Source organism: Crocinitomix catalasitica ATCC 23190 (assembly GCF_000621625.1).
Lineage (GTDB): Bacteria > Bacteroidota > Bacteroidia > Flavobacteriales_D > Crocinitomicaceae > Crocinitomix > Crocinitomix catalasitica.
Genome location: NZ_JHXV01000001.1, coordinates 288,358 through 346,028, shown reverse-complemented (window position 1 = coordinate 346,028; position 57,671 = coordinate 288,358). Strand labels below are relative to the sequence as shown.

At 34.1% G+C, this 57,671-nt stretch carries 68 protein-coding genes (2 of these 68 only partly in view); 24 read left to right on the top strand and 44 right to left on the bottom strand.

Annotated features, from left to right (window positions below; translation table 11 throughout):
- On the top strand, positions 1-191 hold the end of the coding sequence (locus T367_RS0101780) for a hypothetical protein (protein ID WP_035842030.1). 889 nt of this gene lie to the left of the window's left edge; the window shows 191 of its 1,080 coding nt (coding positions 890-1,080); the start codon falls outside the window, past its left edge; the stop codon is at positions 189-191.
- 36 nt (positions 192-227) lie between these two features.
- Here the strand turns inward: T367_RS0101780 and T367_RS0101775 are convergent, their stop codons facing one another.
- The 3 genes from T367_RS0101775 to T367_RS0101765 are packed head-to-tail and all read right to left on the bottom strand — an operon-like array spanning position 228 to position 2,759.
- Positions 228-767, bottom strand: coding sequence for a GNAT family N-acetyltransferase (locus T367_RS0101775; protein ID WP_027418308.1), 540 nt, complete (start codon positions 765-767; stop codon positions 228-230).
- A 27-nt stretch (positions 768-794) separates the two neighbouring features.
- Positions 795-1,256, bottom strand: a complete 462-nt coding sequence (locus tag T367_RS0101770) for an ankyrin repeat domain-containing protein (protein ID WP_027418307.1) — start codon at positions 1,254-1,256, stop codon at positions 795-797.
- A gap of 60 nt (positions 1,257-1,316) precedes the next feature.
- Positions 1,317-2,759, bottom strand: a complete 1,443-nt coding sequence (locus T367_RS0101765; protein WP_027418306.1) for a catalase — start codon at positions 2,757-2,759, stop codon at positions 1,317-1,319.
- Between the two features lie 187 nt (positions 2,760-2,946).
- Between T367_RS0101765 and T367_RS0101760 the strand changes: the two genes are divergently transcribed.
- Complete coding sequence (locus T367_RS0101760) at positions 2,947-4,521, top strand: SulP family inorganic anion transporter (RefSeq protein WP_027418305.1); 1,575 nt, start codon at positions 2,947-2,949, stop codon at positions 4,519-4,521.
- An 11-nt stretch (positions 4,522-4,532) separates the two neighbouring features.
- On the opposite strand, the gene T367_RS0101755 is transcribed toward T367_RS0101760, so the two are convergent.
- The 12 genes from T367_RS0101755 to T367_RS0101700 form a co-directional block, all read right to left on the bottom strand.
- A complete protein-coding gene (locus T367_RS0101755) occupies positions 4,533-5,819 on the bottom strand; it encodes an APC family permease (RefSeq protein WP_027418304.1) in 1,287 nt (428 codons plus the stop codon).
- Between the two features lie 143 nt (positions 5,820-5,962).
- Positions 5,963-6,595 carry a nitroreductase family protein gene (locus tag T367_RS0101750; RefSeq protein WP_027418303.1) on the bottom strand — a complete coding sequence of 211 codons (633 nt, stop codon included), beginning with the start codon at positions 6,593-6,595 and terminating at the stop codon, positions 5,963-5,965.
- Positions 6,596-6,648: 53 nt separating this feature from the next.
- Entirely contained in the window at positions 6,649-7,227 is a 579-nt protein-coding gene (locus tag T367_RS0101745; RefSeq protein ID WP_027418302.1) for a TetR/AcrR family transcriptional regulator, read from the bottom strand.
- Between the two features lie 111 nt (positions 7,228-7,338).
- Complete coding sequence (locus tag T367_RS0101740; RefSeq protein WP_027418301.1) at positions 7,339-8,364, bottom strand: hypothetical protein; 1,026 nt, start codon at positions 8,362-8,364, stop codon at positions 7,339-7,341.
- A 61-nt stretch (positions 8,365-8,425) separates the two neighbouring features.
- On the bottom strand, positions 8,426-9,001 hold the full coding sequence (locus T367_RS0101735; protein ID WP_027418300.1) for a pentapeptide repeat-containing protein: 576 nt from the start codon (positions 8,999-9,001) through the stop codon (positions 8,426-8,428).
- A gap of 82 nt (positions 9,002-9,083) precedes the next feature.
- Positions 9,084-10,928 carry a hypothetical protein gene (locus T367_RS0101730; RefSeq protein WP_027418299.1) on the bottom strand — a complete coding sequence of 615 codons (1,845 nt, stop codon included), beginning with the start codon at positions 10,926-10,928 and terminating at the stop codon, positions 9,084-9,086.
- Between the two features lie 104 nt (positions 10,929-11,032).
- A complete protein-coding gene (locus T367_RS21015; RefSeq protein ID WP_035842148.1) occupies positions 11,033-11,911 on the bottom strand; it encodes a trypsin-like peptidase domain-containing protein in 879 nt (292 codons plus the stop codon).
- 93 nt (positions 11,912-12,004) lie between these two features.
- A complete protein-coding gene (locus T367_RS0101720; RefSeq protein ID WP_027418298.1) occupies positions 12,005-12,574 on the bottom strand; it encodes a DUF2306 domain-containing protein in 570 nt (189 codons plus the stop codon).
- 74 nt (positions 12,575-12,648) lie between these two features.
- The gene (locus T367_RS0101715; protein ID WP_027418297.1) at positions 12,649-13,638 is read right to left on the bottom strand and encodes a YARHG domain-containing protein; all 990 of its coding nucleotides are present in this window, start codon (positions 13,636-13,638) and stop codon (positions 12,649-12,651) included.
- A 44-nt stretch (positions 13,639-13,682) separates the two neighbouring features.
- On the bottom strand, positions 13,683-14,162 hold the full coding sequence (locus tag T367_RS0101710; protein ID WP_157454087.1) for a hypothetical protein: 480 nt from the start codon (positions 14,160-14,162) through the stop codon (positions 13,683-13,685).
- A 261-nt stretch (positions 14,163-14,423) separates the two neighbouring features.
- Positions 14,424-14,918 carry a hypothetical protein gene (locus tag T367_RS0101705; protein WP_027418295.1) on the bottom strand — a complete coding sequence of 165 codons (495 nt, stop codon included), beginning with the start codon at positions 14,916-14,918 and terminating at the stop codon, positions 14,424-14,426.
- A 71-nt stretch (positions 14,919-14,989) separates the two neighbouring features.
- The gene (locus tag T367_RS0101700; protein ID WP_027418294.1) at positions 14,990-15,364 is read right to left on the bottom strand and encodes a hypothetical protein; all 375 of its coding nucleotides are present in this window, start codon (positions 15,362-15,364) and stop codon (positions 14,990-14,992) included.
- A gap of 151 nt (positions 15,365-15,515) precedes the next feature.
- On the opposite strand from T367_RS0101700, the gene T367_RS0101695 reads away from it, so the two are divergent.
- On the top strand, positions 15,516-16,262 hold the full coding sequence (locus T367_RS0101695; protein WP_157454086.1) for a hypothetical protein: 747 nt from the start codon (positions 15,516-15,518) through the stop codon (positions 16,260-16,262).
- Positions 16,263-16,274: 12 nt separating this feature from the next.
- On the opposite strand, the gene T367_RS0101690 is transcribed toward T367_RS0101695, so the two are convergent.
- Positions 16,275-17,030, bottom strand: coding sequence for a sulfite exporter TauE/SafE family protein (locus tag T367_RS0101690; RefSeq protein WP_027418292.1), 756 nt, complete (start codon positions 17,028-17,030; stop codon positions 16,275-16,277).
- Positions 17,031-17,408: 378 nt separating this feature from the next.
- Between T367_RS0101690 and T367_RS0101685 the strand changes: the two genes are divergently transcribed.
- Positions 17,409-17,921, top strand: a complete 513-nt coding sequence (locus tag T367_RS0101685) for a hypothetical protein (protein ID WP_157454085.1) — start codon at positions 17,409-17,411, stop codon at positions 17,919-17,921.
- Here T367_RS0101685 and T367_RS0101680 read toward each other — a convergent pair.
- The 4 genes from T367_RS0101680 to T367_RS21005 form a co-directional block, all read right to left on the bottom strand.
- Positions 17,918-18,265 (bottom strand): DUF1801 domain-containing protein, encoded by a 348-nt coding sequence (locus T367_RS0101680; protein WP_035842023.1) that lies wholly within the window; start codon positions 18,263-18,265, stop codon positions 17,918-17,920. The genes T367_RS0101685 and T367_RS0101680 overlap by 4 nt on opposite strands.
- A 5-nt stretch (positions 18,266-18,270) precedes the next feature.
- The gene (locus T367_RS0101675) at positions 18,271-18,729 is read right to left on the bottom strand and encodes a GyrI-like domain-containing protein (protein WP_027418289.1); all 459 of its coding nucleotides are present in this window, start codon (positions 18,727-18,729) and stop codon (positions 18,271-18,273) included.
- Between the two features lie 61 nt (positions 18,730-18,790).
- Positions 18,791-19,474 carry a helix-turn-helix transcriptional regulator gene (locus T367_RS21010; protein WP_035842020.1) on the bottom strand — a complete coding sequence of 228 codons (684 nt, stop codon included), beginning with the start codon at positions 19,472-19,474 and terminating at the stop codon, positions 18,791-18,793.
- A 103-nt stretch (positions 19,475-19,577) separates the two neighbouring features.
- Positions 19,578-20,906, bottom strand: a complete 1,329-nt coding sequence (locus T367_RS21005) for a hypothetical protein (RefSeq protein ID WP_051568279.1) — start codon at positions 20,904-20,906, stop codon at positions 19,578-19,580.
- A 573-nt stretch (positions 20,907-21,479) separates the two neighbouring features.
- Between T367_RS21005 and T367_RS0101660 the strand changes: the two genes are divergently transcribed.
- Entirely contained in the window at positions 21,480-21,782 is a 303-nt protein-coding gene (locus T367_RS0101660; RefSeq protein ID WP_027418288.1) for a hypothetical protein, read from the top strand.
- Between the two features lie 59 nt (positions 21,783-21,841).
- Here the strand turns inward: T367_RS0101660 and T367_RS23540 are convergent, their stop codons facing one another.
- The 10 genes from T367_RS23540 to T367_RS0101610 form a co-directional block, all read right to left on the bottom strand.
- Positions 21,842-22,582, bottom strand: a complete 741-nt coding sequence (locus T367_RS23540; RefSeq protein ID WP_084274269.1) for an energy transducer TonB — start codon at positions 22,580-22,582, stop codon at positions 21,842-21,844.
- 29 nt (positions 22,583-22,611) lie between these two features.
- Positions 22,612-23,721, bottom strand: coding sequence for a serine hydrolase domain-containing protein (locus tag T367_RS0101650; protein ID WP_027418287.1), 1,110 nt, complete (start codon positions 23,719-23,721; stop codon positions 22,612-22,614).
- Between the two features lie 10 nt (positions 23,722-23,731).
- Positions 23,732-24,055 (bottom strand): phosphoribosylpyrophosphate synthetase, encoded by a 324-nt coding sequence (locus T367_RS0101645; protein WP_245593010.1) that lies wholly within the window; start codon positions 24,053-24,055, stop codon positions 23,732-23,734.
- A gap of 83 nt (positions 24,056-24,138) precedes the next feature.
- Positions 24,139-24,366, bottom strand: a complete 228-nt coding sequence (locus tag T367_RS0101640) for a VF530 family protein (RefSeq protein WP_027418285.1) — start codon at positions 24,364-24,366, stop codon at positions 24,139-24,141.
- 3 nt (positions 24,367-24,369) lie between these two features.
- Positions 24,370-24,795 (bottom strand): OsmC family protein, encoded by a 426-nt coding sequence (locus T367_RS0101635; RefSeq protein WP_027418284.1) that lies wholly within the window; start codon positions 24,793-24,795, stop codon positions 24,370-24,372.
- A gap of 194 nt (positions 24,796-24,989) precedes the next feature.
- Positions 24,990-25,382 (bottom strand): hypothetical protein, encoded by a 393-nt coding sequence (locus T367_RS0101630; RefSeq protein ID WP_027418283.1) that lies wholly within the window; start codon positions 25,380-25,382, stop codon positions 24,990-24,992.
- A 169-nt stretch (positions 25,383-25,551) separates the two neighbouring features.
- Positions 25,552-26,583, bottom strand: a complete 1,032-nt coding sequence (locus tag T367_RS0101625; protein WP_245593009.1) for a glycosyltransferase family 2 protein — start codon at positions 26,581-26,583, stop codon at positions 25,552-25,554.
- Positions 26,571-27,566 carry an NAD-dependent epimerase/dehydratase family protein gene (locus T367_RS0101620; protein ID WP_027418281.1) on the bottom strand — a complete coding sequence of 332 codons (996 nt, stop codon included), beginning with the start codon at positions 27,564-27,566 and terminating at the stop codon, positions 26,571-26,573. The genes T367_RS0101625 and T367_RS0101620 overlap by 13 nt, the downstream gene beginning before the upstream one ends.
- Before the next feature lie 47 nt (positions 27,567-27,613).
- Positions 27,614-28,138, bottom strand: a complete 525-nt coding sequence (locus tag T367_RS0101615; RefSeq protein ID WP_027418280.1) for a lipocalin family protein — start codon at positions 28,136-28,138, stop codon at positions 27,614-27,616.
- A 270-nt stretch (positions 28,139-28,408) separates the two neighbouring features.
- Positions 28,409-29,149 (bottom strand): DUF547 domain-containing protein, encoded by a 741-nt coding sequence (locus T367_RS0101610; protein ID WP_035842017.1) that lies wholly within the window; start codon positions 29,147-29,149, stop codon positions 28,409-28,411.
- Positions 29,150-29,167: 18 nt separating this feature from the next.
- Between T367_RS0101610 and T367_RS0101605 the strand changes: the two genes are divergently transcribed.
- On the top strand, positions 29,168-29,848 hold the full coding sequence (locus tag T367_RS0101605) for a TIGR04283 family arsenosugar biosynthesis glycosyltransferase (protein ID WP_027418278.1): 681 nt from the start codon (positions 29,168-29,170) through the stop codon (positions 29,846-29,848).
- 1 nt (position 29,849) lies between these two features.
- Here the strand turns inward: T367_RS0101605 and T367_RS0101600 are convergent, their stop codons facing one another.
- From T367_RS0101600 to ffh, 4 genes are all read right to left on the bottom strand, one after another.
- The gene (locus tag T367_RS0101600) at positions 29,850-30,956 is read right to left on the bottom strand and encodes a BamA/TamA family outer membrane protein (RefSeq protein ID WP_084274267.1); all 1,107 of its coding nucleotides are present in this window, start codon (positions 30,954-30,956) and stop codon (positions 29,850-29,852) included.
- A 48-nt stretch (positions 30,957-31,004) separates the two neighbouring features.
- On the bottom strand, positions 31,005-31,361 hold the full coding sequence (locus T367_RS0101595; protein WP_027418276.1) for an SdpI family protein: 357 nt from the start codon (positions 31,359-31,361) through the stop codon (positions 31,005-31,007).
- A 72-nt stretch (positions 31,362-31,433) separates the two neighbouring features.
- Positions 31,434-32,342 carry a ribonuclease Z gene (locus T367_RS0101590; RefSeq protein WP_027418275.1) on the bottom strand — a complete coding sequence of 303 codons (909 nt, stop codon included), beginning with the start codon at positions 32,340-32,342 and terminating at the stop codon, positions 31,434-31,436.
- Positions 32,343-32,375: 33 nt separating this feature from the next.
- A complete protein-coding gene (gene ffh / locus T367_RS0101585; RefSeq protein WP_027418274.1) occupies positions 32,376-33,728 on the bottom strand; it encodes a signal recognition particle protein in 1,353 nt (450 codons plus the stop codon).
- 75 nt (positions 33,729-33,803) lie between these two features.
- Between ffh and T367_RS0101580 the strand changes: the two genes are divergently transcribed.
- Complete coding sequence (locus T367_RS0101580) at positions 33,804-34,346, top strand: hypothetical protein (RefSeq protein ID WP_027418273.1); 543 nt, start codon at positions 33,804-33,806, stop codon at positions 34,344-34,346.
- Here T367_RS0101580 and lysA read toward each other — a convergent pair.
- Positions 34,333-35,514 carry a diaminopimelate decarboxylase gene (gene lysA / locus T367_RS20995; protein WP_316930842.1) on the bottom strand — a complete coding sequence of 394 codons (1,182 nt, stop codon included), beginning with the start codon at positions 35,512-35,514 and terminating at the stop codon, positions 34,333-34,335. The two genes, T367_RS0101580 and lysA, sit on opposite strands and share 14 nt — an antisense overlap.
- Before the next feature lie 76 nt (positions 35,515-35,590).
- On the opposite strand from lysA, the gene T367_RS0101570 reads away from it, so the two are divergent.
- The 6 genes from T367_RS0101570 (at position 35,591) to T367_RS0101545 (ending at position 40,233) form a co-directional block, all read left to right on the top strand.
- The gene (locus T367_RS0101570) at positions 35,591-36,262 is read left to right on the top strand and encodes an aspartate kinase (protein WP_035842012.1); all 672 of its coding nucleotides are present in this window, start codon (positions 35,591-35,593) and stop codon (positions 36,260-36,262) included.
- Between the two features lie 85 nt (positions 36,263-36,347).
- Positions 36,348-37,298 (top strand): glycosyltransferase family 2 protein, encoded by a 951-nt coding sequence (locus T367_RS0101565; protein WP_027418271.1) that lies wholly within the window; start codon positions 36,348-36,350, stop codon positions 37,296-37,298.
- 15 nt (positions 37,299-37,313) lie between these two features.
- On the top strand, positions 37,314-38,450 hold the full coding sequence (locus T367_RS0101560) for a glycosyltransferase (protein WP_027418270.1): 1,137 nt from the start codon (positions 37,314-37,316) through the stop codon (positions 38,448-38,450).
- Complete coding sequence (locus T367_RS0101555) at positions 38,440-39,033, top strand: D-glycero-alpha-D-manno-heptose-1,7-bisphosphate 7-phosphatase (RefSeq protein ID WP_262485452.1); 594 nt, start codon at positions 38,440-38,442, stop codon at positions 39,031-39,033. Before T367_RS0101560 ends, T367_RS0101555 begins: the two co-directional genes overlap by 11 nt.
- Positions 39,034-39,040: 7 nt before the next feature.
- On the top strand, positions 39,041-39,775 hold the full coding sequence (locus tag T367_RS0101550; protein WP_027418268.1) for a toxin-antitoxin system YwqK family antitoxin: 735 nt from the start codon (positions 39,041-39,043) through the stop codon (positions 39,773-39,775).
- 77 nt (positions 39,776-39,852) lie between these two features.
- Positions 39,853-40,233 (top strand): DUF1987 domain-containing protein, encoded by a 381-nt coding sequence (locus tag T367_RS0101545; RefSeq protein ID WP_027418267.1) that lies wholly within the window; start codon positions 39,853-39,855, stop codon positions 40,231-40,233.
- Here T367_RS0101545 and rsmG read toward each other — a convergent pair.
- From rsmG to T367_RS20990, 3 genes are read right to left on the bottom strand one after another with little or no spacing between them, the layout of a single operon-like run.
- Positions 40,230-40,862, bottom strand: a complete 633-nt coding sequence (gene rsmG, locus T367_RS0101540; RefSeq protein WP_027418266.1) for a 16S rRNA (guanine(527)-N(7))-methyltransferase RsmG — start codon at positions 40,860-40,862, stop codon at positions 40,230-40,232. The genes T367_RS0101545 and rsmG overlap by 4 nt on opposite strands.
- Positions 40,862-41,470 (bottom strand): RNA polymerase sigma factor, encoded by a 609-nt coding sequence (locus T367_RS0101535; protein ID WP_027418265.1) that lies wholly within the window; start codon positions 41,468-41,470, stop codon positions 40,862-40,864. Before T367_RS0101535 ends, rsmG begins: the two co-directional genes overlap by 1 nt.
- Positions 41,464-42,594 (bottom strand): glycosyltransferase, encoded by a 1,131-nt coding sequence (locus T367_RS20990; protein WP_051568276.1) that lies wholly within the window; start codon positions 42,592-42,594, stop codon positions 41,464-41,466. Before T367_RS20990 ends, T367_RS0101535 begins: the two co-directional genes overlap by 7 nt.
- Before the next feature lie 71 nt (positions 42,595-42,665).
- Between T367_RS20990 and tgt the strand changes: the two genes are divergently transcribed.
- The 4 genes from tgt to T367_RS20985 are packed head-to-tail and all read left to right on the top strand — an operon-like array spanning position 42,666 to position 46,265.
- On the top strand, positions 42,666-43,796 hold the full coding sequence (tgt, locus tag T367_RS0101525) for a tRNA guanosine(34) transglycosylase Tgt (protein ID WP_027418264.1): 1,131 nt from the start codon (positions 42,666-42,668) through the stop codon (positions 43,794-43,796).
- A gap of 3 nt (positions 43,797-43,799) precedes the next feature.
- A complete protein-coding gene (locus tag T367_RS0101520; protein ID WP_072032144.1) occupies positions 43,800-44,876 on the top strand; it encodes an LptF/LptG family permease in 1,077 nt (358 codons plus the stop codon).
- A 1-nt stretch (position 44,877) separates the two neighbouring features.
- On the top strand, positions 44,878-45,297 hold the full coding sequence (locus tag T367_RS0101515; protein ID WP_027418262.1) for a hotdog fold thioesterase: 420 nt from the start codon (positions 44,878-44,880) through the stop codon (positions 45,295-45,297).
- Positions 45,297-46,265 carry a chorismate-binding protein gene (locus T367_RS20985; RefSeq protein ID WP_051568274.1) on the top strand — a complete coding sequence of 323 codons (969 nt, stop codon included), beginning with the start codon at positions 45,297-45,299 and terminating at the stop codon, positions 46,263-46,265. Before T367_RS0101515 ends, T367_RS20985 begins: the two co-directional genes overlap by 1 nt.
- 301 nt (positions 46,266-46,566) lie before the next feature.
- Here the strand turns inward: T367_RS20985 and T367_RS0101505 are convergent, their stop codons facing one another.
- From T367_RS0101505 to T367_RS24805, 3 genes are all read right to left on the bottom strand, one after another.
- On the bottom strand, positions 46,567-47,352 hold the full coding sequence (locus T367_RS0101505) for a hypothetical protein (RefSeq protein WP_027418261.1): 786 nt from the start codon (positions 47,350-47,352) through the stop codon (positions 46,567-46,569).
- 1,589 nt (positions 47,353-48,941) lie between these two features.
- Positions 48,942-49,352 carry a hypothetical protein gene (locus T367_RS0101480; RefSeq protein WP_157454084.1) on the bottom strand — a complete coding sequence of 137 codons (411 nt, stop codon included), beginning with the start codon at positions 49,350-49,352 and terminating at the stop codon, positions 48,942-48,944.
- A gap of 116 nt (positions 49,353-49,468) precedes the next feature.
- On the bottom strand, positions 49,469-49,867 hold the full coding sequence (locus T367_RS24805) for a hypothetical protein (protein ID WP_157454083.1): 399 nt from the start codon (positions 49,865-49,867) through the stop codon (positions 49,469-49,471).
- Positions 49,868-50,300: 433 nt separating this feature from the next.
- Here T367_RS24805 and T367_RS23535 point away from each other — a divergent pair, with 433 nt between their 5' ends.
- On the top strand, positions 50,301-51,170 hold the full coding sequence (locus T367_RS23535) for an OmpA family protein (protein WP_051568273.1): 870 nt from the start codon (positions 50,301-50,303) through the stop codon (positions 51,168-51,170).
- Positions 51,171-51,266: 96 nt separating this feature from the next.
- On the top strand, positions 51,267-51,905 hold the full coding sequence (locus T367_RS0101460) for a Crp/Fnr family transcriptional regulator (protein ID WP_051568272.1): 639 nt from the start codon (positions 51,267-51,269) through the stop codon (positions 51,903-51,905).
- Here T367_RS0101460 and porQ read toward each other — a convergent pair whose 3' ends face one another.
- Both porQ and T367_RS0101450 read right to left on the bottom strand, forming a co-directional pair.
- The gene (gene porQ, locus T367_RS0101455; RefSeq protein ID WP_027418255.1) at positions 51,906-52,943 is read right to left on the bottom strand and encodes a type IX secretion system protein PorQ; all 1,038 of its coding nucleotides are present in this window, start codon (positions 52,941-52,943) and stop codon (positions 51,906-51,908) included. It lies immediately after the preceding gene.
- Positions 52,944-53,041: 98 nt separating this feature from the next.
- Entirely contained in the window at positions 53,042-53,560 is a 519-nt protein-coding gene (locus T367_RS0101450; RefSeq protein WP_027418254.1) for a metallophosphoesterase family protein, read from the bottom strand.
- Positions 53,561-53,602: 42 nt separating this feature from the next.
- Between T367_RS0101450 and truA the strand changes: the two genes are divergently transcribed.
- Positions 53,603-54,346, top strand: a complete 744-nt coding sequence (truA, locus tag T367_RS0101445) for a tRNA pseudouridine(38-40) synthase TruA (protein ID WP_027418253.1) — start codon at positions 53,603-53,605, stop codon at positions 54,344-54,346.
- Between the two features lies 1 nt (position 54,347).
- Here the strand turns inward: truA and T367_RS0101440 are convergent, their stop codons facing one another.
- Positions 54,348-54,650, bottom strand: coding sequence for a hypothetical protein (locus T367_RS0101440; RefSeq protein WP_316930841.1), 303 nt, complete (start codon positions 54,648-54,650; stop codon positions 54,348-54,350).
- Positions 54,651-54,757: 107 nt separating this feature from the next.
- Here T367_RS0101440 and def point away from each other — a divergent pair, with 107 nt between their 5' ends.
- The 4 genes in view from def to T367_RS0101420 are tightly spaced (at most 15 nt apart) and all read left to right on the top strand, a layout consistent with a single transcriptional unit that may run on beyond the window.
- The gene (gene def, locus T367_RS0101435) at positions 54,758-55,357 is read left to right on the top strand and encodes a peptide deformylase (RefSeq protein ID WP_027418251.1); all 600 of its coding nucleotides are present in this window, start codon (positions 54,758-54,760) and stop codon (positions 55,355-55,357) included.
- Positions 55,358-55,368: 11 nt separating this feature from the next.
- Positions 55,369-55,935, top strand: coding sequence for a tetratricopeptide repeat protein (locus tag T367_RS0101430; protein ID WP_027418250.1), 567 nt, complete (start codon positions 55,369-55,371; stop codon positions 55,933-55,935).
- Positions 55,936-55,950: 15 nt separating this feature from the next.
- Positions 55,951-56,943: a polysaccharide deacetylase family protein gene (locus T367_RS20975; protein WP_051568270.1), complete on the top strand. Its 993-nt coding sequence runs from the start codon at positions 55,951-55,953 to the stop codon at positions 56,941-56,943.
- A protein-coding gene (locus T367_RS0101420; protein WP_027418249.1) for a hypothetical protein crosses the window boundary here: on the top strand, positions 56,940-57,671 show its 5' portion. It continues 156 nt past the right edge of the window; the window shows 732 of its 888 coding nt (coding positions 1-732); its start codon is at positions 56,940-56,942; its stop codon lies beyond the right edge, outside the window. Before T367_RS20975 ends, T367_RS0101420 begins: the two co-directional genes overlap by 4 nt.

Below are 57,671 nucleotides of genomic sequence, written 5' to 3'. Positions count from 1 at the left end.
CAGGAAATACGGTCACCGTAACAGCAACTGAATTAAAACAACAATTGCTATACTTAATGCCGGGGTTAAGATTCCAGTCGAGACCAAGTTTTGCCTTTCAATTTTCACTGGCAGGTGTGAGTATTTTTAATAGCCAAAACCAAAATCAATCTTTTCCTATTCCGATGGCGACTTGGTTTTTGAGATTTTAATTCGAATTGACATTCGTTGAAAAAATACTACAATTCTTATCTGATAGCATAGCAAACACAATTTTCAAGACGACTATTCCCTATTAATCGAGGATGTTTGAATGGCGTTTTAAGCTGCATACCTATTTTTTTCATCACAGCGATTGATTTTAAATTAATCGCAGGAGCCGTCGCAATCACTTCTTTTAATTTCAATGTTTCAAAAGCAAATTCAAGACATCTTTTTGCGCCTTCAGTGGCATAACCTTTATTCCAATAATCAACTCCTAAACGCCAGCCAATATCAATGGCAGGTGAAAAATCGGCTTCGTAATTCACTTCGTTTAAACCGATAAACCCAATGAGCTTTGCATCTTCGAGACTGTCTACGGCGAAATAACAGAATCCCTCACGTTCGAACAATTCCTGCATGCGTTGAATGAATGTTTTGGTTTGAATTGGCGTTGCCGTTGCAGGGAAAAATTCCATTACGCGTTGGTCACCACTTATGGCAATCATTTTGACTATGTCCGAATCAATCCAATTCCTAAAACCTAAACGCTCCGACTTAAATACGTACTCCTGACTCAATTCCATTGTATAAAAGTGCTACTAAAAAATTAATTAAGCTGCCAATAATTCGACAAACTCCTTTAAACCTTGCGCTTTCGCTAAATCAATCAAGGTTTTGCCATTGGCGTCTTTAATATTCAAATCAATTCCTGCTTGAATTAAGCGCTGTAAAATTCCTTTTTGATTAAAAGTAACAGCATAACTAGCTGCATTAGCACCGCTATAATTCAAAATATTCACATCTGCTCCAGCTGTTATTAAAAGATCAACGATAACATCAAATCCTTTAAAAGAAACACCCATTAGGGCTGTATTTCCGGATTTGTCTTGCGCATTTAAATCTGCTCCTTGGTCAATTAAAAACTTTGCTATTTCTTCATTACCAAAATAAGTCGCCAATAATAATGGTGTCGAACCTCTTTGATCTTGTTCGTTTAAAATCGATGGATTTTCATCATAAACTTGTTTCACCAATGCTAAGTCCTCTTGTCTTATTGCTTCAAAAATTGTCATGCTATTCTTTTTAAAAAACGGGCAATCTCTTGCCCGTTTTAATGATTGATATTTTTCTATTTACAGATTTAATGCTTTACGAACACCAGCACCATAAGCTGGATCAGCCTTGTCAAAATGTGCCAATTGTTTTTCAATAATCTCTAATGAAACACCTTGCATTGCTGCCGCTATATTATTGAATAAACGCTGTTTTTGTTCGTCATTAAATAGGCGGAATAAATCTCCTGGTTGTTTATAATCTCCCAATTGATCCTGATCTTCGTAACGTGTAATATCTCCATCAATTTTCATTGGCGGTTCTTCAACACTTGGATCCTCAACTGGTCCATTTTTAGTATTCGGTTCGTAATATGCATCTGGATTTCCAAAATCATTGCTGAAAAAGCGCATTGCACCGTCTTTATGATAATGATTCACTTCTGTTTTTGCTGCATTGGCAGGTAAAGCTTCATAATGTGTTCCTAATCTATATCGATGTGCATCTGCGTATGAGAAAATTCTAGCTTGCAATACCTTATCGGGCGAGAAACCGATGCCTGGGACAATATTCGAAGGTGAATAGGCAGCATTCTCAACATACTGAAAATAATTCTCTGGATTCTTATTCAATTCTAAAATACCAACTTCAAGTAAAGGATAATCACCATGTGGCCAAACACGTGTTAAATCGAAAGGATTATAAGGTGTTTTTTCAGCATCAGTTTCCGGCATAATTTGCACCATTAACTTCCACTTTGGGAATTCTCCTTTTTCAATAGCACCATAAAGCTCCTCTTGATATTTCTCTCTCGTCTCCCCTATTACAGTTGCAGCTTCAGCATTTGTATAATGTTGGTGTCCTTGTTGTGTTTTAAAGTGGAATTTCACCCAAAAACGTTCGCCGTCATTGTTCCAAAAAGAATAAGTATGACTGCCATAACCATTCATGAACATGGGCGCAGTTGGAATTCCTCTATCAGACATTAAGATGGTAACTTGATGTAAACTTTCAGGTGTTAACGACCAGAAATCCCACATCGCTTCGTTCGACCTTAAATTGGTTTTAGGATGTCTTTTCTGCGTATGAATAAAGTCAGGGAATTTATATCCATCACGAATAAAAAATACTGGCGTATTATTACCAACCATATCCCAGTTTCCTTCTTCCGTATAAAACTTTAAAGAAAAACCACGTACATCTCTTTCAGTATCCGCTGCACCTGCTTCGCCAGCAACAGTTGAAAATCTAGATAGAATCTCAGTCTGTTTTCCGACTTCACTAAATACTTTTGCACGCGTATATTTACTGATATCGTTCGTCACAGTAAAAGTTCCCATCGCTCCCCATCCGTTGGCATGAACAACACGCTCTGGAATTCGCTCACGATTTTGGTGTGCTAACTTTTCAAGTAATTTATAATCTTGCATTAAAACAGGACCTCTGTTTCCAGCTGTTAATGACTTTTGGTTGTTTGATACGGGAGCACCTGCAGAGGTGGTTAATTTTTTACTTTTTGCCATGCTTATTTTTTATTTACAAATTACGACATTTTGTTGATATAAGTCAAATCAATAATTACTATAACACTATAATTAACATTTATAAACATGCTTGATCTTATACTGAAATTAGCTAAAAATTTTTTATTAAGATTAATGTCCTACTTTTGCACTTTGAAAAGAAATAACCATCAACAAGTAGAAAACAATGAGAAAGTATTTGAACTTTTTTGATTTATCTCAAAAAGTAAATTACAAAAATGAAATTCTTTCAGGATTAACCGTTGCGTTAGCATTGGTTCCTGAAGCAGTTGCATTTGCTTTATTAGCTGGACTTTCACCACTAACGGGATTATATGCGGCCTTTGTAATGGGGCTTGTTACAGCAATTTTAGGTGGTAGACCTGGTATGATATCTGGTGCAACTGGCGCTGTTGCTGTGGTTTTTCTTGGTTTAATAACTGCTTTAAAGGAGTTAAATCCAGCCATTAGTGTTGATGAAATCACACAATACGTATTTATAACGGTGATTCTTGCCGGAATTATTCAAATTATTGCAGGTTTATTGCGGCTTGGTAAATTAATGCGATTGGTTCCTCATCCTGTAATTTTCGGATTCGTTAATGGCTTAGCCATTATCATATTCATGTCTCAAATGAGTCAATTCACAGTAGATAGCACTGATCCTAATGCGCCATGGATGCAAGGAACACAATTATTTACATTTGTTGGATTAGTAGCTGTTGCGATTCTTATTATATGGGGATTACCCAAATTAACGAAAGTAATTCCTGCAGCTTTAACGGCTATTTTGGTGATTTTTGGAATTGTTTATTTATTCGATATTAACACAACAACAGTAGGTGACATTGCATCTGTAAAAGGTGGATTCCCTATACCTTCTATTCCAGATGTACCTTTTACAATGGAAACACTTTTATTGGTATTACCTTATGCATCTATAGTTGCTGGTGTAGGATTAATTGAAAGTCTTTTAACATTAAATATTATTGATGAGATCACAGAAACGCGTGGTCGAGGGAATAAAGAAGCAGTAGCGCAAGGATCAGCGAATATTTTATCTGGATTCATGTTAGGAATGGGTGGTTGTGCGATGATTGGTCAGAGTTTAATTAATATTTCATCTGGAGCAAGAGCAAGATTATCAGGAATTGTAGCTGCATTGATGTTATTGGTTTTTGTTATGTTCGGTTCGAGCTTAATTGAAAAACTTCCAATGGCAGCCTTAACAGGATTGATGATTATGGTTGCAGTGGGAACATTTGAATGGGCGAGTTTAAAAACATTCAATAAAATGCCGAAGTCAGATATTTTTGTGATGGTTGTTGTTACCTTGGTTACTATTTTCTTGCACAATCTTGCATTGGCAGTATTGATAGGTGTTATCATTGCAGCATTGGTTTTTGCTTGGGACAATGCTAAACGAATTAGAGCAAGAAAGTTCACCGATGATCAAGGTGTTAAGCACTATGAAATTTACGGTCCATTATTCTTCGGATCTACTTCGGTTTTTGCAGATAAATTTGATGTATTAGGCGATCCAGAACAAGTTGTAATTGACTTTAAAGAAAGTCGTGTAGTTGATATGTCAGCGATTGAGGCATTGAATAAATTAACCGAGCGTTACCATAAGGTTGGGAAGCGTGTTCAATTAAAACATTTGAGTGCTGATTGTCAAAAATTATTGGGCAACGCTGTGAATATCATAGATGTGAACATTCTAGAAGACCCTACTTATAAAGTTGTTGTTGACGATTTATAGTCGAAAGATTTTTAAAATCCTTTTGACTTTTCTGTTTGCTTATAAATGAATTCAAATAAGAAGCAGAAAAGTATTATTCCTAATGCGATATAAACATCCGATTGGCTTACTGAAAAATGCTGGACCAATAGTGCAATCATTGCGATAAGGCAGAACACAAATCCAATCACTGGAATAATTCGATTGGCATTTAATTCTTTAGACAATTTAAATCCTGTGAAGTTGACCACAGCAAAAATCAAAAGGAATCCAACACTACCTGCGGTTGAAATACTCTCCAGCTTTAATGTATTGACCAAAATTAAAGTCAATACCGCAGTTACCATCAATCCAATAGGTTGATTCCATAATTTACTGGTAAACTCATGTGGTAATTCGTCATCTTCAGATATTTCATAATTCACTTTTGTTCCCCCATATAAAGAAGCATTGATAGCTGAAAAAGTTGAAATAAGTGCTGCCACGGTTATTATCGTGAATCCAACCTTGCCTAACATAGGTTTAGCCGCTTCTGCCAATACATAATCTTGCGCAGTAGCAATTTGAGAGAATGCTAACGAACCTACCGTTATAATCGCTATGATGACATATAAGAAGATCACAAAAATCACTGACCAATAATAAGCCCTAGGTATATTTTTCTCGGGATTCTCAATATCGGGAGCGGCATTGGCTATTAATTCGAATCCTTCATACGCCACAAAAATCACCATACCCGCGGTCAATAATTTAAAAGGTGATTCCCAATTCTCTGGTGACAATTGTGATAAATGCGGATTCCCGAATAGTCCATAAATTCCAAAGCCTACAAAAGCGAGAAGAATGATGAGTTTAATGATTACGGCATACGCTTCAATTTTACCTACAACACTAATGCTATAATAATTAATCGCCGTTGCAAAAACGACAATAATTGAAGCATAGATATGTCCATCTAAGGCAACATCATTAGTTAAAGCTAATAAATTTGGGGCATACGAACCAAAAGCGGAGGCATACAATGACAACATGATGATATAACTTACCCAAAGCAAGTTATTGATTCCACCACTAAAAACACCTTTGCCAAATCCTTGATTTACAAATTTAACTGTACCTCCTCTATCCGGATATTTCAAAGATAATTTCACATAACTATAAGAAGTTATTAAGGCAATTAAACCAGCAATTAAAAATGAGATTGGTGTTCCACCTTCTGCTAATGCGACCGCTAGACCAAGCACAGCAAATATTCCACCTCCGACCATTCCACCTATTCCAATTGATATTGCTTCTTTTAAACCTATCTTTTTCGCCATGTTAATTGAGTATGCCTTTAAAATAATAATAATTGAACTTGAAATTCGAATAATTAGGTAAAAATAAAAAAGGAGCAACTCTTCAGTTGCTCCTTTTTATGGCTATTTAATAAATTATATACCGTTTTAAATCGGCACTACTTTTATTTATAATTTGTTACTAAATCTTCCATTGGTTTACGCACTTTTTTCAAGTTCACTAACCAATCGTTTTCTGTTTGACGGTAACCAATAGGTAACATTACACAACTTCTTAAACCTTTTTCTTTAAGTCCTAGAATTTCATCTACCGAATTAGGATCGAAACCTTCAAGCGGTGTGCTATCAAGGCCTTCGAATGCAGCAGCAGCAATTGCCATTGAGAATCCGATATATGCTTGTCTAGCTGCATGTTGAAAATTCTCTTCAGCTGGACGCCCTGGATAAGCTGCCAATAATTGCTGACGGTAATTTTCCCAACCTTCATTCTTCATTTCTCTCACTTCATTTGTCAGGTCGAACATTTTATTGATTCTGTCTGCAGTATAAGTATCCCAAGCAGCAAAAACTAATAAGTGCGAACAGTCAGTAATCACTGATTGATTCCAAGCAACTGGTCTAATTTTTTCTTTTAATTCTTGATTCGTTACCACCATCACTTCGAATGGTTGTAAACCACTTGATGTAGGTGCTAAAGAAATCGCTTCTAAAACAGCGTTAATTTTTTCTTCTGATACTTTTTCGCCATTCATTGCTTTTGCGGCGTATCTCCAATTTAATTTGTCTAATAATTCCATTTCTCTTAAAAAATTAATAAATGTTCATTCTTTTTTTGATTAAATAAAAAATGTTAAACTTTAATACTGTCCCAAGCAGCTTGAAAGGTTTCTTTGAGTTTAATTGTATCCGACGGACAATGAGATTTGGTTTGCTTATTCATTAAAAAAGCCATCGGATAAATGGTAAAAGCGTACAATACATATGGTGATAACGGTTTAATTATCCCCTCTTCTTGTCCTCTTAACCAGAGATCCAGCAGTGGTTGCAAATGATTCAAGCCTTCTGCTCGACACTCTTCATCCACTAAAGGCGTATTATCACATTGCGATAAAAACTGCGCTTCTTCAACCTCATTAAATTTAAAATCTGCGATATTAAACCAAATTTGCTCAAAGATTTTTTTAACGGGTTGAGCCATATCAATTCCATTAAATGCACTTTTGCTGAATTCTTCTTTTACGTTTAAATACAATTGGTTAATCAAATCTTGCTTGTTCTCAAAATAAAGATAGATTGTTGCGGGCGACACATTTGCCACCTTAGCTACCTTAGCCATTGATGCTCCTTGAAAGCCAGCATCGTTAACCAATAGTAGTGTAGCCTTTAATAAGGCCTGCTTTTTATCTTTACTTTTTTGAAGTTTTAACATTCTTTTTGTCTTTTGACAGTTCAAAGGTAATACATAAAAAAGAATGAACGTTCTTTTTTATTCGCTTTTAACATATTTTTAATATTTTAATGTAAACAGCAGTCACCAAATTTAATCAAAACGCTCGAAACGAACAAGTTGTTGAAAATCGTGATTTTCAGTTGGAATATCGATACGCATTGGAGCAAATAATCTCTTAATCAAATAAAATCGAGAACGTCCAGCATAAACAATACCCAATTGCCAAGTTAAGTCGTAATAGTGATACCCATCCTTATTCTGAAAAATAATTCGGCGAGAAGTACTAGATGGCATAGAGGCAAGAATGGCATCCGGTCCATGATATAAAAATGCCACATTCCGATGGGGTTGTGTCCAATTACTATCTATAAAATTTCTATCTATCGCGTTTGTATAATAGGTCTGATCATCAATTATGGCATTGACTTTAGACCAATTATTGTCATCTATCGCCTCACATAGCTTACAATTTACTGGACAGAATTCCGTATATTCAAATGCAACCGCCGGCGTTGGATTCGTGGTTATTTCAATATCCATATAATTACTCATTAAACCATCTTCGTATACATTAAAACGATTTACATTATAATGCGTTTCATCTATATGGCCAAAAGGATCGATTCGATTAAAAAACAAGGCCCCATTCTTTACACTAAAAGGAGCATACCAAGCCAACACTTTATATTCGCCAATAGGTAAATCTGGAATTTTATGATGGGCAGCATTATTAACAGGGTAGTTAATCGTATCATTCATAAAAATTGGTATCGCTAAAGATTGCTTAGCTAGAATATATTTAAAATCATGGTAACCGATTCTTGTTGTATCCATATTCAATTCGGCAGACTCACGTGCCACTTCCATATAGATATTGTTTTTTACGGTAAAATACGAGAAGTAAATTAGTCGATTTCCCTTGTTTTGACTGCCCGGCAATAAAACACCACGCGATTGGTCACCTTCATTTACAAACCTAATTTTCCATTGCAATGTTTCGTCAATGGAAAAAGCAGATTTATCTGCAGTTAATTCGAGCGACAGAAAACTTGGATTGAGATCGGCTTTTCCGATAAGCGGGAAACAATATAGCAGTACAATGAGTATTTTTTTCAAGATTCCATATATTTAATATTCGACTCTTGATACAATCTTTGTACCGTATGGTTCATTCGAATTATTGTTCAATTTTGAGATTGTACTTTGTCAATAAACCACTTACTTCGTCAAGGTTAAATTTCGAACCTTTAATGCGGTTGTTCTCAACGTCAATCTGATAATTTGTAGCGCCTCTAAAGTCCGATTTTTCGACATTCGTTCGATCGAATCTTGCCATTTTAAAATCAGATGCTCCAAAATCAGCACCTATCAATGTCGCTTCGGTAAAATCGACACCTTCAAGATTACAAAAGTTAATTGTAATACGCGGTAATTTCAATTTATAAAATGAAGAATGATTCAATTGACAATGTGAAAATGAAAATGACATGCCAAAAGGATTGGCATATTCGAAGTGTAATCCAAGCATTTTACAACCTTCAAACTTAACAGATTGGAAAGCCGTATTACTGATATTTGCGCCACTAAAATTACAATCATTGAATTCGCAATCGATGAATTTTATTTCCATCAAGTCTGCATTCAAAAAATCGCAATTATTGAAAATACAAAGTTCGTAATCCCCCTTAGGTAATGGTGAACCACTGTAATTCACATGTTTAAATTCTTTATTTTCGAAGAATGATTCGCCCATCTTTTATTCGTGATTTAGAGCAGTAAAGTTAGTTAAAATAAAGGATAGGTTTTGGAAATTTGAGGATGGTTTTAATGATTTTTTATTTCGACAAAGCTTTTAAAATTCGTTCCTCATTGACGACAACATCACGGAATAGAATGTGTGGAAAAACATCATATTTAGAACTTTTAAAAGCATTATAAATATTCGATAGTGATTCAGCTTTAACCAAAGTAAGATTCATTTCAATATCTAATTCACAATCAGTAACAAAATCATCACTAAATTCAGGAGCTATCAAAAGTATCTTCACAATTCTCAAATCATTCTTCAAAGCTAGATTTTGATACGACTTTAACTGTCTCGATACAGTACTAAATTTATTATATCCTTTTTCTTTAACGGATTTACATTCAACAATGATTACTTCATTATTTCCAATATTTAAAAGAATATCCATCATATCCTTTTGTGTATTAATACTGTTTTTCAATGATTCATCGACATTAAACCCTAACCCATTAAATATTACTTTAGTTAACTCTTCAAACTTCAACCCTAATTCGGCCTCCCTAATTATTATACCATTTTCCTTAAGTCCATTTAGATTACGATAACCAACATTAGCATAATTCTCAAGATATAAATTCTCAACATCTTTATAATGCTCTAAAATATTTAGAATATCATCTCCACGTTGTTTTATACCATTTGCCTTAATAAATACACCTAAGTCATTCTTCGTTAAAAGATCAAGAATATCCCTTGGTTTAATATTGAAGTCTAATAAGAATTCTGCCTTTAAAACAAACTCTTCTTGCAATTCGAAAATAGCTTTAAGTTGTTTATTTAATTTGGGTAAAGTAACATTTAGCTCTACTAACATTTTTTCAAATCCATCTATACTAATGCCAACTTTTTCATCTTGTTCAATCTCTTCAAAGTGTGCTATGAGACTTCCAATCTTCTCTTCCAATGTACTACCTTTTAGGTTATTCAGACTCAAACTTGTTTCACAAAGATCATTCAATGTCTTTTTTTTCTCAGTTAAAGTCGCATCCGGCTTATGAATCTCAAATGCAAGCAAATGACTAAATGAAATACCTTGCTTTAAAATCATTTCAATTTTTGAACTTATATCTAAAGATCTATCTATTGAATGATTCCGAGCTATTTGGTTTATTATAGGATCTCTTAAAACTTTGAGTGTACGTCGGTAATATTTTGGAGCAACTTCCTTTTTACGTATGGTTCTTAGGATTTTAACCATTTCATCAGCAATATAAACGGTATTCTCTTTCTTTGAGAAGAACAACACGCCAAGATTCTTCAATTCATTAATTACATCTAAAACTTCTAACTTTTTTATCGGCAAGATTGTATAATTAATTAATTTCACGTCCTCCTGTGACAACCCTAAAACTTTCGACAAAGTGAGCATAATGGATAATTCATCAGAACTAATCTTCGCTTCCCTGTTCGCTTCAATATCATTGAAATATGCCGTCTTTAAGCAAGAATAATAAATTTTATAATCACGGTTTCTATTAAAACTAAGTTCCGATTTTTCTCCATCAATCTCACTCTTTACATCCTTAATTTTAATCTTTATACTTTTTATTTCATTCTCATATAATCTAGAAAACCAATCCTGTTTCATTATACAATTACCATCACGAATAATGATATCAATAAGAATATCAAACTGTGATGACACTTCTTGAAAAGCTTCAAAAATATGTTTTGTGAATTCGTCTTGGATTAGTAAAAATATATTTGTGATATTCTGATTATCTACCGACTTAATACCCTTGTCTGAAGCGATCAGAATCTTTTCAATTTCCTTTTTATTTTTAGGATTATTGCTAATTATACCGTCTATAATTTTAATAAATGAGTTCTTTTCTAAAGACCCCATTCGGTCCAAGATATTTTCTAGTTTCATATAATAATTTTTAGTAGAATGTTCAGACCATTCAAACAAGTTGTGTTAGGTTTAAACGAATATACTAAAAAAATGAGACTGTCTGATTTTTAAGCGAGTAACACCTACCCTTCAGCGCGATTGTATTTAATTCCTAATTCGTCCAAGAACTTCACAATCATTTTTCCGTGCACACCTAGACCAACATTCATGAATTGATTTTCTTCAACCCATTTACCATTGTTCTCAACACGCCCTTTAAATCCAAGTGGTATGGTCATATTTCTTGATTGGATAGCCATAATGTTCCCATCAGTATCATAAATAGGACCTCCACTCTGCCCCTTTAAACCAGGTGTTGACGTTTCTAGATAAAGGATATCATAAGTATCATCCTTAGACCTACCCGTTTTTAAGTTTCGCGTATACATACCATCTATTGGAAACCTTGGTATTGGGAATAAATTTGCTGGAATTACGAACTGTTTTTTCTCTTCATCAAAAGTCGCATTAACCGGGTGAAAAGGAAATCCTAATTTACATACACTTGCTCCAATATCATCATCGGTTGGGGCTTTAATAGCTGGAAAATCCTTTAGATTCGCCACATATTTAGGATCGATCTTGATAAAAGCAATATCCTGTTCGACATAAACATGTTGTTTCTCAATCATTGTTTTTTGTGTACCTATCCAAAGTGCATATTGCTCAATCCATTTTTTATTGGACACCAATTTTTTCAATTGATTCTTTTTTTGCCCCATAGACAATGTCGAATTCTGATTGATCTTATCTTGCTCAGCTCTGTATCGTTCTATTTCCTTTTTATGTTGTACAGCCAAAATTGAAGGATGCATCATATGTCCAGCAGTCATTAACCAACCTTCATCATTTAGAATCACAAAAGTGCCAATCCCACTGTCCATCGTTCCATCAAAAAAACGAATACCAATAATTAAAGGGTGGGTAAATTTACTTGCAATTTTATAAGCTTTTTTGAACATAATATTTGTTTAACGCCGTTTAAGGTAATTAATTAGAACCTTAAATTTAACGAATTAAACTTAGTAATCGCCGTAGATTTTCTAATGCATAGTTTAGATTGCTCTGCGTAAATTGAAGTAAATGTAAATTTCAACAATTATTAAATTCACCAACCAACCAGCCCAAGCCACGATGCGATAATTATCCATTGGAGGCCATTCAAAAACGGCTACCAACCCCCATTTAAACAACCTCAAACTAATGGCAGACAAAGTCAAGGCATAACTGCGCAACATAAATTTTTGATGACCTATCCAATCCTTTTGTTTTACCTTTTGAAAAGCCTTAAAAGTGAAATAGAACCAAAAAACAGCCAATAGAACAAAGGCTAATTTTGAGAAAAAACCACCATTGGCATAAAAAGCCATTACAAGACCGGAAGGAGCTGCTAAAAATAGGATCAAACCAACATAAGCCTTCCCCATAGCTTTATGCCACGATCGATATTTTAAACGAATAGATTTAGAGAACTGTGTGATCCCTAATAAGAGTACAAAAATGCTGATATAAACGTGAATAAAAAAACTCCATTGATAATGGACCAACGCAATTTCATCTTGTTTAATTCTTAAAAATGCTGCTTTAAAATCTACCGGGATATACTGTAAAGTAATCAGTATCATTAATACGGAAAAATAGATGATTCCCGCATAATAACCGCTTATTAAAAATTGTTTTTTAGACGGCATAATGTCAATTACCCTCTGCCAAAAGAATCGTAATATTCAGCTGCGTTCTCTTCAAAACTCATTAATAATTCGATATTCTTTATTTCAATATCTGTAAAATCAGTTGTGATATCTGTATGAACAGGAATATACCAAGGTTGTGCATCAAAAAAGACCCTTAGCGGTCTATTTTTAAAAGAATAACCATGTCTTGCGTAGATGGTATTTCGAATGATAGTAAGATCTCCTTTTTTCAAATTCTCAACATCCGCTTTTTTCAACAAGGTTGTTGAGGCATTGATTTCATACATTAATTCTGTCGCAGTAGAAAATTGACGATAAATCCATTCTTCTGTTTCTCCATCGACTTGATAAACCTCAATATCTTCCGTGAATTTTTCCCAATTCACATAATCTTTTACATGCACCAATTGCACATTAGGATCATACTGATAAGGCTTTTTTTCCAATGTATAAACTCTATTTTGAATATCTATTTTTTTGTAAGCCTTCCACTTTCCACTCAATTTATCATTACTAATTTCAAATGTAAAATGACCATCATATTTATCATCTCCAGGTTCTCGTACATCAAAAATATAAGAAATTCCATTATTATTTTCTAACAAAACCATGGCACCTTTAAACGGCCTATCATTTCCTGCCACTACACTGTGTCCAAACACTTCATCTCCTACAATCTTATCGATGGAGATATTGATTTTGTTTTCCCTATTCCACGAATATCCTTCGTCCAAATTTATTGATTCAGCGTATTCATGATCTGCCATTTTAAAATAACCTACCCAATATCCAATTAAATGAGCAAGTGTCGGATCAACCTCCTCTGCGATGGGATCTACTTCATTGACTAAATTATCAGTCGTATCCTTTCCCGTGTTGACTATTGTTCCTTCCTCGACATAGACAATTGCATCCTCATTTTTTATGGGGTTGTTACACTGACTAAAAAGAAATAGTGATAAAATAATGAACGCGTTGGTAAGCAATGATTTCATAGAGTTAAAATTAATTTAGCCTAAAATAATCATTTGCCTTTTAATTAGAAAGTATATCTACAACTCAACGCTGTTCCATAACCGAAACCACCATAAGAACCAATAAAATTGAACATCGGTCGTATATCAACACCTACTAATATTGGTGCGTTTAAATGATTGAAGTCGTATTCCATACCTATTTGTCCACCCAAAGAAACGCCAAAGTCATTTTCATAAACATTTTTACCGATGAAATGACTGACTTGCGCACCAGGACCAACAAACCAATTCCAACCTTGAAGGATATTAAAATCCCAATGAAAAATTGCAGTCAAACTTACACTTGACCAATTTTTATGACTTCGTCCTCCTAAATCAAATTCGAATCTATTTCTCTCAGTTACGCCTAATTGAAAAGAAAATTCAGCACCGTATAATGATGGAGAACCGTTTAATCTAACACCAATTGCGTGAGGGTTAACTTGAGAATAACCTGTTCCGATTGTACAAACTGCTAATAATCCTAATAATAAATTTTTCATATCTGTTTTCATTTGTTTGGACATTGAATAACGATAATTGTACCAAAAAAGCATAAACCTTGAAGGTCTTTAAAAATCAACAGTTTGCAGAATAAAAAGTATTTCCTCCATCATTCAATTGTGGATTTAATCCCCATATTGGACGACAAATCCTTCAATCCATTAATTATTTAGTGATAACTAAGGATAGCACTACGGATAAAAAAATGGCGGTGAAGACCGCTAAGATCCTACCGCCATGACATTATTAATTCCAATCAATTATTTAGCGAAACCGATTTTCTCTACAATTATATTTTTCCAATGTTCTAATAATTGTAATTCTCCATTCAATTGCATATCAATATCTGCATTATAAAATTCGATGACTGATTGCGATTTTTTATTACCTGTTTGTGATTGACAAACCAATTCGAGTTTTTCAATTATTTTAAAAGGAGTCGTTGCATTTTCTACATTCCTTTGCGTTTTGACGATTTCGCAATTCACAATATGTGATAAATCCACAATTTGATTGACATCAAATTGATCTGTTCGCTTCACAAAAAACAATTGTTTTTTTATCGCGTCAATTCCGATTGCAATATCAGATAATAACTCGTGTTGATTAATGCTAAAATGGTTACTTACTGCTAATTCATTTAAAGCGTCTAATAATTTTTTATTCGATTTTTTTCTCTTCATTCGCATTCCTGCAAACGGTAAAATAATGACTAGTACAAGTACCAATCCTGTGATTGTTGTTGATAAATTCATTTTGATAAATATTATGTTAAAAATAATTTGCGCCAATGAAATGCATTGGCCGATTCACTATTCTTAACTATTTACCAGTGATAATGGAATGGAAAAATGCCGTCAGCCTTCCCTGTACCGATAAGATCATTCAGCAATGAGGTAAAATATTGCTTAAACGATAAACTTTCAACGTGAGCAAGATCAATCGTTGCTGCGAATTGTGCAAATTTATCAATGGATTCGTTAAAAGGAATAAAGTGTTGAATCGTTGAAACTGATTCTAACGCGGTGTGAACAGCAAAATAATTAGCCGTATTGGTCGTTAATTCCTGTCCGTATTTAGCAGAAAAAGAACCTTCCTCATTTTGATTAACATCGGCAACAACAAAATGCTGCTGACCAATTGAAAAACAATAAGTCAACAGAAGGAATATTAAAACAGTATATTTTGTACTTGCTTTCACACGGCGAATTTAAATCAAAATAAGTTTATGAATTCATATTTTTTTGTTAATTATTGAAAGATGCGAAAAATTATGGGTCTTAATTTTTATTAAAAATTTCGTAGTACCAAGAATGATGACTTACTTTGCAGCGCATTCAAAATTCATCATTATGAAAATCATTCGAAATAGTATCCTGTTTGTACTGTTATTCTCTTTAACGCAATGTGTTTCATTGCAAACAATCAACAGTATAAAAAACACGCCGGTTACTCCTTTAAAGTTCCGTTATTATGATGCTGAAAGTAAGATTAGTTACTTAGTAACAAATACAGATTCGACTATTCATCTCAGATTGCGATCGAATAATGAATTAACGATTACAAAAATTTTACGGACAGGACTTACCGTTTATCTAGACCCATCTGGCAAAAAGAAAAGAGATATTGCGATTAAATATCCATTAGGCGAAAAAGCAGTGATGCCGATGAATAAGCAAGGATCGATGCCAGAGAATCAAGGCGACAGAAAAGACATAGATCGAAGAATTACAATGACTTCTAAGGATGGAATGTATATTAATGATGAATATTCGGAAGCTTTTTCTATCATTCAATCAAATCCACCTGTATTTGTTACCCTTTCAACTGAGCAAGGAACAGAATTAATATATGACTTAACGATTCCTATTTCAAAAATAAGTAAGACCGGTAAAAGTGGTTTAAGTAATTTATCAATTGGTATTATTACGGGAAGTTTTGATGAACCAGATTTAAGTGACGATCAAAATGGACCACCAACAGGTACCGGACAGCCCGTTGGAATGGGCGGTAGGAATCAACAAAGAGAGCCTCAAATTGGGACCTATAGTGAACTTACAAATCCAGGTCGTGTTTGGTTTAAGGTTGTTTTATTATAAATCAGCGTTCAATTATAAGAAATAGTATTTTACAATTGCAAAAACAACGACCACAATAAGTAATCGGTGTGCGACGATATTTGCTTTAGGGTGATTGCTGGCAAATCTCGAACTTATCATGGCTCCAATAATTTGACCTACGGCGATCAATCCACCTGCCCACCAATTTACCCAGCCATTTAAAGCGAAGATGAGCAAAACAACACCGGTATAAGAACCTACGCAAATAATTTTCATCGCATTTGCACTCAGCATATCGAATTTACCGACCAAGACTGAGAATGCTAAAAAGATAATTCCCATTCCCATTTGAATAAAGCCGCCGTAAATTCCGAGCAGGAAGAATCCAATCAATAAAAATATTAATGGTAATTTTCTTTCACCTTCAGGAGGATTTATCCAACGACTTGGCTTAAACAGAATCACAAATAACAGTAGGATCATTAAAAATCCATAAACTTGTTTAAATCCTGCATTATCTACCGTCAAAGCCAAATAAAGACCAACCATCGCTCCTAAAAAAACGGTAATAATAAATGGCAAACTGGTTCGCCAATTTATCTTGCCATGCTTTTGAAAAACGGAGGTTGAAACTATAGATTGGGCAAAAATTCCAACGCGGTTAGAAGCATTTGCAATATTGGGTGGTAAGCCCATAAACTCCATTAAAATAGTAAGAGTTATTGCCGAACCATTGCCGGCTAAAGTATTGATAAATCCAGCTAAAAAGCCTCCAATAATTGCAATCGGATAAATCCAAAAATCCATATTAAAACATTCAACAGCAGATTTGACTAACTACTGTTTGGCAAAAATAAGAAAGATAATTGGGCAATTTCAATACAGAGGTCTACATTAATTTACCCTTTAATTTATATAATTTGATTCGTTAGGTTCTGCGCTTACTTGCGCAACACTTTAAATTTTGCATTAAGACCATAAATTTTCATAATAAAGAACTATGTGATCAAAAAATTCTACTTGCTCAGTAAAAGGCACGTTCAGCTTAGTATACTTTTTTATCGACTGACGCGATGAACAGGATAAGGTAAACGATCCATTTTGTTAAAAAACTTTAAAACTAAAATTCCGCTGTAGTAATCGATCAAGCCCATACGTATCAGTAATAATATAAAAACAATTCATATGAAAAATTTAGTAGTCATCAGTCTATTTTTATTTGGGTGCAATTATCATTCGTTTGCACAAGTTCATAAACACACGCTTGGTGTTCGGACAACAGGACTTGATCCTTTTCGGAATATGTCAATAGCCTATCAGTTGGGATTAGGCAAAGCAGATCGACTTGATTTCAGTTTAAACGCAAACGGGGCATTGAGTAAAAATTACAGTCAACTTGGTGGTACTGGAAGTATTTATTACAACCATGTATGGAATATAAAAGGAGGTTTTAATTGGTATGTAGGTGTCGGTATAAACTATTCTGCACAACATATCAATCCAATAGATGGACCTCAGACATTCAATAATGTCCTATCATTCGGTCCGCAAATTGGTTTAGAATATGACTTTAACGTCCTTAATGTTCCTTTGCTATTGTCTATTGATTTGCGCCCATCGATTATGTATAATTTCAATGGAGGATTTAATTACAATCCAGCCAATAGAGCAGGTATCTCTTTGCGCTACACTTTTTAAGTTTTATAGAATTCCATGGCTAAATCAAATATTTCGTAGATGGTGTCAACGGGAATATCCTCATTAGGATCGATAAACAAAAGGGCAAAGTTTTTTCGATCTCCCACATATAATGCTGGGTGATTGATATGCACACCTTTATTTACTGAAATATAAGGGTGCCCCGTTTCTTTATCGATCCAGAGGTAACAAAATATTTTTTTTTGATGCAGAAAACAGGGTAATTTATACTTCCATCCTGGTGTAAATTCAACTGAATAATTCATGATGATTGTCCTCAATGCGATGAGACAACTTTTATTCGGCTCATCCTTACTCAGGTAAAAATTATCTATTTCCCTCATGTTTATTATTTAATACCGATAAATATATCAACTTCTGCTTGATCTGGGTTCGTTGTACGTTCGTCATAAACTTCATAGTCTGCAACGTAAATTCTATCTAAATCCATCGACCAGATATTTTCCCATCCTTTGTAGACAATATTGTCAGACAATTTACCTTCTACAGTGAACATAGCGGCATTTGCTTCGGCAATTGTTAAGCTTACCATTCCTTCTGGCATTTCTGTTAAATCAGTTACTTCACAACCTAAAATTACAGTATATGGTTTTGTATAATCACTTTCATAATCGGTATAAACAGAGTAAATAGCATTTGAAACTTTATTCGGGATTTGCTCCACAATATTTTGAGCCATCAATTGTTCCCAAAGCATACCTATATCAGTTGCGGCTTGCGCGTTTTCGTTCGTTGTTCTCACAGCGATTCCAATAATTTTTTTCGATTCTAATTTCACCTTTTTCATCCTTTTATTTTTAATGTTGGGTCAAAACTACAACAGAGGTATGTCAAAGGTATGTCAGGGGTTAAAAATATTTCTGATAATATTCTTTTAAACTCAGTTCATGCGGTCGGAATTTCACATTCAAAATAATTAATTCTTGCATTCGATCTAATCTAAAAGCTCTAAAATCATTTCTCAATTGGCAATGTGCAATCATCACCCATTGGTCCTTTGTTTGAATGAGCGCAAAAGGTTCTACAATTCGTTTTGTCACCTTATTTTCAAGCGAATTATAAAGCAGGTCGACACAAGTATAATTAGTAATCGCCGATTGAATTTGAATGAGGTAATTACTTTGATTCGCAGTATTTTCGTATGTTCGAATTTCCATGCGTTCAGATAGAAATTCCACCCGATCTTTGAGCGAATAATTGAGTACCGATTTAATTTTATTAACCGCATCACTATACTTAGCGATGAGCGAATCATCTTTATTATTATCAACCAATAATTGCGCTGTAATGAGTGCGTTTGCCTCTTGTTCGGTGAACATTACTGGTGGTAAATTATACCCTTCTAAAAGCGCATATCCTTTCCCTTCTTCGGTAACAATAGGAATGCCTGACTGCTCTAGTGTTCGAATATCTCTATAAACCGTTCGAATACTTATATCATGTTTTTCGGCGATTTCTCTAGCTGTGACAAGATTTTTAGACTGTAGAAGAGTCAGAATAGCCGTCAATCTTATTAACCTGGGTTTTTCCATAGCGCAATCAATTCAATTTTAAAGGTAGACAAAAAAATAACCGCCAAACAAATTAATGTACAGCGGTTATTTTTATTTTGAATCAATATTAATCTAAAAAACCTTAGATATCAATCATAGCTCCAATAACTATGCCATGACTAATAGCATCTCTTGAACTATGTGTTGTCCCTGGAGGAAACGGTGCAAAAGGATCACTACCACTTATCCAATTCAAAGGCACATACCCTTCAGTTCTGAATCCTTCTAAAAATATTTTACAAGACTTGTTGACCATTGCTGAAAAACCAAGAATGTATTGATTTTGTCTTTGCCATGGCGCTCCATCTGGTCCTGCTGTAAAATTCGAAAACTCACCCGAAAGTGCAAAAACGGCTTTACCATCTAGGTTAAAATTAATCTTTCCTCCCGCATCATAAGACGACACTTTTGATGCGGCATATATATCAAGTGGTGGTGTTGGATTATGTGTCCCTTCCCAAACTTCAAGTGTTTTAACATAGCCACCTCTTAATTCGAATCTTTCTTTGTATTTAAGATTTCCGTAAAAAGTATAAGCAGGATTTCTATTGCTTGTTGCCTGAAAATGTTGTACTGGAAAATCGTGACTATAGGCAGTACCATGCATATAAGAGGCACCAAAATTCAAATGAAAATTTTCACCAAAGTGAACGGTATAATTTAAATCAGCTGTAAAATTATTCACCATCGAAGGAACATTAGTTGAGTCACCTACTGGAGTGAACATGGCACGGAATTGCGAACCACCTTGAGCAGCCATTACAGTTGCATGAATATCCCATTTTTTAAATGAAATTTGCGCACCATAACATAAACCGGCGAATGCATGCCAAGTAGACGTATTTGTAAAAGGATTGATACCGCCCATTTGACCAAAAGGAGCATCCATTTTACCGATTGCACCATAAAGTGGGAAAGCATTTAAATCGCCAATTAAAACGTACCCTTTCCTCAATTGTAACTGATTTCTATTCAAGTCAGTTATTGTTCCTGTTCCAAAACTTTGTTCTGGATTGTAAAGAATCTCAGCATATCCTGCCATCCAATTATTAATCACAGCTGTAAATGCTAATTGAAACGAATGTAAAGCTGCCTCACTAACCTCTTTTCCAATTTGATTACTAGAAGTTGGATGACGCATGAGGTAAGCAAATTTCGAATCAATATTAGATTTTTGATAATCACCGATTGAAATTATTGATGCGCCGATTGTTAAAGATTTATTATCTAAAGCACCTGCTGCACGTTGATCCATGAAGACCTCAACTTTCCTGAGATCGTATACAGGTTCTAACATTTTGTAACTGTATTCAGGATTTATACCTACAGTCCCTTTTGAATCAGACGATTTGTCATTTTGAGAAAATGCGAAATTGCTTACCAGGGCAATACACAGAAGAATTTTTTTCATTTATTTATTTTTCTATTAAAAGCTAAATAAATAATGATTTGTGTTCTATTTTGAAAATGTGGTTCTTAGTCTAAATCAAATTATTCTAAAAGAACAATGATTTAGACTAAGAGGTTTATTTAAAAACATACCACAAATCAAAAGTTAAAATAGCAATTTGTAATTTATTGTAGTTGAGTAGGGGGGTTCAACTGGCACAAATATAGGTTAAAATTAGAAAAAAGCAATGTTAATCGAAATAAATACACCACTCGTCGAATAAATAAACATGTTCGTCATAAAAAAAAATAACAATTCAATATTTTAAAAAACATAACGTATAATTCGACATGAACCAATAAGCGGTTAGCAAGACGCATGATTAACTTTGTCTTAATATTAAGTTCATATTAGCGCATTGCAATCTTAAACCAAAACATAAAGCACTATACAACAACGATATAGAACTCGTTAATAAATTGATAATACAAGCATAACCTAACACTTACTTAATGTTAGCGTTAAAATCGTTTAACTTTGCATTCAGGAACGACTAGCACAAAGCTCTTTAGTACCGATTTAAAAAAATTCAATATGAGTAAGAAAACTGATAAAACACCAGCAAAGAAAAAAGCAACGACTAAGAAAGCGGCAGATAAGAAAAAAGCTGCAGCAAAGATGAGAGCTACAGACAAGAAAAAATTAGACGCAAAGAAAAAAGCAGCGGCTAAAAAGAAGGCTGCAGCAAAAAAGAAAGCGGCTGACAAGAAAAAGGCTGACGCTAAGAAAAAAGCGGCTAAGAAGAAAGCAGCTGACAAGAAGAAAGCAGCTACTAAGAAAAAGTCTACAGACAAGAAGAAGGCTGACTCAAAGAAAAAAAGCGCGAAGAAAAAATAAATAAAAATGCTTCAATAAAGGTTAGTATATACTTTATTGGAGCTTTTTTCCCCTTTAATTTAGATAAAGCTGAGTTCGACTTTAAAGAGTACATCTACAGGTTCCCCTTCAAATTTAGCTGGAAACCATTTTTTTGGCAAGGCATAAATAACACGAATTGCCTCATCATCCAATAAGGTATGCGCCCTTTTAGTGACAGCGACATTTTTAATATTCCCTTGTTTACTTACCGTAAAAGTTACCTCAACTACTCCAACGATTCCTTTTTGCCTGGCCTCCTCTGGATATTCAGAAATATTTTGGATATCGTCCCACATGCCATCTTCACCCGTTTTATAAACAGCCGGCCACGATAAATTCACGCGTTTTCTCTCCCCATTTACAATAATAGTTTCTGTGACTGTATCCGCTAAAGGATCATAATAAGTCAGTTCCCTTTTTGTAAAATCATATACCTCTTCTATTAATCCAGTTGAGCCATAATAACTCCATTCCCCTTTTTTCAAACCTGCATCATAGGCACCAACCGTACTTGTATCCCCTTGCTCATTATAAAAAGTCCATACACCGTCTCTTTTACCCTCATTGTATTGACCTGAGCTCATCAAAACATCATCAGTACTGAACTTTTGATACCCACCTTGCTTCATATATTTATTACTTTTAAGCACATGATATTCTACACGGTAGTCATCGTATTTATCGACTTGTAATTTTGTTTTTTGAGCCAACAAGATACTCGGACAAAGCAACAAGAAAACAAGTACAAAACGATACATAATTACTAGATTTAATTTCATTCAATAAATGTTTTAACGCGTCAAGGCTTTTAATTGTTTCTAAATAATTCGAATAATTTAAAATTTAAATCATCTATGAGGTATGAGTTTTCGCTGAATGCGGAAACATTCGACAAAATCACAATACCATTCTTGCTTTGAAGGTCCATTGCCATTGATGATGTATAACCTCCTGTGCCACCATTGTGCCAATATAATTTATCAACTCCTTTGTTCTTTAAGATATGCCATCCATACCCGACACTTAGGTCCTCACTAATATTAATTGTTTCCTTTCTAGAAAGAATAAAAGCTTTATTTGATCCATAAAAATGCCCCAATAAAAACTTACTTAAGTCGCTAGTAGTAGATAAAATTGCCCCAGCTGGTGCATACGCATCAAAATTCCACCCAGCAAAAGCCGCTCCATTTGCGTCCAAGCCTTGAACTAAAGCCACATTTAATTTTTCCCGATTTACGACTGTATTATTCATTTTTAACGGTTTCAGAATAATATCATTCAATAATTCATCATAGCTCGCGCTTCCTACTTTAGTTAAACTATAACCCAAAAGTGCTGCACCAATATTAGAATAGGCATAATTTGATAAGGAATCCTTTACAACTACATCTAATCTCAAATAAGCATCAAAATCGTCAGTATTATATGTGAGATAAGGATCTAAAGGATTGGCAGGACTGAAACTATTGGGCAATCTAGGCAAACCCGATGTATGATTCGATAAGGACAAAAAACTTATTTCCGTTTCATCTTTAAATTGGAAATTAAAATAAGGATTGATAAGCGCATTTTGATTAAGACTATCAATTGAAATATAATGCGACAAAATAGTCGAAGTAAATACTTTAGTAATCGATCCTATTTCAAAAGCTTTCTCGTGATTATTAACATAAGAAACCTTCTTTTCACCTTTTCTTACCCCTAAATAATAACTGACACTATCGGTCACAATGACTATGGACAATTCAGTTCCAACCGGTAAATCTTTTAATTGTTTTTTAATGAGTTTAAGATGAGATTTTGTGAAAACAATCGGAATATCTACTTGCGTTGCAACTTGGGCTGTAGCAAAACCTACACCTGATAAACGAAAGGTTAACAATACGAATAAGACTTGAAATGTAATTAATCGTTTCATTTTATTTTATCTAAAATTTATGGAAGTCTAATTTTTTAATGATTTCCGTTACACCTTTACTCGCATAAGCGCCATAACTATCCACCAATACACCTTTCAAGTTATATTTTTCAGAAGAAATAGCGTAGACAGCAACTTCATCAGCAGGATCTGAGGCTCCATAGAATCGATAAAATTCATCGATTTCAAAATCTTCATGATTAATTTGAATCTTTGACTGCGCACAGAAAATACAATTATCATCTGCTTTTAGATTAAAATCACTTGTATAACCGCATTTATTCAAATCGTTAATCGCTTCTGAAGATGTCTCGTAATTTTTTATAGATGCCATAATTTAATGTTTTTAAGCATTATAAATTTACCAAAAAAAACCTATGAATCAATGATTTAAAAAAGGAGAAAAGAAAATATAAATTAAGGTTTAAAAGTATCAATATACAATCGTTCTACTTTGTTTCTCGCCCAAGGTGTCCTTCTTAAAAATTTAAGACTTGATTTAATTGAAGGATCAAAATTAAAACAACGAATATTAATACGTTCTCCCAATTCTTCCCAACCATATTCTTCAACTAATTCCTCTACGATATCAGCTAATTTGACACCATGCAAAAAATTATTGGCTTGTGGATTAGTGTCTGGCATATACTAGTGTGCAATTTCTTTCCCGTTTAAATGCAGAGAATAAGTAATCTCTACTGATTCTCTTAAGGTTAGCGCTACAGAACAATATTTTTCAAAACTCAATGAAGCAGCACGAACGAGGTTCTTTTCAGGAATGTCTCCTAAAATATCAATTTTCAATACCATCGATTCGAGTTTAGTACTTGTTGCAAGTGGAACAGTATTACCAATCACCTCAACAGTATAATCCTCTACCTCTAGTTTTTGATTTTTCAAAATCATTATAATATCGATAGCATTACATCCCGCAACCCCCATCAAAAGCATTTCCATTGGACTGGCACCTTTAACAGTTACACTATCCGTATTATCCATTAAAACCGGCACTCCCGATTCTCCTTTCGCCTCGAATAAATATTCATTATTCAGTCTTCTCGCTGTAATCCTCATTCAAAAATAATTTTCCTTAAAATAACAGATTAATAATCAAACCACCAAGTTTAAAGTAATCTTGTATACAAAAATACTCTATCTATTATTGAAAAGCTGTCATTCCTTGCTTCAAAAAGTAAATTTTGAGCATTATTAAAAAAAAGACCTCAACTAATTAAAGTTGAGGTCAAAATAACTATGTACGAATTATATTATTTCGTTGCTTGTGGTTTTCCGTCATACGCATATACATATTTGCCATGCGTTTCGTCTATCTTCGTTAACTCCCAGTTCTTTGAAACATTAGGATCTTTAATTCCTTCAACATTTTTAATTGTAATAATATACATCGCATTTGGAACTCTAAACTGACCTTTCCATGAAATTGACGAAACTTTCACTTCTTCACCAGGAGCAATAACAAAAGTTTGCGCTGGAGGAATTGGTGTTACTTTTTTATTTGACTTGTCAACAACAACTTCAATATTTGCGCTTGTATTGTTGACAATGTAATGATCAGATACAAATTCAGTATCCGTTGTTTCTTGAGCAAAACTCATTAAACCCGCTGCGATGAATAGAAGTGATAAAATAGAACGTTTCATAATTTAATTTGGTTTTAATTTATTAATAAATATTTTATAATATGTTTAAGACGAGCGAGAAACAGTTTCATTTCAATTTAATTTTCGTTCGTCTTATCGATATACAATTCCATTAAACAAACATCAAGCCAAAATCCAAAAACCCAACACTAACAACTGAATACCAATACTATATAAAAAACCAATAATCTTTTCGGGGAATTTTACCTAAAGCATCAATTTCATTTTGAATTTCTTTTTTCCCATCTGGTGATGATACAACAATCATGATCTGTGGATTTTCGATTTCTTTTACAACATCGAAATGTTGCATGCGTATACCATAAATGTCTTTACCAATTTTCCGCTCACTATCACAAACCCATATAAATTCCATTTCGTTTTCTAGAATTATTTTGGCCATATCCTTCCCATTTCTTCCACCACCCCACAAAACCAAAGGTCGTGTAGGATCACGGTCTATCTCATAAAAATAGCGCATTTTCATATCGAAATATCGGTTATCTTTATACTCCTCCCAGGTTCTCGAAATTCTATTATCACGATCGCGCCAAAAATGTAATACTTTATCTATTCCAACGATATTTAAATTGTGCTTATACATTCTAAAGCATAAATCATAATCCTCTGGATAAACCAAAGGATTAAAAGCATCAATTAAATCCAAATCATCTTTGTGAATTATCCATGAATGCGAAGGAATTACACATTCTTTATAAATTTCATCCTTGTGTAGACTATGTTTAGCAACGTGATTCAACCATTTTTCATAACGCAAAAAGCCGTCCCCTACTTCTCCCTCATCTACAAAATGCTCTGTGCCTCCTGCTATTACCGTTCCTTTCCCATAAGGCATCCATGCTTCAACAAGTGTCTCCAGTTTATCGTGCGGCATTTTATCATCCGAATCCATCCGATTGATTAAATCACCTTTGGCGAATTTATATCCGTATTGTAGCGTTGGTATTAATTTCGGGGTATCAGAATTCAATGCTATAATTCGACTGTCAAGGCCTGCATATTCCTCGATAATCTCTTTCGTTCCATCAGTTGAATGGTCGTTAATTGCCAGTAACTCCCAATTTTTATACGTCTGATTCAAAATAGAATCTAAACAATCTCGGAGGAATGGCGCAGTATCTTTAGCCGCTAGAATAATTGACACCAATGCTTGTTCTTTCATAAATTTTATTTTCGCCATGCCGATGGCAATTCTTTAAGTATTTCAATATTATCGAATTCACGACTTTCTTTTGCTCCGTTTTTCTGGACCCATTCCCACATTTCTGATAATGCTTTCGAAAAAGGGGTCACGCTGCCCGGTTCGAACTGATCATTAAACTGGTTATGATTCGCATACGCATGTTCCACCTCTTCTCTTGCTTCAAGAAAATTAGGTTGCGCATTGATTCCAGTAATTTTATTTAACGCTGCTATCAATTCGATTATGGTAATTGGATTGTCACTGCCAATATTAAAAACCTTATTGTAAGCAGCATCAATATTCACTGCATTGGCAATAAAAGGAGCAACATCATCAATGGCCGTAAAAGCACGACTTTGATTTCCATCTCCAAAAACTGATAAAGGTTGATTTTTTAATAATTGATTCATGAAGATACCTACCACATTGCGATATTTATCTCCAATATTTTGCCTTGCGCCAAACACGTTATGTGGTCTAAAAATGATTGAGTTTAAACCAAACATTGATTTTGCATTTTTAAGATCCATTTCCACAGCAAACTTTGCAATCCCATAAGGATCTTCAGGATTAGGAAATTGTCCTTCGTGATAAGGCAATTCATTTTGTCCATAAACAGCGATAGAAGATGTAAAGACAAAGCACTTTACATTAAAATTAACGGCAACATTAATTAGATTAATGCTGCCTATTAAATTGTTTTCGTAATTAAATTTTCGAATGAAATGACTTAAGCCTTCTGCTGCATAAGCAGCTAAATGATAAACATAATCGAAATTATACTCCTTAAATAATTCATTCACTAAGGTAACATCTGTAATACTCCCTTTGCAAAATATAGCAGCAGGATTTATATTATCAATTACACCACCTGACAAATCATCGAGGATGATCACTTCATGTCCATTTGCTATTAGTTGATCAACCACATGAGATCCAATAAATCCTGCACCTCCAGTAACCAATGATTTTAGATTCATGGTTACAAAACTAGCGCTTTTTTCAATTTAACCTATCGCAAATAGATTTACTCCTTTTCTACACAAGTTTGATCAACTATTTTAACCTTACCTGTATCAAAACCTTTCTCACTAGCCAATTGAATTAAGTCGTTATAAAGTGTTTTATCCATTGTTTTATCACGTGATAAAATCCAGAAATAATCTCTTGATGGTGAACCTATCATTGCATATTCGTAATTCTCACCTAAATTCATGATATAATAATCACCCGCAAACGGCCAGAAGAATGTTACTTTTAACTGACCAGGATAGTCGCTATTTGGAATTTTCGCCCAACCTTCTGCTGTTTCCCATCTTTTCGTTTCTGAATCCATTCCTTTATTCAATACACGTACTTTACCATCTTCCATTAAGGAATAATTGGCGGTAACACATGTCAAGTTGGTTTCAAATTTATTGGGTAGGCGCGCAATTTCATACCAAGTACCAGCATATTTTTCTAAATCAACTTTATTTGCTGTTGCTAATTCTTTATTCTGCGCACAAGAAAATAAGAAGACTAAACTGGCAACATATATTAGATATTTCATATTCGTTTTTTTTTAATTTAATAAATGATTCTTAATACTATCCTAACTTATTTAATAGATAACTAAAATCAGGCTAAAAACAATAAAGTACTATATACTAGTTGATTAAATATAATTTCATAAAAAAAACTGAGCAGCAAGTACGCAGTTTTTGTAGAATTAATCCCCAGATTTTAAGTTATATCTTATGCCCGACGCCCTCTAAAACCTATAATTTACTGCAATAAGAAATCGCAGTAAACGGTAATAATCGAGCTGAGAATAGTAATATTATTTCGAATCATTCAGTTTCCAACTATAATCTAAATATGAAATTTCTGTATTGTCCGATATTTTGACGCTTGAATATTCATTGATAAAAGCATTAATTGATTCATATCTGTCTGTAAAATCGCCCTTAAACCAAGTAAAAAGTTTTGATAATTGTGCTTTTTCAGCGGTAATAATATTCTTTGATTTATCCTTTAAAAAGTTCCTAGATTGTTCGGCCAGTTGTTTTTCTAGATTTGCTCCAACAAAAGCTTCATTTCTCAGTGGCGGGCAAGATTCAGAAGCACAGTTAACTGCAAAATGTATTCTAGGTTCATTAAAATCCTTCCGAATGATTCCGTGTTCTATATTATTAAGGTCATACGTTTCATCTCCAATTTTAATGAATTTAATATCCCATGCTGTATTCACTTTATAAATACCTCCACCCAATTCTTTAATAGATTGAACTGGATAGTTTTTCACAATTAACTTTATCGTAAAAGCATTGTAAGCATTAATCCAAAACGCCAATTGATCATCTTTTGACCAGGTAGAATTGGGATGATTATTACTTAAAATAGACAAATATTTATCCAGTGCGGCCTCATCCTTTTTAAATCCTTTATAATTCACATTACCTTTTGCATCAACGTATTTCTTTAGTAGATTTGTCCACTGTGTATGCTCCAGATGTTCTTGAGCTTGCGACAAAATCCCTAATGGAAATATTAATAAAAATATATAAATTTTAAATCTCATAATTCTTCTATTATTACGGTGAAACTATCCATTATCATACCAACTTTAAACGAAGCTTCATCTATAGGACGATTAATCAAACGATTGCTTACAGCTCCTTCCGAAGCACTAGAAATTATAGTGGTTGACGGAGGTAGCAAAGATGATACTTTAAAAATTTTAGCGGAATTACCTGTTCAAGTCATTCATTCAAAAGCTTGTAGAGCTGTACAATTAATAGATGGTATTGCCCAAGCTACAAATGAGTATTTATATCTAGTTCACGCAGATACTTTACCACCTCTTACTTATTATGAAGATGGTATTACAGCATTGCAGAAGAATAAAGCAGCCACATACCGCAGTCAATTTGAGCAGGGACCTTTCATGCTTAAATTAAATGCCTTTTTCACGCGATTTAATTGGCTGATCTCTCGTGGTGGAGATCAATCCTTATTTATCCATAAAAAAACATATTACGACCTGGGCGGATATAATGAGGATTGCAAAATAATGGAAGAGTATCCGCTTTTGGAGAAATTAATGCAAAACAAATATTTAATTGTAATTCCTAAAACGATACTTATTTCAACACGGAAATACAATGGTAGGTCCTGGTTAAAAGTCAGTCGTGCGAATTACTTCGCTTTTAAGATGTATGGAAAAGGAGAACCTACCGAAGCCATTCGTGCAAAATATTTAGAATTATTAGGGGAGTAATTTAAAACGCTTCACCTATTGTAATGTAGAATTGGAACCCTTCGTTAGCATGTGCGACATCTGCTCGTATATGACTCATTTGTTTTTTATTCAATTGAAAACGCAAACCTGCTCCATAACTTAATTTTTGTTTTGTATTAAAAAGATCATTCAAAGTTGGACTCACTGTTCCTGAAGATACAAAAGCCGCTCCTCTTAAACGTTTATATATAGGATAACGATATTCGATTTGTAGCAATTCGATATTTCTATCGATAAATCGACGGTCATTAAACCCTCTCCCTCTTTTACCTGACGACAAATAATAATGGGTGAAAAATGGTGCATCTCCGAAAGTAAATCCTGAATAAAAATTAGCAGCGATGGTATGTTTTTCTTTGATGGTATAATAATAGCTCAAATCAAATTGCAGCAATGAATAATCAAAATTAGAACCAGTATACTGATCAGACACTTCATAAACGGCATTGGCAAACAGACCTTTCCTTGGATAAAAAATATCATCACGACTGTCATAAGTAAGCGACAAACCAATCGTACTTATTATTCCGCCTTTAATTCCTGTTGGATTTTGAGCAGTTAATAAGCTATCAGTCCGTGGAATTTTAAAATTATCAAATCGATATTGAATTCCAGCCAAAAAATGATCGGTTAGCCGATAAGCCAAAGTAGAAATCACTCTTGGATAAGTAGCATCAAACGTTTCTAAATCGTCTTTTTCAGCATCGATTCCAATACCAAAATAATTATAGAAATATCGATAATAACCTAATTCTCCGTGCCATTTCCAGTTTTGTTTAAAATAGACTTCGTAAGGAATAAAAAGGAGGAATTGTTTTTTTAAGGTATAGGATAATCCCAATTGAATTTGGGATTTGCGCCAAGTCTTAAATTCTCCCGCATTAAATACCATGATTCCTACAGCACCAAAAGCAAGACTCGTTTCAGGCAAATAAAAGGCCAATGGGAAAGCGGTGATATTAAAATCTTCTTTTGATTGGTAAGAAGTATCTGAAGCTATGCTATCATTCGGTTCATTAGCACTATCAACCTGACTTATCAGCGGTTGACACAAGCAAAAGGATAAAACAAACAGGCAGAAGCGCATAGAATTATTTAAATATAGGTCGTTCAAAACTAAATCTCCTTACAAAGCTTATTCACGTGAATGTTTGTTCTTTTTTTTCAATTCTGACTCCGTTTTAAGAATCAATAAAACGGCTCCTAAAACCACCATTGAAATTGAAATTATTCCACTCAATGTCTCTGATAATTCTAACCATGAAGAACCAAAACCGAGTATAACATATGAGGCCCCTAGAATCACCATTAATTTCGCAGAATAGGTTTGAGCAAATTGCCAATTCTCTTCTGATTCCATTGACTGTTTTGTGCGATACCCGTAGATATGGTTAATATTTTTAGGCGGAAAGATCAACATAATAATTCCTACAAGCAGCATCACTGTTCCAGCTGCAGCCAATATTGTAAAAAGAGGAGCTAATTGACCCATGATTTAAAGATAAGTCGAAATAAATTAAAAACCATCATATTCCAGATGACTTCTACGAGAATTTGTAAACGGTTATAATTTAAAAGCTTGGCCATCTTCAACGCAAACGACATTGTCAAAAACCCCAATCGCTTCAGCTAGGAGTTCTACGGTGTCTTTATAACGTGCTGAAAAATGACCTAGAAGTAGTTTCCCAACCTTTGCATCCTTCGCTATCGTAGCAGCTTGAGCAGCTGTAGAATGACCTGTTGCTTTTGCTCTTGACTTGTGCGCAGTTAAAAAAGTAGCTTCGTGATACAAAAGATCCGCACCTTCAATCCAATCGGTTAAACGCGGTAAATACTTCGTGTCTGAGCAGTAGGCAAATTGCAACGATTTTTCAGGAGGCAAAGTACAATCCTCATTCTTAATTGTGATTTCATCACGCATTACATTTTGTCCTTTCTTCAAGGCTAAAATCTCAACAAGACTGAGGTTATATTTAGAAATTGCACTTTTTCTAATCTTATGTTCTTTTGCTTTCTCTTCGAATAAAAAGCCGTTACAAGGAATGCGATGTTGTAATGGAAAAGCGTATATATTGAGTTTATCATCCTCAAATATTTTAGTTTTTTCAGTTGGATCGACAGTAATAAATTCGAGTTCGAACCCTAAATAGACTTCTGTTAATTTAAATTGATGTCGGATAATTTCTTCTAATCCAACCGGGGCAAATATGGTTAATTTATTATCTCTTCCCAATAAATTCATGGAGGAGATTAAACCGAAAATTCCTAAAAAGTGATCCCCGTGTAAATGAGAGATGAAAATATATTGAAGCCTTTGAAATTTAATTTTGAATTTGCGCAGTTGTAGTTGTGTACCTTCACCACAGTCAATCAAAATTCGGCGTTCATTAAAATTCAAATACTGAGCCGATACGCCCCTATTTAAATTTGGAACTGCAGAACCAGATCCGAGTATGGTTAATTTTAAAGGCATCCGGTAAGTTAAAGAATATTTAGTTAATGTCGACTACATTCCTGGAAGTCCACCCCCACGCATACCTTTCATTTGACGCATCATATTCGCCATATTCTTTTTATTGCTCATTAAGTGCATCACTTTTTTGGTCTCACTGAATTGTTTGATCAATTTATTGACATCTTGAATAGAGCTACCAGAACCTTTTGCGATTCTATTTTTTCTCGATCCATTTAATAAGCTAGGTTCTGCGCGCTCTTTAGCCGTCATTGATTGAATAATTGCTTCAATACCTTTAAAGGCATCATCGTCAATATCTACGTCTTTCATTGCTTTGCCAACCCCAGGAATCATTCCCATAAGGTCTTTGACATTACCCATCTTTTTGATTTGTTGCAATTGCGCATAGAAATCGTCAAAATCAAATTTATTTTGAGCAATTTTTTTCTGTAGCTTTTTTGCTTCCTTCTCGTCAAATTGTTCTTGAGCCTTTTCAACTAAAGAAACAACATCTCCCATTCCCAAGATACGATCCGCCATCCTTTTTGGATAGAAAACATCTAAGGCATCCATTTTTTCACCAGTACCAACAAACTTAATTGGTTTATTCACTACTGTCTTAATAGATAGGGCAGCTCCACCACGTGTATCACCATCTAATTTGGTTAATACAACACCATTAAAATCAATTTTTTCGTCAAATGCTTTTGCAGTATTCACAGCATCCTGACCTGTCATGGAATCAACAACGAATAATGTTTCAGTCGGATTGATTGCTTTTTTAACAGCAGCAATCTCGTCCATCATCTGCGTATCAATAGCCAAACGACCAGCAGTATCTATAATAACAACATTAAAGCCGTTACTTTTTGCATATACAATTGCTGCTTCAGCAATCTTTACAGGATTCTTTTCTTCACGATTAGAATAAACCTCTACTCCTAGTTGTTCACCCAATACATGTAATTGGTCAATTGCAGCAGGACGATAAACATCACAAGCCACCAAAAGAGGATTCTTACGCTGTTTATTCTTCAGCCAATTGGCTAATTTACCAGAGAAGGTTGTTTTACCAGAACCTTGCAATCCAGACATTAAAATAATTCCTGGACTTCCTTTATAGTTTACATCCTCTTGTTCACCCCCCATTAAGTTGGTCAACTCTTCATGACAAATCTTTGTCAATAATTGACCAGGAGAAATTGTGGTTAACACATTTTGTCCTATTGCTTTTTCTTTTACGGTATTTGTAAAATCTTTAGCTGTTTTAAAGTTAACATCCGCATCCAATAGGGCTCTTCGCACCTCTTTTAACGTTTCTGCTACATTTATTTCAGTAATTTGTCCATGCCCTTTTAAAACTTTAAAGGCCCTGTCAAATTTATCGGTCAAATTTTCAAACATCTTCTTAACTTTATTTTCTGAACACAAAGATAATAATTTTATAATCGCTTACCAACGCAAATTGTAGAATCGAGAATGAATATAAAAGAACAGCTCGCAGTAACACATTCAAGAGACAATGCCAACCTCGTTATCAACTATATAGGTAACGATGAACAGAAATTTGCTGAATTAATGGATTTATTTCTTTATGGTGAATACAGAACAGTTCAGCGCGCCAGCCAGCCAATTTCTATCATTGTCGAAAAAAACGCTGATTTAATAAGTCCGTATTTAGCGGATATTATCAAAAACCTAAAAAGGAATCCTATTCCTGCTGTGAAAAGAAATACGATGCGATTTTTTCAATTCATCGATATTGACGAATCAATTACTGGAGAGTTATTTGATATCGCCCTATCTTATTTAATCGCAATAGACGAACCTGTTGCGGTAAAAGCATTCTCAATGACGGTTCTCAGGAAAATATGTACGGAATATCCCGAACTCATTCGAGAAGTCAGATTCCAAATAGAAATCCTTGTTCAAGAAAAAGTATCGGCAGGATTGACACATCGTGGCGAACACGAATTAATCAAGCTAAAAAAAATAGAAGACGATTTTCTTAAGCGTACTTAAGCATCCTTAAAGACGTACTCACTTTAGGCTTTAAATTATTCCCTATTGCTTCTCTACCATTATAACGCAATGACATGGATTCAGCATAGGCGCCGCACGAACGAATTGTAACGATATCACCTCGGTGTAACTCAGGTAAACGAATGTCTTTTCCAAAACAATCACTCGACTCACAAATTGGACCAACAACGTCGTAAAATTGAGCAACATCAACAGGATCGGCATTTAATTTTTCAATTTTATGCACTGACCCATAAAGAGCAGGACGCATTAATTCTGTCATTCCGGCATCCATCACTGCAAAGTTTTTATTCTCAGATCGTTTAACATAAAGCACTTTCGTTCTTAAGCTACCACATTGCGCAACGATCGATCTTCCCAATTCGAAGTGAACAGGAATATTTACTAAACTAGTCAGTCCTTTTTTAAATGTATTAAAGTAACCTTGAAAATCTGGAATTGCATTCAAATCAGGTTGATCATAATCTATTCCTAATCCGCCTCCGACATTTAAAGAGGTTAATGGTCCGATTTTCTGTTCAAATTCAGGAATAATTTCCAAAATGCGCTCACATAGGTTGGCAAAAACATCCATTGTTGTAATTTGAGAACCAATATGGAAATGCAAACCAGTAATATCGATCGAATTTAATTCGCTAAGATCATTTAATAAAGCTTTGAATTCTAAAACAGTCAATCCAAATTTATTTTCAGCCAATCCAGTAGAAATTTTTTCGTGTGTCAAAGCATTCACATTTGGGTTCAATCTGAGTGCAATTTTTGGACAAACATTCAACTGTGTAGCCAACTGATTTATCACATGAATTTCTTCTAAACTTTCACAATTAATCATCCCTATTTTATGCGTTAAGGCGATAATTATTTCTTCATCCGTTTTCCCAACACCAGCAAAAACAATAGATTGAGGATCAAAACCTGCTTCAATTGCCGTTTCAATTTCCCAACCACTAACACAATCAGCACCGAAATTATTTTTAGCAATACGTTTCAAAATTTCCATATTATTATTCGCCTTTATAGCGTAATGAACATAAAAAGATTCGCCCATAATATTGGACTTAATAGCTTCCAAAGTAGCATCTAAGACGTCAAGGTCGTAAAAATAATATGGTGTATTTTCCATTGATTTCAATTTTTTTGTACAAATTTATATCATATTTAAATACAAATGTTATTTTCATTATATTTGCAATACATTTTTAACAAACTGTTTTATTTTTAACATGGATAGATTAAGTAAGGTCATCGAAAAGCTCATTAATCAGTCTCCTTTTGTACAGGAGGCCATTACAGAAGGCTTGATCAATATTAGTTCGCTCGCGAGGAAATTAAACCCTGAGATTAAAACACTCATGGGGAAAGATATTTCGGATAGTGCTATCATAATGGCGATTAAACGAATGCCACCTGGCACGAATCAGAAGATTGAGCACCGTATAAAAAACTTTATGCGTCAGTTGGGCGATTTAATTGTACGAAGCAATCTTGTTACTTGTACTTTCAAGAATTACGTTGGTATTTCTCAAGATCAAGCAAAATTCTTATCTCAAATTAAAGATATAAGTGACAACTTCTACACTGTATCTCGTGGGGTAACTGAGACAACTATTATCACAAACGAACAATTCAAGCCGAAAATCATGGAGATGTTCAAGCAAGAAGATTTGATTGCAGAAATGTCAAACTTATCTTCTATCACTATGAAACTGCCAGTAATTAATACAGAGATATCTGGTGTTTATTATTATCTATTGAAAAAACTAGCTTGGGAAGGAATTAATCTATCAGAGGTTATTTCTACAACAAATGAGTTCACGATAATTGTTGACACTGCCGAGGTAAGTACTGCTTTTAGTGTACTAATGAACCTAAAAAGCGAAACATTAAACATGTAATACCGTTAAATAAATTTTGTTTTAGCTTAATTTAACGCTCCATTACTATTCTAAAAAAATTCAAAGAATTAACTTTGATTCTAATATGACCGATAATTTAGATATTTCAATAGTTGTTCCTTTATACAACGAAGTAGAATCCTTAAGTGAGCTGCATGCTTGGATTTTAAAAGTTGTTCAGAAAGAAAAGCTGACATACGAAATCATCTTTATTAATGACGGAAGTACAGATGGTTCTTGGAATATGATAGAATCATTAAAGACAAAGGACTCACATGTACGGGGTATAAAATTCCAGCGGAACTACGGAAAATCAGCTGCATTGCACGTTGGTTTTCAAGCCAGCAAAGGTGACATTGTAATTACAATGGATGCAGACTTACAAGATAGCCCTGAAGAAATTCCAGGCTTAGTTAAGATGATCAAGGAAGATGGTTTTGACTTGGTATCTGGCTGGAAGAAAAAAAGATACGATCCGATCTCTAAAACCATACCTACAAAAATTTACAATGGTGTAAATAGATTTATGAGTGGCATCCAATTACACGATATGAATTGCGGCTTAAAGGCATATCGTTGTGAAGTAGTAAAATCAATTGAAATTTTTGGTGAGATGCATCGCTATATCCCAGTCATTTCTAAAGCTGCTGGTTTTGGAAAGATTGGAGAAAAAGTTGTACAACATCAAGAACGAAAATACGGTGTGACAAAATTCGGATTAAATCGTTTTGTGAATGGTTTTTTAGATCTTTTCACAATTACATTCATTACTCGGTTCGGAAAAAAACCAATGCACTTTTTCGGATTATTGGGCACATTATTCTTTACCATAGGTTCATGCATCACTCTTTGGTTAATCATCAATAAATTATGTATTGACACAGGATCGAGACTATTAGCGAACAGACCCGAATTCTATATTGCTTTAACAACAATAATTATCGGAACACAACTATTCTTAGCGGGTTTTATAGCAGAACTTATTGGAAGAAATTCTACGACTAGGAATAATTACCTCATTGAAAAAGAAATTTAATTCTTTGCTGCCGCCATGGCGAATAAATCAGAAAAAATAATTTTAATCTCTACTGCCTTCCCGTATAGAGGTGGTATAGCAGCTACAACTGACCGTTTGGCGCAAGAATATATTAAACGTGGAGCGAACGTTGAAATATGGACTTATAAACTACTGTATCCTCAACTTATATTCCCGGGCAAAACACAATACCACGATTTAGACGAGCATCAGGCGCCAGAAAATGTAATCATCAAACGCAAAATCAATGCAATCAACCCGTTTAATTGGATTCGTGTTGGATTGGCCTTAAAAAAGGCAAAACCGAATAAAATCATCATTCGATATTGGCTTCCTTTCCTCGCACCATGTTTAGGCACCATAAGTTGGTTAGCTAAATCAAATAAAACAATCGCTTTAGTTGACAATGTTATTCCCCATGAAAAACGTTTTGGAGACAAAATATTATCAAGTTTTTTCTACGGGAAAATGGATGCTTTCATCGTGATGGCTGAGCGTGGCATAAATGATTTACAAGCTATATTTAAAGTAAAAAAGCCTATCACCTACTCGCCTCATCCGGTTTTTGACATTTATGGTGAACCTGTTTCAAAAACGAAAGCATGTAAGCAACTCGAATTAGACGTACAAAAGAATTATATCCTTTCCTTTGGATTGATTAGAAAATATAAAGGCGTTGATTTACTAATCGATGCTTTTGCAGTATTCAAAAAGAATGCTCCAAACCACCGACTTTTAATTGTGGGTGAAGCTTATGACGACTGGAATCTATATCAAGATAAAATTGAAAAATACGGTTTAACCGAAGACATCATTCGCATCGATAAATTTGTAGATGATCAATCCGTCAAATATTATTTTTCAGCTGCCGATTTCTTGGCATTGACTTATCGTAATGCGACACAAAGTGGCGTAACACAAATAGCGTATAGCATGAATTTACCGGTATTGGTTACCAATGTCGGAGATTTATCAAATACAATCCCTCACGACAAAGCCGGATTTGTGGTCGAAGCTAATCAAGCAGCAATCATTGAAGGATTAATACAAATGGGAAAAGCCGAAAACATTCAACGTTATCGAAATGGAATGGAGATAGAGAAAAGCAGATTTGAATGGTCGTATTTATGCGACAATCTAGATCAATTTTAATAGAAAACAGGTTCAAACCAAGAAAATAATGAAATTAAACGACCTTAAAATAGATAAAACCTGGACCTTGTTTTTAGACAGAGATGGTGTTATTAATGATCGACTAATTGATGATTATGTTAAACATTTACACGAGTTAAAAATAATTGACGGTGTGCCAGAAGCCATTAAAATTTTCACCGAACAATTCAATAGAATCGTTGTTGTAACCAACCAACAAGGAATTGGTAAGGGCAATATGACTGCAGATGACTTAGCGATCATTCATGGTTTTATTGCTGATGTCATAAAAAGCAATGATGGCAAAATAGACGAATTCTATTTCGCCCCGCAGCTGGCAAAAGAAAAGAGCAATTATAGAAAGCCAGGCACAGGAATGGGATTGGCCGCACAAAAAGACTATCCTGAAATTGATTTTAAAAAATCTCTAATGATTGGTGATTCAGAAACCGATATTGAGTTTGGTATGAAATTAGGTATGAAAACTATAATGTTAAAAAATGGTGGTAACGTTTCTACCAAAGCTGATTATATTTTTACAAATTTGTTTCAAGTTGCGCAAGCACTAATAAACAAAAACTAACTATTCCATGAAATTATTGATCTATACTATACTACTTCTCCTTCCTTTAGCTGGAATATCACAAGTCAACCAGAAAGACAGCCAAGGAAGAAAACAAGGGGTTTGGAAAAAACCTTATGCCAACAATACTGTTTTTGAATATGTTGGTCAATTTAAAGATGATAAACCTGTAGGAACATTTAACTATTTCTATCAATCAGGCAATTTAAAAGTCGCTTTAGAATTTAAGTCAGATGGTAAAACCAGTTATGCAAAAATGTATCACGAATCTGGATTCTTAATGTCATCAGGCAAATATATTAACAAGATAAAAGACAGTACTTGGATTCATTTTGATGATCGCGGTTTTGTAAGTTTTCAAGAATCTTATAAAAACGGAGTTTTAGATGGCGAGAAGATCGTTTATTACGAGCCTGAAGGGAATACTTATCCTGTGGCCGAATATTCTAACTACAAAAACGGTGTTCTGCATGGCGAATACAAAAAGTATCATCCTAATAAAAAACTTGCCGCAGAAGGGAATTATGTGGACGGAAATAAAGATGGCGTTTTTAAACATTATCACCAAAACGGTAAAATCGCCTTGCTTGAACGTTATAAATATGCTGTGAAACATGGTTATCAAATAGCCTATGACTTAAAAGGCATACAAGAAGGTTATAAACTATACTGGGAAGGTAAAGAACTAAAGGGTGAAGCACTTAAGCTCAAAGAAGCCGAACTGAAAGAAAATAGAGATTAAATTATTTAATCTTTATAATTCCTTAGGCCCAATAAAATTAAATTATTTAGTTATATTTGGTAAAACACAACCACCTGATGGACGTAATTACTGAGGGAAGCAAACGTACACCAAAAATTAGAGCTGATTTCGATGATGGAATCATAGAGATTTCAGGCATATCATTGCCTGAGAATGCTTATGATTACTTTCTACCGTTACACGAACTCTTAGACAATTATATCACCAATCCGCGTGAACGTACTACCTTGAATTTTAAAATGGAATATCTTAATACTGGTTCAGCCTTATCAGTAAGAAACTTGATTCTAAAATTGAACAATAAATTGCCCAAAGGAACGCTGGATGTGAATTGGTTTTATGAATTAGATGATATCGACATCCTTGAAACAGGACAGGAATTAGCTAGTTTATTCGATAATTGTACTTTTCAATATATAGAAGTAGATGAGTTTTAAATCATTTTAATATAAACAACCTTCTTCGTCTCAAAAAATTCCCCTTCAAAATAATTCGATAATTCGGTTACCTCTTTATGTCGTTTTACAGGCTTCAATTCTGCATCCAAGTCACCACCTTTTAAATAAAAAATACCATTAGGGTAAGCATTGATTTGTTTGCTTTTGAATTTATTATCAACCCAAGGAATGAATTTTTCCATTTGCGTAACTGCTCTACTGACAACAAAATCGTATTTACCTTTAATCTCTTCCGCCCTAATTTGTTCGGCTTTAACATTTTTAAGCCCCAAAGCTTCAGCAGCACCTTGCACGACTTTTATTTTTTTACCAATAGAATCAACCAAATGAAATCTTACCTTCGGGTAAAGAATAGCCAACGGTATACCCGGAAAACCACCACCAGTGCCAACATCTAAAATATCACTCCCAGGTTTAAACTGAGCAACCTTAGCTATACCTAAAGCATGAAGCACGTGCCTTTCGTAAAAGAATTCAAAATCTTTACGACTTACAACATTTATTTGTGCATTCCATTCTTCATAAATCGAATATAACTTTTCGAATTGTGCTTTTTGGTTATCACTCAATTTCGGAAAATGAGAATAAATCAGGTCAACGCCGGTCATTAAATAGTGTCTTTTGTGTGAACAATCATTTCAGCTAAAAATGCACGCGCTCTGAATAGTTGCGCTTTTACAGTTCCTAATGGTAATTTCATCTCAATAGAAATCTCTTCGTAAGTCAATTCTTGAAAATATCTTTTCTCAATTAAGTCACGATATCTTGGTTTCAATTTTTGAACAATTTCTCTCATCTTCTTCACCTTCTCAACTTGCATTGTAAGCTCTTCTGGATCCTTTGCCTCACTTTGCACATCAATCCCCACAGTTTCACCATCACTGTTCACATAAGCCGTGTCCATAGAGGTTACTTTGATTCGTTTTTTACGAATGAAGTCGATCGCATTATTCGATGCAATTTTAAAAAGCCAAGTACTAAAAGCAAAGCTTGGGGAATATTGATGTAGTCGGTTAAAGGCTTTACCAAACGCTTCGATCGTTAAATCTTCCGCATCATCCTCTATCCGTACCATTTTAAGCATCATATAATAGATAGACTCGCGGTACATTTCCATTAATTTAGCATAAGCCAGTTGGTCACCATTCAGCGCCTTTTCAACCAATGCTAAATCTCTTTTACCTTTATCCGATAAATTATCATTTGTTTCTACCATTTACCCTTTTCTGTTCTATCTGATGAGTAATATATGAACGGCATTAAAAAAAAGTGAACCAACTCAATTAATGGATACACCGCAACCAAATCTTTCATTTTTAATTTTCGGAATAATAATCCGTTAATTAGCCAATAAAAGACAAATCGCAAACCAAAAATTAGCAGCACGAATAACCACCATTCATAATAAAACATTAAAATAAAGAAAGAAAACAGCATCAAAAGCATGCTCATAGGAAATATTCCTAAAAATATTTTGTTAATAAGTCTATATTCTGTTGCTGTTGTATAATGCCTTTGTTTCTGTCTCACCCACGCTTTCCAGCTGCGTTTTGGTTCCGAATAAACAAAACTTTCCGGTTGAATAGAAACGGAAACATTTTTGCCGTTTGCTGCTTCTTGCATGAATAAATCGTCATCTCCACTTTGAATGTGGTAATGTTTCTTAAATCCAAGCACATCAAAAAACTGTTGTTTGGTATAAGATAAATTCCTGCCTACCCCCATATATGGCCTTCCCATTAAAGCCATTCCCATATAAGTACTTGCAATTGCAGTTGTATCAAAACGAATTAATTTGTTCAAAACTCCTTTTTCAACCTGATAAGGACCATAACCTATAACAATAGACTTATCATCTACATAACCTTGCATCATTTCCTTTGCCCAGTTATTTGAAGTAGGCCTGCAATCCGCATCAATCAATAATAAATGTTCGTATTTCGCTCCTTTAATTCCAACCGTTAAAGGAATTTTCTTCCCAAATTTCCGGTGTTTATTGCGCTCTAACTCAATTAATTTTAAATTGGGATATGTTTTTTGAAAAGCTTTAATTAAATGCCCCGAATCATCAACACTTTGGTCATTGACAACAATTACTTCAAATTCGTGATAATGCTGATCGAGGATTAAAGGCAGGTTTTTCACCAAATTATCCTCCTCGTTCCGCGCGCAAATAATGATGGAAACAGGTTTCAATTGCCCACTGATGTTCTTCTGTTTATAGATCAGTAATCTAAACGGTACCAAAAACAGGTACAGCAGTTGTAAAAATACGGCGACTAGAAAAACAATGAAGACAATGCTTAAAAAATCAGTTGAGATATGTGGAATTAAATGCATATTAAAGTGTTCACAAAGGTTCACATAATTTAATATACCCTATATTTGTTTTTCTTTTTTTTATCAACAAAATGAATTTCATATTAGAAACACAAGATAAGGATACCAATGCAAGAACTGGTACCATCCAAACTGACCACGGAGAAATAAAGACCCCGATCTTTATGCCTGTGGGCACTATTGGCACGGTTAAAGGGGTGCATCAACACGAATTAAGAGATGACATTCGCGCGCAAATAATATTGGGAAACACTTATCATTTATATTTAAAACCAGGCTTAGAAATTATTCAAGGTGCTGGCGGACTACATAAATTTAATGGATGGGAGAAGCCATTATTGACTGATAGCGGGGGCTATCAAGTGTATTCGCTCTCTAGCACACGTAATATTGATGAGAATGGTGTTGAATTCCGTTCGCATATTGATGGTAGTAGACATTACTTTACACCTGAACGTGCTATTGACATTCAACGTGTAATTGGTGCAGATATCATCATGGCTTTTGACGAATGTACACCTTACCCTTGTGACTATGACTATGCTAAGAATAGTATGGAAATGACACATCGTTGGTTAAAACGTTGTAAAGATCAAATGGATAAAACAGATGGTTTATACGGCCATTCACAAGCATTATTCCCCATTGTTCAAGGAAGTACCTATACTGATTTAAGAAGAATTAGTGCTGAGACCATTGCATCTTTTGACATGCCAGGAAATGCAATTGGTGGATTATCTGTTGGTGAACCGGCTGAAGAATTATACGAAATGACTGAAGTGGTTACAAGTATTTTACCTAAAGACAAGCCACGTTACTTAATGGGCGTTGGAACACCAGCGAATATATTAGAATGTATCGCATTGGGAATTGACATGTTTGATTGTGTAATGCCTACCAGGAATGCAAGACATGGCATGATATTTACGAGTAATGGCGTAATGAATATGAAAAATGCCAAGTGGAAAGCTGATTTTACGCCCTTAGATGAAAACGGAACGTCTTATGTCGATTCTGTTTATACAAAAGCTTATGTAAGGCATCTTTTCCACGCTAAAGAATATTTAGGTTTACAAATTGCAAGTATTCACAATTTAGCCTTTTATCTTTGGTTAGTCGGTGAAGCACGCAATCAAATTGAAAAAGGAACGTTTAAGGCTTGGAAAGATGAAATGGTTCCGAAACTAAGTCAGAAATTATAATTTGTGATCCTAAAAAAACTCGATCGGTTTATTATTAAAAAGTTCTTAGGGACTTTTGTCTTTATGCTGTTTTTGCTGATGTCAATCAGTATGGTGTTCGACTTATCTGAAAAACTGAACGAGTTTATCGCCAATGGTGCTCCATGGGATGAAATATTCTTGATTTATTACACCAACTTTTTCCTTTATTACGGTGTCCAATTTAGTTACCTACTCAACTTTATTTCGGTAATTTGGTTCACCTCTAAAATGGCTGGAAATACTGAAATTGTTCCAATACTAAGCTCTGGCGTAGGATTTAAGAGGTTTTTAAGACCTTACTTTATATCCTCTTCAATTTTAGTTTTGGTTACTATATTAATGTACAATTTCGTATTGCCCGTTTCCAATAAAGCGCGAATTGAATTCGAAGAAACTTATTACCGTGTCAAGGTCAATAAATCGAATTTTAGACTGCAAGTCACTGACAATCAAATGTTATATTTCTACAATTATAACGCATCAACCAATCGTATTAAACGCTTCACTTTAGAAACTTGGCAAGACCATCGTTTGGTGAATTCATTCACCTCTGAAATTGCATACGGTGATACGCTTTCTAAAAATTGGACTTTTGAAAATTGTGAAATAAGAAAATTAGGTGCTTTCAACGATGAAGTGCGTTATTATGAAAATTTCGATACCACCTTAAATTTCGGTATCAAAGATTTAATTTTCAGACCGAATATCATTGAGTCGATGGATTATAAAGAACTCAATAACTTTATAAAAGAACAGGAATTAAAAGGCTCAGATGACGTGCCCAAATTCTTATTAGAAAAACACAAACGTTGGGCATCTCCATTTGCCATTTTCATTTTAACATTAATTGGTGTTTCAGTCTCTAGTAAAAAATCAAGAGGTGGGCTGGGAATTAATCTCGCCATCGGATTCGGCATCTGTTTCCTCTATATCTTCTCCATGCAAATTACAACAGTTGCTGCATTGAACATGGGATTCACGCCATTTTTAGCTGTTTGGACACCCAATATTATCTTTAGTTTTATCGCTTACTTTTTGTATTTAAAAGCCCCAAAATAAGATGTTAAACACAGAATTATCACTTGAAAAATTAAACGCATTTTCTGAGAATACATTAATCTCTCATTTAGGAATTAAAATAATCGAGGTAAAGAAAAACGCTATTGTTGGAACAATGCCTGTTGACGCACGCACACACCAACCTATGGGTTTATTGCATGGCGGAGCCAGTGCAGCTTTAATGGAATCGCTAGGTTCGTTAGGTTCGTCATTGTTGATTGATCGAACAAAACATTCTGTTGTTGGCCTTGAGATCAACGCCAATCACGTACGAGGTGCAAGATCTGGAATTGTAACTGGCGAAGCAGTAATCATTCATGCTGGAAGAAAATCTCATGTATGGCAAATTGATGTGCGTGATGAAAATAAAAAATTAGTCTCAACTGGTCGATTGACAGTAATGGTGATTGACATAAAATAATGATTGCCTATTTCGCATACCGCTTACCAGGTGAAAGCACCGCCAAAAGTTTTAAAGGTAATATCTCAGAAATATCAAAAACTGATAACATTACCAAGGGAGTTTTGATCTCCTCTTTTGACGGTGATCAAATGTATGCCATTACAGATTTAGAACCTGTCAACCTATTAGCATTTGAATTCCATCTGGCTGAGAACACCAATATTGAGCAACCCAAATCCGAATACGAACAAGTTTTCACAGCCTACAAATCCGCTTTAAACTCCCCTGATTACGAAAAACTAGTCCTTTCTAGAGTTAAAATAAAAGATCGAAACCAAGATCCACTTCAAATATTTAATGCCTTAAATAGTAATTATTCCAATACGTTTAATTATTTGCTAAGCGCTGAAAGCACCGGCACATGGCTGGCTGCAACACCTGAGTTATTATTAAAAAGCAAGCATAACACCATCAATACAGTTGCTTTAGCAGGAACAAAAACACCCAAAGAAAATTGGACAGAGAAGGAAAAAGAAGAGCAGCATATAGTACTGCTAGAGATTTTAAAAGTCTTGCAAAAAAACAATTGCGCAGAAGTTCACCATTCCGAAACTTACACTGCTGATGCTGGTAAAATTCAACATTTAAAAACCGATATTTCGGCAGTAACGAACAATAAAGACGATTGGAAAAAAATCCTTTTCGATCTCCATCCTACTCCAGCCGTTTGTGGTTTACCAACTGATAAAGCAAAGACATTTATTTTGGCGAACGAAAAACATGACCGCTCACTTTATACAGGTTTTGTCGGTCTAGTAGAAGAAAATACCCAACAATTCTACGTCAATCTTCGCTGCATGCAATTAACCGCCACCCAAGCCCAATTATATGTAGGTGGTGGCATCACACTTCCCTCAAAACTAGATCAGGAATGGGAAGAAACCGAACGAAAAGCCGAGACTTTAGGTCGTTTTTTAACGGAGTAATACTGATTTGGGCGTTTCACCTCCTTCCGTCGGCGGCGCGCTTTCCGCTCTAATCTTTTTTCTAACAAAAAAAGGATATCCGCTGCAATCGCTAACGCGAATAGATAAAGGACAAAAGATGGAAAGAGGAAAGACCATGTTGGTTCAAAACTACGGTGGATTTGAGTAACACGAGCTATCCACACAATTTGGTTTTAACGCCAAACGTGTCTGACTAATGGCTGATGAATATCCCGCGCAGCCGGTGTTTAGTTTTTAATTATTTGTGGGGTTTCGTGAATGCCTTGTTTTTAAGCACGGTCTAATTTTTCATACCACGATAATAAAAGACTTCATTTTCTGGTGTATAAATTGTGTCAACAATATATGTGTTCATATATAATTTTTTCACATACTCTGTTGTCCATTTATCCGTATTAAAACCAATATAATTAAACGAAGAATCCAAAATGGATTTATTAAATTTAACATCATCATTATATGGAAAATCTGAATATAGATAAAATAAAGCCATCCAAGTTTCAAATCTATTGTCATTATTTGCAAAGTAAAAGTCCAATAGCAAACTTAAAAGTGTTCCTTGGTAATCATATTTTTGATAATACTCTTTAGTAACTGAAGTTTTAAGATCAAAATAGGCCGCATCCATATATGTTATGTTCACTAATAAGTACTCAATATATTGAGTAAATTCATTGTCTTTTAGTTTATCTTGCACTTGTGGAAATAACCTTCCATTAAAAGAATAATCAAACCCACGTTTAAAATGAATTTTAAAAAATATTTTAGATGGTATCTCTTGCTGATTCTGAATAAAAATTTTAGCGAGAAGATAATCCTTTAATAATTCTGCAAACTCTAACGTTTCATTTACGGTAATTATGTTTCTTACATTAATTATTATTGAATCGTTCTTTTCTATTTGTGTAACATTTACAGTTGCATTGGTGTCAATTTTCGAAACCGCTGACATCATTAAGTCTTCGATTCTAGCATTACTATATCTCTCATCAATTTTGTTTTCCTGATTAAAACTACAAGATAATAATGCAAAAAATGCAATTAATATTTGAATTAAATTTTTCATTTTTGCTTTATTTATAATCTCCTCCGCTCCCTAATAGCTCCCAGTTCCGTAGTACCAGCTCCATAGTAGCTGCGAAGCTGCACTTATTACTAAGCAACATATATTTTGGTATATCTACAAAGTTTTTTAACATATAATTTTCAACATCTAAAAATAACATTAAATACGATGTTTGAATAAAACCTCAATTAATTAGGTTGTTGCAAGGTGTTGAATGTAGGGCATGGTTTAAATCTGCGTAGCCATTCATAAACTCTTCGCACCGGTATGTATGACTGATTATAACGAATCAATTGTCTAAAAATCAGTTACAATTCGCTGTGCTGCTTATACCTTATTACAGTTTCAAAAAAATGACTAGAAAAAGCATTATTAATAGGCTAGATATAGACAAAAGTGAATACAACAAAAATGATTTTGATGACGAAACATAACCCTTTTCTTTTGCAATACCTTTATATTTTGCCTCATGAATTAATTTAAGATAGATTAAAACGCTGTAGACAACTGATAATAATAAAACAAAATATCCTCCATATTTCAATATTGAGCTATAAAATACATACTCATAGTTAGTCATAAGGCTAAATAGAAAAACTAAAAAAACAAAATATAAATACGTTGATAGTATAAATATCACTAAAACAAATATCTGTGAACTTTTTAGTGAGCCAATATAATCTACGTTTTCTTCAGATTTTAGAAAAATTTCACACCATTTTCTCTCCATAATTTTACTCATCAGAAACTTCCAGCTCCGTAGTAGCTGCGAAGCTGCAGTTATTACTAAACAACTTATAAGTTGGTATATCTACAAAGTTTTTTAACATACAATTTTCACCATCTAAAAATAACATTAAATACGATGCTTGAATAAAACCTCAATTAATTAGACTGTTGCAAGGTGTTGAATGTAGGGCATGGTTTACATCTGCAGCTGTTGGCATAGAGGATAAATATCCTCGAAATTAGGTTTGGAGTTGCCTGTGTTTATTTGTTGGAATAGTTATTATTTCAGGTTTAGTTAGTAAGTACAGGATCAATATCCAGCGCAGCCATTCACAAACTCTTCTCACCGGGGAATTAGTTACAATTTACCGAAAAAAATACTGCCAATTTTCAATATTACTTATTAAATATTCTTTTTATTTCCAATATTATACTAAAAATAATAACCGTTACAAGTATAAAATAATCGATAATTGCTAGTATTCCCAATTTTTGCATTACAAGTTTATGAAGTAGTATTGCAATATACAATATTAACATAATAAAAGTTTTGCTTCCAGATAATCTTTTAGGTGGCATATAAAAAATTATCATTGGCATAAATGACATGAGAATAAAACTCAATTTTATAAGGCTGCCATCTACAAAAAACATGATTATTTGAGATAGGACAACAAGTGAGCATAAAACAAAATAGTAAGTAGGCTTAAAAATAATCATAGGTTAAAAAAATTTATTGATGTACAACAATAGCCTTATTAGATATTTCACCGACCGCATTAGAAGCTCCAATAAATAATAATTCGAAGCTACCTAATATCTCAAATTTTGCGGCAGGTTTTGTGAATGCCTTTCAACACTTAGATTTCCAATTCTCTTAATTTAAAATAATCATCAATATCCAAATAATATGTTGAAACTTTTAATTGTTTTTTTCCACCCTTAAAAAAATCAAGTTGGGTTATGTCACCTTTTTTATTTTTTTTCAATCTTAAATCATCAAAAACAATCTGATTCCGTTTAAAAAAAACACCTAATATTGAAGTTGTACTGCTAATTTTATCTATTATTATAAATGGTTCAATAATCGCATGAATAAAATTCCAAAAAGTTAGAATGAACCCAAGAAAAATTAATATTGTATATGAGTCTAAAATCACTCCCTTAGAATAAATAGTTCCACATAAAATAATAGTCATAACTAGAAAAAATAACAAAGCAAAAATCTTAGTGTTTTTAGATTTGTTTAATACTAAAGAATCTATACCCATAATTAAGTTTTAATTTTATTTCAGATTTGACTGCTGTGTTTTATGTTTATTTATTGCACCCTACTCACCCAGCTCCGTAATAGGCGCAAAGCTAGAACTGGATTTTCAGAATCCCTTCAAATCCATCCTTCAACTTTATCACCTTTTTGAATTCCAAACCCCTCTATAATATCTTCTCCATCTATTAATTTTAAATGTAAAGTATAATCTTCTTGTTGTACTTTGAAATGTCTATTTTTTACATTCTTTACTTTAATTCTCTTATTCAAATTTATTTCACTACGAATTCCTTCAAAAATAATCGAATAGAATGCTGCAACATCATCATATTCAAGATTGTATTTTAATCTCTCTTCCAAACTATTAAAGTATTTATCTAAAACTTGCTTATCCTCTAACTTAACAACATCAATAATAAATTCTTTTATGTAGCAGCGTGGCTGATAATTAATACAAAAACTAGTTGTTGTTGAAAACGCTATGCAAATTGATATGATGGTTAGTAAATTTCTCATTAGTCGGCACTTTTTTCTCGTTCCTCCGCTCCGTAGTAGCTGCGCTGCTGCAGTTATTACTAGGCAACATATATTCTGGTATATCTACAAAGTTTTTTAACATACAATTTTCACCATCTAAAAATAACATTAAATACGATGTTTGAATAAAACCTCAATTAATTAGGTTGTCGCAAAGTGTTGAATGTAGCGTATGGCTTACATCTGAGCAGCCATTCACAAACCCTTCGCACCGGTACACTATAGCGGCTACGAACCGAAATTAGGCATGATTCCTATTGCCTTTTTTTGCCTTCTCGCTTTTGCCTATTTGCCTCTTGCCTCTATTATCTTTTTTCTTTGCTCTTTTTTTCTTTGCTCTTTTTTCTAAACATGTAACCAAATTCCTTACTTACGTATATTAAAAGGAACACTATTTGATAGTTCAATAAATATGCGATATTTAACACTCCTTCTTTTACTCATATCTCAATCCATTTTTGCACAATTGGCCTTTTTGGAAGGCACGTGGCAAGGAGTTTTGATCGAACAAAATCAATCTCCTAAAAACGGCACTGCTATTTGGATGGAAATGAAGATTGATAAAGATTCAGGTGAGATGACGGGTGAGTGCAGAATGGAAACTCCATTCACCAATTATTATGCATATAAAAGTATGTTTGGTAAAACTACCAGTCGCAACGATTTAACTTTTCAGGATGTCCTTATTGGTTCGCAAAAAAATGTTGGTGCCAATGTTTGGTGTTTAAATAAAGGTGAATTAAAATACAATGACACTACGGGATACCTTGAAGGTACTTGGTCTTCGACGGATTGCAAACGTTTATCAGGTCAATTAATCCTCTTCCGTTCGCGGGATAATATGTCGAAAACGGATACAGTTTCTAAATACCATTCCTGGTTCAATAATTTGGTTGCTGACTTAAGTCGAGGTTGGAATGCCTATTATGTGAGGAATGCCGAAATGAGAAGTTTCGAATTCGTACCTGTTTATTTCGCGCATGACAAGGATGAATTAAGGACTGATTTTGAATCCTACCTGAAAAAAATGGCAGATATCGTCAACTCACATACGGATCTTCGTATTAAAATCATCGGACATACCGATTCAAACGGCCCAGACAAATACAATATCGATTTATCTTCAAGGCGCGCTGCAGTGATTCGTGCATTTCTTGAAAAATCTGGCGTTAAACCTGATAAAATTATTATTGAATTCCGCGGTGAAAATGATCCTGCCAAATCGAATGATACATCTGTAGGAAAGAGTTTTAATAGACGAGTAGACTTTGAATTTATTTGATTTTTTTTTTTGCGTTTGGAGGTAATAGTTTAATTAACTGCCTACTTTTATCAGGACATGACACATGACACTAACGACTAATATCTTATTTACATTATGGATCTACAGTTGACTTTACAAAATAAATTTAACCCAATATTTGAAGTAAAACTAATTGAAGAAATGGCTCAAAACGCCAGTTTAGTCAAAGTTAAAGCGGGTGAAATTCTAATCGATATCAATCAAACAATTGCAGTCATGCCTATTGTACTTGAAGGGGCCATTAAGATTCTTCGGGAAGATGAGGATGGCAATGAATTGTTCTTGTATTATATCGAATCGGGTTCGACTTGCGCAGCATCTATCACTTGCTGTATGAATGATCAAAAAAGTAATATTCTTGCAATTGTAGAAGAAGATGTCACCTTTTTAAGCGTTCCAATCGCCTATATGGATGAGTGGATGGTTAAATATAGCTCATGGCGGAAATTTATTTTATCTAGCTATGCGATGCGTTATGACGAGTTATTAGAAATTGTGGATGTATTGGCTTTCAAAAAAATGGATGGTCGTATTCTGAACTACCTTTCAGAGACTGTTAAACTCAATAAGACATCTACAGTCGAAATTTCACATCAGGCTTTGGCATATAATCTGAATACTTCACGTGAAGTTGTATCACGCATTCTTAAACAGCTTGAGAAAAAAGGAATGGTAAAATTAAGTAGAGGTGCAATTCAATTGATGGAATCGTAATTATCGAATCCACTCATTAAAATTGGTACGAATACCAAATACATTGGTCGTTCCTGCAGCAGAATTAAAAGCAATGGCATAATTAAAGGCGAATCGTTTCACTTTAAAACCGAATCCCATTGAAAATCCACTCAATCCTTTTCGGTCAACTATTCCCAATCCATATCTTTGTTGAAAGTTAAATCCTACTCGGATGTTAAAATTTTCAGTCGCTAAAAACTCAGCACTGAAATTCGTGTGATATCCTAATTTTTGCACAAATGTTGCCGAAGGAACAGGAATCGTATCATTTGATAATTCATCAATTGTTGGTTCCAAACTTGGATCATTATAAGTTAAATCCCAATTCGTAACATCCTTATAAATTAAACCTAAACGTATAGGTGCATGTTCGAATTTATAGGACATACCGGCTAACACTTCAATTGGCAACGGTTCATTATTATCAGATGTATATCCCTTAAATTGATAGCCTATATTCCTTGCCAATAATGTCACTGTAAAATTCTTTTCTTCGTTAAAATAAGTCGCTGAAACATCTGCTCCAATTCCCATTGCCGTATAGGATTCATAATGAGATAAAATCATATTAATATTTCCACCGATAGAAAAATACTCATTGATTTCCTTACCATACCCTATACCAATATCATAGTCACCCGCTGTAAAAGTTCCTTGATCAACACCTGTCTCATCTGTTCGTTGAAATTTACCGTAAGCGACATAACGCAAATGACCTGTAAACACACCCAAATCTTTTATCTTTTTACCGTAAGCCAACATACCATAATTAATACCTGCTGGATAAAAAAAGTGATTCAAAGAAAGGTTGCCATCCATTTTTTCAGTAATCAACGAAGGATTAGCAACGGCAAGATCAATATCATTGTCTTTAACTGCAATAAAATCTCCACCTAATCCTACTGACCGTGCATTAAAATCTAAATCTAAAAATTGAAAACTATTTGTACCTCCAACTTGTGCTGCCAGATTTTGACCAATAAGAATTAAACCAAGTAGGTAGATTATTTTTTTCATTCAGTATAAAATTAAGCATTAAAAATGCTTTAGAATCGCATTACAAACGAATTCAAATATAATTTATTTTAAGCGAAGTAATAATTGTCTAAACTTTTTTAATCGAAATCGGGGATAGAACTCGTTCGCGGTCCTATTTCTATCAGTTCCAAATTTTCAATTTTCCCAGCATTCAATTCGAACCGCATCAATGTTTTTACTTTGTGAAATCCGTGAAATCCGCAAGCCCCAGGATTGAGCCAAAGGCTATTTATACTTTTATCAAATTGCGCCAAAGCAATATGCGAATGCCCACAAATAAATAATTGAGGTTTACTTTTTTGAATCTCAGCATAGGCCTCCTTATTGTATTTATAAGGTTTCCCTGCGATATGCGTCATTAATACTTTTACGCCTTCAACTGTAAACTCATTCACTTTTGGCCAAGTAGCACGTACGTCGGTATTGTCAATATTACCATAAACACCTCTTGTAGGTTTGAATTTTTCTAATTCATCAATCAATTCAATCTTACCCAAATCACCGGCATGCCAAATCTCATCAACATCCTTAAAATAAGTAAATACTTTAGGATCTAGATAACTATGTGTATCCGACATGAGACCAATTTTTTTCATCGCTTTGTTTTTAATACTTTTGCACGACTTTAAATCATGCATTTGAAACGGTATTTTATAGAACTATCCTACAAAGGAACGAATTATTTTGGTTGGCAAATTCAACCGAATGCAATTACTATTCAAGAAAAAATCAATCAAGCACTTACGCGCATCAATCATAATCAGCCTTTAAATATTGTTGGTTGCGGTAGAACAGACACTGGCGTTCATGCGAGTAAATACTTCGCGCATGTTGATATGGAGATAAAACTTGAATTGGACGTCTTACTATTTAAGCTGAATTGTATGCTTCCTTCAGACATCGTTTTACATAAAATTTGGGAAGTACCCAATGATTTACATGCACGATTCAGCGCCAAAAGTAGAACCTATCATTATTATATTCATCAACAAAAAGATGCTTTTATCAATGATACCTCTGCTTTATTTGCACATGAACTTGATTTGGATATCATGAATGCGGCAGGAGAATTTTTAAAGTCGCAGCAAAATTTCAAATCGTTTAGTAAAGTTCCTTCAGAGAAAAGTAATTATCTATGTGAATTAACATTTGCCAAATGGACACGGATTAACGATCATCAAATTCAATTTACAATTACTGCCAATCGCTTTTTAAGGAATATGGTTCGTGCAATTGTTGGAACAATGTTAGACCTCGGTCAACACAAAATCACATTGAATCAATTTAAGGAAATTGTTGCAGAACAGGACAGGAATAAAGCAGGGAAATCAGCATTGGCAGGTGGCTTATTCTTAGCCGACATTGAATATGATGAGGATTAAACTATGCTTTTTTATTAGGAATTAATCTTAAAATTAAAGACAGTATCAATAAAAGCCATGGCGCACCGTGCATTGCTAAATCAAACCAATCAGCACTCTGCATCGGTTGTTCACCCGAGAATGCTCCACCACCAGCTATCCATTGTAGCTTACCCCAAATATGAGGCGGTGTAAAAGGTGCCAGTCCTAAGGTTAAACTCGCAATTAAAAAAAGTGATGTATTTTGTTTTATCCAATTCATACTACAAATATACTCTTCAGTTAAGAATACTATTGTAGCAGATATCACAATTGAATATCCCAATTAATATAGATTTGACATATTTTAATAAAGAAGCCGCTCTAAATCACATAAATCAAGCTTAAAATCTAATAATTTCAACTATTTTTGTAAAAAATCAAGATTAAGAAATGATATTACCGATTGTAGCGTACGGATCACCGATATTAAAAAAAGAAGCAGAAGAAATTGAGCAAAACCATGAAGGTTTAGCCCAGTTGATTGAGAATATGTTTGAAACAATGTATGAAGCAAGTGGTGTTGGATTAGCAGCTCCACAAATCAACCAATCTATTCGAGTTTTTATTGTTGATGCTTCTCCATTTGCTGAAGTTGAAGAAGGTGAAGAACCGGACCCGATGGCAGCAGGATTAGATGGATTTAAAAAAGTCTTTATCAATCCTATCATTGAAGAAGAGTCAGGAGAGGAATGGGCATTTGCGGAAGGTTGTTTAAGCATTCCTAAAATTCGTGAAGAAGTAATGCGCAAACCCAAAATAAAAATTTCTTATTACGATCAGGATTGGAATTATTTAGAAGAGGAATACGAAGGTTATGCTGCACGAATTATTCAACACGAATATGACCACGTTGATGGCATTTTATTCACAGACCATTTAAGTCCTTTAAAAAAACGAATGCTTAAAAAGAAATTGATCAATATATCAAAGGGAGAAGTTGATGCACCTTACCGCATGAAATTTCCACAAATAAAAAAAGGTAACCGTTAATATTTATCAAAATGAAAATTCAAACTATTATTATTCCGATTTGTTTAAGTTTATTATTCTTTGCTTGTGCAGGAGAAGCTGATAAACCAACTGAACCTGTTGAAAAAGAATTGAACAAGGACAGTTTAACAAATGTAATTAATACCCTTGAAGAACAAGTGATGTCAAACGGAGGTGTGCCTGATAAAACACTATTTAGTAAAGCGATTAATGAATTTCAAAATTACGCGCTATTATTTCCAGAAGATCCAATTTCTCCGGAGTACTTGCTAAAAGCTTCTGATTTTTCACACAGCATTCAAAAGCACGAAAAGAGTGTTAAAATATTAGATAGAATCATTGCTGAGTATCCTGATTTTGACAGAATAGAATCCGTTAAATTTGTACGTGCAAGTCATATCGATTTTGAATTAAGAGATACAACACGAGCAAAAGAGGCATACACTGCTTTTATTGCAGAATATCCGAACTCTGAATTGGTTGGAAATGCTCAAAGTAGAATAGATAATATTTCACTTGACGCAGAAGCTTTAATTGAAAAATTCATGAAAGAGCAAAAGAATACTAGCGCGCAATAAGATGCTTATAGCCGAATGAAAATTTTTATCACTTACGATTACGAACTTTTTTTTGGCCATCCTACAGGTTCTGCAGAGAAATGCATCATTGAACCAACAAATCAAATTCTTGCCATTGCCGAGCGAACTGGAATAAAAATGGTTTTTTTCATCGATACAGGTTATTTAAAACAGCTTGAAAATTATCGAAATCAATTCCCAAAAGTAGCAAAAGAACACGATTTGGTTAAAGAGCAAATCCAGAACCTCACCACCAAAGGTCATGATTGTCAATTACATATACACCCACATTGGGAGGATGTAAAACACAATGGTGAAAATTGGGAAATGAATACCAGTCGCTATAAGCTAGACGACTTTAACGACGATGAGATTGTCAAAATCGTTCAAGAATACCACACTATTTTAAGTCGTTGGACCAATCAACCTATCCATTCATACAGAGCTGGAGGTTGGTGCTTACAACCTTTTAATCGAATTGAAAAAGCTTTTTTAAATGTAGGTCTTAAAATAGATTCTACTGTTTTTAGAAATGGCAAGTTTACTGCCGGGAATTATTATTACGATTTTACAGATATCCCCAATAAATCAAAATGGAAATTCCAAGATGATTTATGTAAAGAAAATACAAATGGTGCCTTTTGGGAATATCCGATATCAAACCATTTTTACAAGCCCCTTTTCTTTTGGAGACTTTTCATTTTAGGTCGTTTACAACCAGACTTGCACAAACCAATTGGTGATGGCTTTCCTATGCCTTCACCAGGAATGCGAAAAACAATGTTGACAAAGGGCATGAATTTATCAGCTGGAGTAGATGGTTATTTTGTGACCAAATTGGACAAAATCATTAAGCAGAATAAAGCAAAAGGATTTGAAGAGACCATTATTATCGGTCACCCAAAAGCCAATACAAAGTTCGCCTTAAAACGTTTAGAAAAATTCATTAATAAACATAAGAATAAAGATACCTTTTTAACGTTTCAATCTATAGCTGAAGAATTATGAAGTTTATAGAACGGAAGGCAATTGATTCCTTAAAATGGGATACGCGCATCCAACAAGATGCCATTGAAAATATATTTCTTTACAGTTGGTATTTAGATGCAACTGCAGAAAATTGGGGTGCTTTAGTATCGAATGATTACAAAACCATTCTACCTATCCCCTACACCATCCGCCTTGGTGTTCGACAAATGTATCAACCTGTTTTCACGCGTGAAGTGGATATTATTGGTGATGACTTTAACTGGGAGGACGTTTATAAATATCTACAAACACATTTTAAAGTAATAGCATTTAGACATCAACACAAACTATCCATAGATCAACCAATAAGTCGTAAATACCAATACATCAACATCGGTGATGATTTTGCGGCGCAATTCAAAACCAATGCCAAACGATTGGTAAAAAAAGCGGATAAAGTTCTGGAATACGAATCGAGTGATAATATGGAAATATTAATTGATCTATTCAAGGATAATGTTGCCCATAAAATTGAATCCTTTGGCGAAAATGAATTGGTCCACTTACATCAATTATTAAATGCGGCGATCAATCATAAAAAAGGACTACTTTATATTGCCAAAGATAATGAAGACAATATTCACGCTGCTGGATTTTTCTTATTTGACAAAACAAAAATCACTTATTTAAAAGGAGCAGGAACAGATGCTGCGAAAAAATCAGGCGCAATGTTCGGTCTTTTCAATTATGTTTTAAATACACATCAA

Coding starts and splice junctions, on each gene's coding strand:
- T367_RS0101450 (WP_027418254.1), bottom strand. CDS start 53,560: ATGAAAAAAATTGGTCTCATGTCGGATACACATAGTTATCTAGATCCT.
- T367_RS20990 (WP_051568276.1), bottom strand. CDS start 42,594: ATGCATTTAATTCCACATATCTCAACTGATTTTTTAAGCATTGTCTTC.
- porQ (WP_027418255.1), bottom strand. CDS start 52,943: ATGAAAAAAATAATCTACCTACTTGGTTTAATTCTTATTGGTCAAAAT.
- T367_RS0101750 (WP_027418303.1), bottom strand. CDS start 6,595: ATGGAATTATTAGACAAATTAAATTGGAGATACGCCGCAAAAGCAATG.
- T367_RS0101620 (WP_027418281.1), bottom strand. CDS start 27,566: ATGAATCTAAAATCATTGGTTACTGGAGGTGCAGGATTTATTGGATCT.
- T367_RS0101590 (WP_027418275.1), bottom strand. CDS start 32,342: ATGCCTTTAAAATTAACCATACTCGGATCTGGTTCTGCAGTTCCAAAT.
- T367_RS0101560 (WP_027418270.1), top strand. CDS start 37,314: ATGGCGAATAAATCAGAAAAAATAATTTTAATCTCTACTGCCTTCCCG.
- T367_RS0101595 (WP_027418276.1), bottom strand. CDS start 31,361: ATGGGTCAATTAGCTCCTCTTTTTACAATATTGGCTGCAGCTGGAACA.
- T367_RS0101580 (WP_027418273.1), top strand. CDS start 33,804: ATGAATATAAAAGAACAGCTCGCAGTAACACATTCAAGAGACAATGCC.
- T367_RS0101615 (WP_027418280.1), bottom strand. CDS start 28,138: ATGAAATATCTAATATATGTTGCCAGTTTAGTCTTCTTATTTTCTTGT.
- T367_RS0101480 (WP_157454084.1), bottom strand. CDS start 49,352: ATGGGTATAGATTCTTTAGTATTAAACAAATCTAAAAACACTAAGATT.
- T367_RS20985 (WP_051568274.1), top strand. CDS start 45,297: ATGATTGCCTATTTCGCATACCGCTTACCAGGTGAAAGCACCGCCAAA.
- T367_RS0101505 (WP_027418261.1), bottom strand. CDS start 47,352: ATGAAAAATTTAATTCAAATATTAATTGCATTTTTTGCATTATTATCT.
- T367_RS0101460 (WP_051568272.1), top strand. CDS start 51,267: ATGGATCTACAGTTGACTTTACAAAATAAATTTAACCCAATATTTGAA.
- T367_RS23535 (WP_051568273.1), top strand. CDS start 50,301: ATGCGATATTTAACACTCCTTCTTTTACTCATATCTCAATCCATTTTT.
- T367_RS21005 (WP_051568279.1), bottom strand. CDS start 20,906: ATGAAAAAAATTCTTCTGTGTATTGCCCTGGTAAGCAATTTCGCATTT.
- T367_RS0101550 (WP_027418268.1), top strand. CDS start 39,041: ATGAAATTATTGATCTATACTATACTACTTCTCCTTCCTTTAGCTGGA.
- T367_RS21010 (WP_035842020.1), bottom strand. CDS start 19,474: ATGGAAAAACCCAGGTTAATAAGATTGACGGCTATTCTGACTCTTCTA.
- T367_RS0101730 (WP_027418299.1), bottom strand. CDS start 10,928: ATGAAACTAGAAAATATCTTGGACCGAATGGGGTCTTTAGAAAAGAAC.
- T367_RS0101545 (WP_027418267.1), top strand. CDS start 39,853: ATGGACGTAATTACTGAGGGAAGCAAACGTACACCAAAAATTAGAGCT.
- T367_RS0101690 (WP_027418292.1), bottom strand. CDS start 17,030: ATGGATTTTTGGATTTATCCGATTGCAATTATTGGAGGCTTTTTAGCT.
- T367_RS0101710 (WP_157454087.1), bottom strand. CDS start 14,162: ATGAAAAATTTATTATTAGGATTATTAGCAGTTTGTACAATCGGAACA.
- T367_RS0101715 (WP_027418297.1), bottom strand. CDS start 13,638: ATGAAATCATTGCTTACCAACGCGTTCATTATTTTATCACTATTTCTT.
- T367_RS0101685 (WP_157454085.1), top strand. CDS start 17,409: ATGAAAAATTTAGTAGTCATCAGTCTATTTTTATTTGGGTGCAATTAT.
- T367_RS0101640 (WP_027418285.1), bottom strand. CDS start 24,366: ATGCCAGACACTAATCCACAAGCCAATAATTTTTTGCATGGTGTCAAA.
- T367_RS0101630 (WP_027418283.1), bottom strand. CDS start 25,382: ATGAAACGTTCTATTTTATCACTTCTATTCATCGCAGCGGGTTTAATG.
- T367_RS0101565 (WP_027418271.1), top strand. CDS start 36,348: ATGACCGATAATTTAGATATTTCAATAGTTGTTCCTTTATACAACGAA.
- T367_RS23540 (WP_084274269.1), bottom strand. CDS start 22,582: ATGAAATTAAATCTAGTAATTATGTATCGTTTTGTACTTGTTTTCTTG.
- T367_RS0101770 (WP_027418307.1), bottom strand. CDS start 1,256: ATGACAATTTTTGAAGCAATAAGACAAGAGGACTTAGCATTGGTGAAA.
- T367_RS0101745 (WP_027418302.1), bottom strand. CDS start 7,227: ATGTTAAAACTTCAAAAAAGTAAAGATAAAAAGCAGGCCTTATTAAAG.
- rsmG (WP_027418266.1), bottom strand. CDS start 40,862: ATGACCGGCGTTGACCTGATTTATTCTCATTTTCCGAAATTGAGTGAT.
- T367_RS0101625 (WP_245593009.1), bottom strand. CDS start 26,583: ATGGCGAAAATAAAATTTATGAAAGAACAAGCATTGGTGTCAATTATT.
- T367_RS0101765 (WP_027418306.1), bottom strand. CDS start 2,759: ATGGCAAAAAGTAAAAAATTAACCACCTCTGCAGGTGCTCCCGTATCA.
- T367_RS0101570 (WP_035842012.1), top strand. CDS start 35,591: ATGGATAGATTAAGTAAGGTCATCGAAAAGCTCATTAATCAGTCTCCT.
- T367_RS21015 (WP_035842148.1), bottom strand. CDS start 11,911: ATGTTCAAAAAAGCTTATAAAATTGCAAGTAAATTTACCCACCCTTTA.
- T367_RS0101610 (WP_035842017.1), bottom strand. CDS start 29,149: ATGAGATTTAAAATTTATATATTTTTATTAATATTTCCATTAGGGATT.
- T367_RS0101645 (WP_245593010.1), bottom strand. CDS start 24,055: ATGGCATCTATAAAAAATTACGAGACATCTTCAGAAGCGATTAACGAT.
- T367_RS0101760 (WP_027418305.1), top strand. CDS start 2,947: ATGAGAAAGTATTTGAACTTTTTTGATTTATCTCAAAAAGTAAATTAC.
- T367_RS0101535 (WP_027418265.1), bottom strand. CDS start 41,470: ATGGTAGAAACAAATGATAATTTATCGGATAAAGGTAAAAGAGATTTA.
- T367_RS0101635 (WP_027418284.1), bottom strand. CDS start 24,795: ATGAGGATTACAGCGAGAAGACTGAATAATGAATATTTATTCGAGGCG.
- T367_RS0101705 (WP_027418295.1), bottom strand. CDS start 14,918: ATGAATTTATCAACAACAATCACAGGATTGGTACTTGTACTAGTCATT.
- T367_RS0101600 (WP_084274267.1), bottom strand. CDS start 30,956: ATGCGCTTCTGCCTGTTTGTTTTATCCTTTTGCTTGTGTCAACCGCTG.
- T367_RS0101515 (WP_027418262.1), top strand. CDS start 44,878: ATGTTAAACACAGAATTATCACTTGAAAAATTAAACGCATTTTCTGAG.
- T367_RS0101660 (WP_027418288.1), top strand. CDS start 21,480: ATGAGTAAGAAAACTGATAAAACACCAGCAAAGAAAAAAGCAACGACT.
- ffh (WP_027418274.1), bottom strand. CDS start 33,728: ATGTTTGAAAATTTGACCGATAAATTTGACAGGGCCTTTAAAGTTTTA.
- T367_RS24805 (WP_157454083.1), bottom strand. CDS start 49,867: ATGAGAAATTTACTAACCATCATATCAATTTGCATAGCGTTTTCAACA.
- T367_RS0101755 (WP_027418304.1), bottom strand. CDS start 5,819: ATGGCGAAAAAGATAGGTTTAAAAGAAGCAATATCAATTGGAATAGGT.
- T367_RS0101430 (WP_027418250.1), top strand. CDS start 55,369: ATGAAAATTCAAACTATTATTATTCCGATTTGTTTAAGTTTATTATTC.
- T367_RS0101650 (WP_027418287.1), bottom strand. CDS start 23,721: ATGAAACGATTAATTACATTTCAAGTCTTATTCGTATTGTTAACCTTT.
- T367_RS0101735 (WP_027418300.1), bottom strand. CDS start 9,001: ATGGGCGAATCATTCTTCGAAAATAAAGAATTTAAACATGTGAATTAC.
- tgt (WP_027418264.1), top strand. CDS start 42,666: ATGAATTTCATATTAGAAACACAAGATAAGGATACCAATGCAAGAACT.
- T367_RS0101695 (WP_157454086.1), top strand. CDS start 15,516: ATGAAAATCATTCGAAATAGTATCCTGTTTGTACTGTTATTCTCTTTA.
- T367_RS0101775 (WP_027418308.1), bottom strand. CDS start 767: ATGGAATTGAGTCAGGAGTACGTATTTAAGTCGGAGCGTTTAGGTTTT.
- T367_RS0101680 (WP_035842023.1), bottom strand. CDS start 18,265: ATGAGGGAAATAGATAATTTTTACCTGAGTAAGGATGAGCCGAATAAA.
- T367_RS20975 (WP_051568270.1), top strand. CDS start 55,951: ATGAAAATTTTTATCACTTACGATTACGAACTTTTTTTTGGCCATCCT.
- def (WP_027418251.1), top strand. CDS start 54,758: ATGATATTACCGATTGTAGCGTACGGATCACCGATATTAAAAAAAGAA.
- T367_RS0101675 (WP_027418289.1), bottom strand. CDS start 18,729: ATGAAAAAGGTGAAATTAGAATCGAAAAAAATTATTGGAATCGCTGTG.
- T367_RS0101720 (WP_027418298.1), bottom strand. CDS start 12,574: ATGATACTGATTACTTTACAGTATATCCCGGTAGATTTTAAAGCAGCA.